The sequence below is a fragment of the Streptomyces sp. NPDC020983 genome (assembly GCF_044333485.1).
Taxonomy (GTDB): Bacteria; Actinomycetota; Actinomycetes; order Streptomycetales; family Streptomycetaceae; genus Actinacidiphila.
In genome coordinates this window covers 337,507-395,177 of record NZ_JBIRRA010000007.1, presented here as the reverse complement: position 1 = coordinate 395,177, position 57,671 = coordinate 337,507, and the positions used below count along the sequence as shown (strand labels likewise).

At 73.1% G+C, this 57,671-nt stretch carries 45 protein-coding genes and 1 pseudogene; 20 read left to right on the top strand and 26 right to left on the bottom strand.

The window, feature by feature from the left end; all coding sequences use genetic code 11:
* Positions 1–127: 127 nt before the first annotated feature.
* Positions 128–1,270, top strand: coding sequence for a hypothetical protein (locus tag ACH4SE_RS18370; RefSeq protein WP_398544434.1), 1,143 nt, complete (start codon positions 128–130; stop codon positions 1,268–1,270).
* 704 nt (positions 1,271–1,974) lie between these two features.
* On the opposite strand, the gene ACH4SE_RS18365 is transcribed toward ACH4SE_RS18370, so the two are convergent.
* From ACH4SE_RS18365 to ACH4SE_RS18355, 3 genes are all read right to left on the bottom strand, one after another.
* Positions 1,975–3,444 (bottom strand): cellulose binding domain-containing protein, encoded by a 1,470-nt coding sequence (locus tag ACH4SE_RS18365; RefSeq protein ID WP_398544433.1) that lies wholly within the window; start codon positions 3,442–3,444, stop codon positions 1,975–1,977.
* A 384-nt stretch (positions 3,445–3,828) separates the two neighbouring features.
* Positions 3,829–4,005, bottom strand: a complete 177-nt coding sequence (locus ACH4SE_RS18360; protein ID WP_398544432.1) for a hypothetical protein — start codon at positions 4,003–4,005, stop codon at positions 3,829–3,831.
* A gap of 290 nt (positions 4,006–4,295) precedes the next feature.
* The gene (locus tag ACH4SE_RS18355) at positions 4,296–4,808 is read right to left on the bottom strand and encodes an SMI1/KNR4 family protein (RefSeq protein ID WP_398544431.1); all 513 of its coding nucleotides are present in this window, start codon (positions 4,806–4,808) and stop codon (positions 4,296–4,298) included.
* Positions 4,809–5,439: 631 nt separating this feature from the next.
* Here ACH4SE_RS18355 and ACH4SE_RS18350 point away from each other — a divergent pair.
* The 3 genes from ACH4SE_RS18350 to ACH4SE_RS18340 all read left to right on the top strand — a co-directional run bounded on the left by ACH4SE_RS18350 (position 5,440) and on the right by ACH4SE_RS18340 (position 8,073).
* Positions 5,440–6,090, top strand: a complete 651-nt coding sequence (locus tag ACH4SE_RS18350) for a DUF1772 domain-containing protein (RefSeq protein WP_398544430.1) — start codon at positions 5,440–5,442, stop codon at positions 6,088–6,090.
* Positions 6,091–6,226: 136 nt separating this feature from the next.
* Positions 6,227–6,796 (top strand): cupin domain-containing protein, encoded by a 570-nt coding sequence (locus ACH4SE_RS18345; protein WP_398544429.1) that lies wholly within the window; start codon positions 6,227–6,229, stop codon positions 6,794–6,796.
* A 194-nt stretch (positions 6,797–6,990) separates the two neighbouring features.
* On the top strand, positions 6,991–8,073 hold the full coding sequence (locus ACH4SE_RS18340; RefSeq protein WP_398544428.1) for a MerR family transcriptional regulator: 1,083 nt from the start codon (positions 6,991–6,993) through the stop codon (positions 8,071–8,073).
* 203 nt (positions 8,074–8,276) lie between these two features.
* On the opposite strand, the gene ACH4SE_RS18335 is transcribed toward ACH4SE_RS18340, so the two are convergent.
* The 3 genes from ACH4SE_RS18335 to ACH4SE_RS18325 form a co-directional block, all read right to left on the bottom strand.
* Positions 8,277–8,954 (bottom strand): GAP family protein, encoded by a 678-nt coding sequence (locus ACH4SE_RS18335; protein WP_398544427.1) that lies wholly within the window; start codon positions 8,952–8,954, stop codon positions 8,277–8,279.
* Between the two features lie 49 nt (positions 8,955–9,003).
* The gene (locus ACH4SE_RS18330; protein ID WP_398544426.1) at positions 9,004–10,872 is read right to left on the bottom strand and encodes an alkyl/aryl-sulfatase; all 1,869 of its coding nucleotides are present in this window, start codon (positions 10,870–10,872) and stop codon (positions 9,004–9,006) included.
* A gap of 877 nt (positions 10,873–11,749) precedes the next feature.
* Positions 11,750–13,333 carry a cellulase family glycosylhydrolase gene (locus ACH4SE_RS18325; RefSeq protein ID WP_398544425.1) on the bottom strand — a complete coding sequence of 528 codons (1,584 nt, stop codon included), beginning with the start codon at positions 13,331–13,333 and terminating at the stop codon, positions 11,750–11,752.
* Between the two features lie 538 nt (positions 13,334–13,871).
* On the opposite strand from ACH4SE_RS18325, the gene ACH4SE_RS18320 reads away from it, so the two are divergent.
* From ACH4SE_RS18320 to ACH4SE_RS18310, 3 genes are all read left to right on the top strand, one after another.
* The gene (locus tag ACH4SE_RS18320) at positions 13,872–15,314 is read left to right on the top strand and encodes an RICIN domain-containing protein (protein WP_398544424.1); all 1,443 of its coding nucleotides are present in this window, start codon (positions 13,872–13,874) and stop codon (positions 15,312–15,314) included.
* Positions 15,315–15,500: 186 nt separating this feature from the next.
* The gene (locus tag ACH4SE_RS18315; RefSeq protein WP_398544423.1) at positions 15,501–16,622 is read left to right on the top strand and encodes a ricin-type beta-trefoil lectin domain protein; all 1,122 of its coding nucleotides are present in this window, start codon (positions 15,501–15,503) and stop codon (positions 16,620–16,622) included.
* A 328-nt stretch (positions 16,623–16,950) separates the two neighbouring features.
* Positions 16,951–17,973 (top strand): arabinan endo-1,5-alpha-L-arabinosidase, encoded by a 1,023-nt coding sequence (locus ACH4SE_RS18310; protein WP_398544422.1) that lies wholly within the window; start codon positions 16,951–16,953, stop codon positions 17,971–17,973.
* A 113-nt stretch (positions 17,974–18,086) separates the two neighbouring features.
* Here the strand turns inward: ACH4SE_RS18310 and ACH4SE_RS18305 are convergent, their stop codons facing one another.
* Positions 18,087–18,485, bottom strand: coding sequence for an ArsR/SmtB family transcription factor (locus ACH4SE_RS18305; protein WP_398544421.1), 399 nt, complete (start codon positions 18,483–18,485; stop codon positions 18,087–18,089).
* 98 nt (positions 18,486–18,583) lie between these two features.
* Here ACH4SE_RS18305 and ACH4SE_RS18300 point away from each other — a divergent pair, with 98 nt between their 5' ends.
* Positions 18,584–20,578, top strand: a complete 1,995-nt coding sequence (locus ACH4SE_RS18300; protein ID WP_398544420.1) for a heavy metal translocating P-type ATPase — start codon at positions 18,584–18,586, stop codon at positions 20,576–20,578.
* 108 nt (positions 20,579–20,686) lie between these two features.
* Here ACH4SE_RS18300 and ACH4SE_RS18295 read toward each other — a convergent pair whose 3' ends face one another.
* From ACH4SE_RS18295 to ACH4SE_RS18270, 6 genes are all read right to left on the bottom strand, one after another.
* On the bottom strand, positions 20,687–21,727 hold the full coding sequence (locus tag ACH4SE_RS18295) for an LLM class F420-dependent oxidoreductase (protein ID WP_398544419.1): 1,041 nt from the start codon (positions 21,725–21,727) through the stop codon (positions 20,687–20,689).
* Positions 21,724–23,298, bottom strand: coding sequence for an ABC transporter substrate-binding protein (locus tag ACH4SE_RS18290; protein WP_398544418.1), 1,575 nt, complete (start codon positions 23,296–23,298; stop codon positions 21,724–21,726). The genes ACH4SE_RS18295 and ACH4SE_RS18290 overlap by 4 nt, the downstream gene beginning before the upstream one ends.
* Before the next feature lie 159 nt (positions 23,299–23,457).
* The gene (locus ACH4SE_RS18285) at positions 23,458–24,231 is read right to left on the bottom strand and encodes an ABC transporter ATP-binding protein (protein ID WP_398544417.1); all 774 of its coding nucleotides are present in this window, start codon (positions 24,229–24,231) and stop codon (positions 23,458–23,460) included.
* The gene (locus ACH4SE_RS18280; protein WP_398544416.1) at positions 24,228–25,103 is read right to left on the bottom strand and encodes an ABC transporter ATP-binding protein; all 876 of its coding nucleotides are present in this window, start codon (positions 25,101–25,103) and stop codon (positions 24,228–24,230) included. The genes ACH4SE_RS18285 and ACH4SE_RS18280 overlap by 4 nt, the downstream gene beginning before the upstream one ends.
* Positions 25,100–25,942 (bottom strand): ABC transporter permease, encoded by an 843-nt coding sequence (locus tag ACH4SE_RS18275; RefSeq protein WP_398544415.1) that lies wholly within the window; start codon positions 25,940–25,942, stop codon positions 25,100–25,102. Before ACH4SE_RS18275 ends, ACH4SE_RS18280 begins: the two co-directional genes overlap by 4 nt.
* Positions 25,939–26,889, bottom strand: a complete 951-nt coding sequence (locus tag ACH4SE_RS18270) for an ABC transporter permease (RefSeq protein WP_398544414.1) — start codon at positions 26,887–26,889, stop codon at positions 25,939–25,941. The genes ACH4SE_RS18275 and ACH4SE_RS18270 overlap by 4 nt, the downstream gene beginning before the upstream one ends.
* 454 nt (positions 26,890–27,343) lie before the next feature.
* Between ACH4SE_RS18270 and ACH4SE_RS18265 the strand changes: the two genes are divergently transcribed.
* On the top strand, positions 27,344–28,246 hold the full coding sequence (locus ACH4SE_RS18265; protein ID WP_398544413.1) for a helix-turn-helix domain-containing protein: 903 nt from the start codon (positions 27,344–27,346) through the stop codon (positions 28,244–28,246).
* A 203-nt stretch (positions 28,247–28,449) separates the two neighbouring features.
* On the opposite strand, the gene ACH4SE_RS18260 is transcribed toward ACH4SE_RS18265, so the two are convergent.
* The gene (locus ACH4SE_RS18260) at positions 28,450–28,878 is read right to left on the bottom strand and encodes a DUF2871 domain-containing protein (RefSeq protein ID WP_398544412.1); all 429 of its coding nucleotides are present in this window, start codon (positions 28,876–28,878) and stop codon (positions 28,450–28,452) included.
* A gap of 186 nt (positions 28,879–29,064) precedes the next feature.
* Here ACH4SE_RS18260 and ACH4SE_RS18255 point away from each other — a divergent pair, with 186 nt between their 5' ends.
* From ACH4SE_RS18255 to ACH4SE_RS18240, 4 genes are all read left to right on the top strand, one after another.
* Positions 29,065–29,955, top strand: a complete 891-nt coding sequence (locus ACH4SE_RS18255) for a LysR family transcriptional regulator (protein WP_398544411.1) — start codon at positions 29,065–29,067, stop codon at positions 29,953–29,955.
* A gap of 624 nt (positions 29,956–30,579) precedes the next feature.
* On the top strand, positions 30,580–31,626 hold the full coding sequence (locus ACH4SE_RS18250; protein ID WP_398544410.1) for a hypothetical protein: 1,047 nt from the start codon (positions 30,580–30,582) through the stop codon (positions 31,624–31,626).
* A 287-nt stretch (positions 31,627–31,913) separates the two neighbouring features.
* Positions 31,914–32,240 carry a hypothetical protein gene (locus ACH4SE_RS18245; RefSeq protein WP_398544409.1) on the top strand — a complete coding sequence of 109 codons (327 nt, stop codon included), beginning with the start codon at positions 31,914–31,916 and terminating at the stop codon, positions 32,238–32,240.
* 567 nt (positions 32,241–32,807) lie between these two features.
* A complete protein-coding gene (locus ACH4SE_RS18240) occupies positions 32,808–33,776 on the top strand; it encodes an SGNH/GDSL hydrolase family protein (protein WP_398544408.1) in 969 nt (322 codons plus the stop codon).
* A 180-nt stretch (positions 33,777–33,956) separates the two neighbouring features.
* Here the strand turns inward: ACH4SE_RS18240 and ACH4SE_RS18235 are convergent, their stop codons facing one another.
* On the bottom strand, positions 33,957–38,054 hold the full coding sequence (locus ACH4SE_RS18235) for a hypothetical protein (protein ID WP_398544407.1): 4,098 nt from the start codon (positions 38,052–38,054) through the stop codon (positions 33,957–33,959).
* A 179-nt stretch (positions 38,055–38,233) separates the two neighbouring features.
* Between ACH4SE_RS18235 and ACH4SE_RS18230 the strand changes: the two genes are divergently transcribed.
* Entirely contained in the window at positions 38,234–39,208 is a 975-nt protein-coding gene (locus ACH4SE_RS18230) for a helix-turn-helix domain-containing protein (protein ID WP_398544406.1), read from the top strand.
* Between the two features lie 111 nt (positions 39,209–39,319).
* Here the strand turns inward: ACH4SE_RS18230 and ACH4SE_RS18225 are convergent, their stop codons facing one another.
* Positions 39,320–40,531: a cation:proton antiporter gene (locus tag ACH4SE_RS18225; protein ID WP_398544405.1), complete on the bottom strand. Its 1,212-nt coding sequence runs from the start codon at positions 40,529–40,531 to the stop codon at positions 39,320–39,322.
* Positions 40,532–40,978: 447 nt separating this feature from the next.
* Here ACH4SE_RS18225 and ACH4SE_RS18220 point away from each other — a divergent pair, with 447 nt between their 5' ends.
* Genes ACH4SE_RS18220 through ACH4SE_RS18210 form a run of 3 tightly spaced genes read left to right on the top strand, consistent with a single transcriptional unit; the run spans position 40,979 to position 43,294 of the window.
* Complete coding sequence (locus ACH4SE_RS18220) at positions 40,979–41,422, top strand: GntR family transcriptional regulator (protein WP_398544404.1); 444 nt, start codon at positions 40,979–40,981, stop codon at positions 41,420–41,422.
* Entirely contained in the window at positions 41,397–42,359 is a 963-nt protein-coding gene (locus ACH4SE_RS18215; RefSeq protein ID WP_398544403.1) for an ABC transporter ATP-binding protein, read from the top strand. Before ACH4SE_RS18220 ends, ACH4SE_RS18215 begins: the two co-directional genes overlap by 26 nt.
* Positions 42,356–43,294 (top strand): hypothetical protein, encoded by a 939-nt coding sequence (locus ACH4SE_RS18210; RefSeq protein WP_398544402.1) that lies wholly within the window; start codon positions 42,356–42,358, stop codon positions 43,292–43,294. The genes ACH4SE_RS18215 and ACH4SE_RS18210 overlap by 4 nt, the downstream gene beginning before the upstream one ends.
* A 197-nt stretch (positions 43,295–43,491) precedes the next feature.
* Here ACH4SE_RS18210 and ACH4SE_RS18205 read toward each other — a convergent pair whose 3' ends face one another.
* The 8 genes and pseudogenes from ACH4SE_RS18205 to ACH4SE_RS18170 all read right to left on the bottom strand — a co-directional run bounded on the left by ACH4SE_RS18205 (position 43,492) and on the right by ACH4SE_RS18170 (position 52,419).
* The gene (locus ACH4SE_RS18205) at positions 43,492–43,806 is read right to left on the bottom strand and encodes a hypothetical protein (RefSeq protein WP_398544401.1); all 315 of its coding nucleotides are present in this window, start codon (positions 43,804–43,806) and stop codon (positions 43,492–43,494) included.
* Between the two features lie 465 nt (positions 43,807–44,271).
* Entirely contained in the window at positions 44,272–44,619 is a 348-nt protein-coding gene (locus tag ACH4SE_RS18200; protein WP_398544400.1) for a hypothetical protein, read from the bottom strand.
* Between the two features lie 165 nt (positions 44,620–44,784).
* A complete protein-coding gene (locus ACH4SE_RS18195; RefSeq protein ID WP_398544399.1) occupies positions 44,785–46,044 on the bottom strand; it encodes an MFS transporter in 1,260 nt (419 codons plus the stop codon).
* Between the two features lie 424 nt (positions 46,045–46,468).
* On the bottom strand, positions 46,469–47,359 hold the full coding sequence (locus ACH4SE_RS18190) for a LysR family transcriptional regulator (protein ID WP_398544398.1): 891 nt from the start codon (positions 47,357–47,359) through the stop codon (positions 46,469–46,471).
* 251 nt (positions 47,360–47,610) lie between these two features.
* Positions 47,611–47,757, bottom strand: a pseudogene (locus ACH4SE_RS18185) (RidA family protein); the annotation flags it as partial.
* Between the two features lie 159 nt (positions 47,758–47,916).
* Positions 47,917–48,693, bottom strand: a complete 777-nt coding sequence (locus ACH4SE_RS18180; RefSeq protein ID WP_398544397.1) for an alpha/beta fold hydrolase — start codon at positions 48,691–48,693, stop codon at positions 47,917–47,919.
* Between the two features lie 37 nt (positions 48,694–48,730).
* Positions 48,731–49,564, bottom strand: a complete 834-nt coding sequence (locus ACH4SE_RS18175) for an alpha/beta fold hydrolase (RefSeq protein WP_398544560.1) — start codon at positions 49,562–49,564, stop codon at positions 48,731–48,733.
* A 104-nt stretch (positions 49,565–49,668) separates the two neighbouring features.
* Positions 49,669–52,419: an ATP-binding protein gene (locus tag ACH4SE_RS18170; RefSeq protein WP_398544396.1), complete on the bottom strand. Its 2,751-nt coding sequence runs from the start codon at positions 52,417–52,419 to the stop codon at positions 49,669–49,671.
* Positions 52,420–52,955: 536 nt separating this feature from the next.
* Between ACH4SE_RS18170 and ACH4SE_RS18165 the strand changes: the two genes are divergently transcribed.
* Entirely contained in the window at positions 52,956–53,543 is a 588-nt protein-coding gene (locus ACH4SE_RS18165) for a hypothetical protein (protein WP_398544395.1), read from the top strand.
* A gap of 201 nt (positions 53,544–53,744) precedes the next feature.
* Here ACH4SE_RS18165 and ACH4SE_RS18160 read toward each other — a convergent pair whose 3' ends face one another.
* On the bottom strand, positions 53,745–54,362 hold the full coding sequence (locus ACH4SE_RS18160) for an NAD(P)-dependent oxidoreductase (RefSeq protein WP_398544394.1): 618 nt from the start codon (positions 54,360–54,362) through the stop codon (positions 53,745–53,747).
* Positions 54,363–54,500: 138 nt separating this feature from the next.
* Here ACH4SE_RS18160 and ACH4SE_RS18155 point away from each other — a divergent pair, with 138 nt between their 5' ends.
* Positions 54,501–55,157 carry a TetR/AcrR family transcriptional regulator gene (locus tag ACH4SE_RS18155; RefSeq protein ID WP_398544393.1) on the top strand — a complete coding sequence of 219 codons (657 nt, stop codon included), beginning with the start codon at positions 54,501–54,503 and terminating at the stop codon, positions 55,155–55,157.
* A 262-nt stretch (positions 55,158–55,419) separates the two neighbouring features.
* On the opposite strand, the gene ACH4SE_RS18150 is transcribed toward ACH4SE_RS18155, so the two are convergent.
* Positions 55,420–56,046, bottom strand: a complete 627-nt coding sequence (locus ACH4SE_RS18150; protein ID WP_398544392.1) for a TetR/AcrR family transcriptional regulator — start codon at positions 56,044–56,046, stop codon at positions 55,420–55,422.
* Positions 56,047–56,129: 83 nt separating this feature from the next.
* On the opposite strand from ACH4SE_RS18150, the gene ACH4SE_RS18145 reads away from it, so the two are divergent.
* Positions 56,130–57,569, top strand: a complete 1,440-nt coding sequence (locus ACH4SE_RS18145; protein WP_398544391.1) for an MFS transporter — start codon at positions 56,130–56,132, stop codon at positions 57,567–57,569.
* The last annotated feature ends 102 nt before the right edge of the window (positions 57,570–57,671 follow it).

Genomic DNA, 57,671 nt, shown 5'->3' with positions numbered 1-57,671 from the left:
TCGATCGCATGGGGCGGCCCTTCACGGCCGCCGACCGGTTGGGGGAACCGTGGGGGCGGAGCGGATCAGGAAGAGGCGCCTGCGGATGGTGCCGGCCTCCTGGGAGGTGCCGGGGACACCGGCACCGGTGGGGACCCAGGATGCCGTGGGCAGCTGGGTCGTGGACGGCGCGGTGGTCCGGGGACGTCCGGACGGGCTGCGGGCGTACGGTCTGCAGACCGGCGAGACGCGGTGGTCGTGGACCGTCCCGGGCGAGGACGCCCTGCTGGCCATGAGCCGTACGGCCGTGGGCGGGGTGGGCCTGGCTGTGCACGCCGACGAGGACGCCTCGGGGGGCTCGTCCGGAAGCTGCACCGTCACCGCCGTCGACACCGGGCGCGGCACCGCCCTGTGGTCGGTGTCTGCCGACTTCTCGGAGAAGCCGTGGCATTGGGAAAAGGACAGGGCCGGCCAAGCCGTCGTCCTTGTCGCGGACCGGGCGGTGGTCCTGGCCGGCGGCAGGCCCACCGCCTACGCCCTGACCAGCGGGAGAAGCGTCTGGGCGCCGGTTGCGCCGCTGGCCGACGACGGTCAGCTCGCCGCGGCCCGGCAGGGAGTCGTCCAGATCTCGGTCGAGGACGGCGCCGCCACCGTCCGCTGCCTCGACCCCGCGGAGGGGGCTGTCCGGTGGCAGGTCCGCCCCCTGGCCGACCGGCGGAGCGGTGGGGTCCACGTGCTGCACGAGGACCCTCTCGTGCTCCTGGTCGAGGGCAGGGGCCGCCGCGCGGCCGAGCCGGAACTGCTGGTGCTCGACACCGGCGACGGGCGCACCACCGCCCGGATACCGGTCCACGGCCCGCACGGCGAAGCGCGCGTCCAGCCCGGCTCCTACGGCCTGCCGGGCGACCGGCCGGTGGCGGTGGTCGCAGACGTGCTGGCCGTCGCCGCCCGGCCGCCGGGCACCTACACCGACCATGTGACGGCCTTCGCACTCGACGGCGGCCGACAGCGCTGGACATGGAAGTCCGAGGGGCTCGTCCTCGGCGTCCTGGAGGCGGACGAGGGCGTCGCGGTGCTGAGCAAGTGGGAAGCCACGGAGGGAGGCGACGGCGCCGTCCACCTCCACCTGCTCGACCACGTCACCGGAACCGTGCGGTGGGTACGGCGGCTGGCCGGATACGAGGCGGGGATGCGCGGCCGGTACCACCTCGACGCCGAGCTCCGCCTGATCCGCGTCGGGCACTGGGGCCACGGGGACTGGCGCGCCGTCCAGGCGTTCCGGCTGCGCTGACCACCCGCCGCCCCGGGCGGCGGTGTTGCGTATCCCCCCGCTCACCACCACGACACGCGCAGGCCGGCGGCGGGCCGGGACTTCCCCCGGCCCGCCGCTGCGTGCCGCTGTGGCCACCCTGCTGACGCGACATGACCAGGTCGCCCGCCTGGTGCCACGAAGCCGCCGCTCGGGCCCGCAGCGCCTGCAAGGGGCCCGGCCACCCACCGGGCTGTCTTGTACCGCGGGCCTGGACGGGTCTTGATGCCGGACATGCGCCCCAGGCCCTCCTCCGAGTGAACGCGAAGGCTGGAGCGAGCAGTTCGGCGGCACTGTCGCGGCGCACGTGCGTCCGGTTCTCGCGACTGTCGCCAGGCTGAGATGCGAGGGCCTGGGGTTCACCCCCATGGGCCGACGGTACCCGGCTGCCGTGTGGGTGTCGGTGAGCGCCTGGAGCAGCGGTCCGGGCTCTCCGCCTCTGCGCCGGGCGACGCGGGACCGCACAGCCCGCCCGCATCGGCCCGTGCTGCTCCTGGCGGGCGGTGCCGGCCCTGTGAACCGGGCGGACGCCGGGGCCGGCCTCGGCAGGCTCGGGCGCGTCGGCTGGAGTGCGGCCGGGGCGCGCCGGTCGCTCTGCTCCGGGCGGGACGACGAACGGGCCTGACCGCTCCGCCTGGTCGGCGGGCCGGTCAGGCCCGGGTACGGTACGGGTCAGGTGCTCACCGTCAGGCGCAGGCGGCACCGTTGAGTGTGAAGGACGTGGGCACCGCGGTGCTGCCCGTCGAGGTGCCCTGGAAGCCGAACGACTGCGAACCGCCCGCCGGGATCGAACCGTTGTAGGCCATGTTGGTGGCCGACACGGCGCCGGAACTCGGACTCACCGTGGCGTTCCAGGCGTTGGTCACCGTCTGCCCCGAGGGCAGGGTGAAGCCGAGCTTCCATCCGCTGACGGCGCTGGAACCGGTGTTGGTGACCGTCACGTTGGCGGTGAAGCCACCGGGCCACACCTGCGGGGAGTACGTCACCTTGCAGGTCGGGGCGCCGTTGCCGCTGGTCGTGCCGCCTGTGCTCCCCCCTATCGTCGTGGTGCCTCCGATCGTGCAACCCGTTTGCGTGCCGCCGTCCGTCGTGGTGCCGCCCGAGTCCCAACTGCAGTCGCCACCGATCGTGCCCTGCGTGGCCCCACAGGTCGAGCTGCCGCCGGTGGTGGTGCCGCCGGACGTTCCCAATCCGCAGGTGCTGCTGCCGGTGGGGGTTTCGGTGGCCGTGGCGGTGGGGGTGGGAGAGGAGGTGGGAACGGGGCAGGATCCGTCCCCCGACGTCCCACCGGTCGTACCACCGGAGGTGGTCCCCCCGGATGTGGTGCCCCCGGACGTACTCCCCCCGGATGTGCTGCCTCCGACCATGCCGTAGGTGGTGCTGCCGTCGGTGTTGCCCATGTCCCACCAGTCGATGCTGCCACTCGTGCCGCCGCCGGTGGCATGGAGGTCCAGTGCCTGGGAGTAGAAGCAGCCCACCTCCAGGTTCGAGCCCCCCTGCCACGGCTCGAATCCGGCCTGCACGCTCGTCAGGTACCAGTCCTTCTGGGCCACTCCGAACGTGACCGCCTCGTCCAGGAACGTCCTGGTGTTGAAGGTCCAGTCGTGGATCTCCCGGGACGAGACGAGGGTGAGCACGTCGCTGGTGCCGTTGTTGCCGAGCCACACGTCCCAGGTGAGTGAAGCCGCCGTCGAGGTGCCGACCTTGGTCCCGATGGGATGAACGTCACCGGCGTGATTGAACCACGCATCGACCTCGGTCCTGTTGTCACCGTCCGTGCGGGGCGTCGGATCGAGCATGACCTTGTACGAGGAGTCGTAGACGGCACCGGAGTAGTCGCGGAAGAACCGGACGAGGCTCGGTGCCGAGTTCAGCTGGCTGATCTGCATGGGCAGGGTCGTCCCCGGCGAACACGTCCCGTGGTAGCAGCCGTTGTAGATGGACGGGTACGACTTGGCCGGGCCGTCCGTGGGCACGGAGCCGTCCGCCTGGGTGACGGTGAACCCGACGCGCACCCCGTCGTCGACGGTTTCGACGCACTGGGTGTCCGTGGTTCCGTAGCGGTTGTTCTGGACCACATAGCTGTCGTGGACAGTGGTCACGCCGAACTGGTCGCAGATCTGGGTGGCGGTGAGAGCGGCGTGTGCCGGTGCCATGGCCATCATGCCTCCGACGGCCAGCCCGACTGCGGCAACGCCCGAGATGACGGCTGTGCGCGCGGATCTGAGGGCATGCGTTAACGGCTTCATGCAGGTTCCTTCGACAGGCAGCAGGTGGGGGGAAACCGAGCCCGGTGCGAGCCGGACCGAGCGACGCGCTGATCGGCGTCGAGTGCCAGAACTCCCAGCGATGGTTCGCCAAAAGAACGTAAACAGCCGTCAACTCCCTGACAAGAGCCTCAGCGATATCCGCAGGGAGCCGGGTGCACCCCGCGCGCCAACGACGGACCGGGTGGCACCGGTGCGCCTGGGCGCCAGGCCTTGACGGCGCCGTTCCCGGCCGGGGCACCCCTTCGCCCGCGCTGCGGGCGTGGCCGCCCGTCATGTCGGAGTCGTCCCCGGGTGGTTGGCGGCGGCGTCCAGGCCGGCCCTCGTCAGGCCCATCAGCTTCTGCGGCGGCTCACCGTGCCGGTCGGTGCACAACCGAACAGCCCTCAGCACCCAGCCGTAGGTCGTGATCTTGCTGGTGGGGCAGGGTCCGGGCACGGGTACGCCCACCAGCCCTCATCGGCGTGACGACAGAAGAACAGCCGGTGGCGGCGGGTCGCACCCTGGCCGAGAATGCGGCCACTTGAGTCCGGACCTACCGCGCTGGCCGAACGCGGACTCGGCTACGCGGGTGCCGGCCTGCGACCGAGACACCGCTCCCGCAGCGGCAGCAGCGGCTCGACCCGCTCCCACCCGTCATCCGACCCGATCCGCGGAGCAGCACGCGCCCCAGGCCGGGCGCTCAACCGCCGCGCCAGGCACGGCATCAGGACCGATCCACCTCATTGTGGTGGCCGCCGTCAGTTCAGGAACTCGTAGGACGGGTGGTCCGGCAAGGAGGAGCCCGCCATCACGTCCTCGCCTTTGAGGAAGGCCAGCAGCCAGTCACTGAAAGCCATGTCGTAGGGCACGTACTCCCCGGTGTCCAATTCCTGTACGCCAACAGCCCACGGGGCTGCCGACTCGTTCGGTACTTCGAGGAAGACGGTCTCCGCCGTCGCACCGGTGGCGATCGGCAGCAGTTCTCCGGGCCGAGCCCCTGCCTCCCTGGGGAGGATGTCCGCCGACCCTTCTTCCCGCCAGAACTCCAATGACTCCTTGATTTCCTCTCCCAGGCTTCTGATCGAATGCCCAGGATGGTAAAGGTACAATTTTCCGCTGATCAGAACCGGCCCGTACGCGTCGGTTATCTCGCGAAAATCCTCAGGGAAAACGACCCCGAGTTCCTGCTCCAGTCGGACCCAGGGAGCTGGATCGGACCAGTGGAAACAGGGTTCTCCCAGTAGTCCTTTGATTTCGTCGAGTGTCGCCATGCTTCTCCCCTTACGTGAACACATGTGCGCACGTGCGAGCAGGCCCTGCCGGAGTCGCTACGCCCACCACGGAAGTCCCGTGTTCCTGCTTGTTGTGCTCGCCCGACCTCGGACGCACTCGCGCGCCGGCCACCACTCCCTTACGCGCGTGCCACGGAGTCTAGGCCCTGCTCCTGACAGGTCGAGCCGTCCCGGTCCGCTGGAGCCACGCGGCCCGGACACGTCATGTCGTTGACGCGCTCGCCCTCGAACCCGGATGCCGCCGCCATGCCGACAGCCGTGAAAATGCTGGTCTTCTTCATGCAGCGACCAACGACCCCGCTCCGCGCAGGACACCTCCCGGCACCACACCCGTACCTCCGAGCCCGCCGGGCGTGCCAGCACGGCGGGCCGCCAGCCGGTGAGCGCAGTGCGACCGCCGCGGTCGTTAACGCCCACCTTAACGAACCTGCCGGGATCGGGAGTTGGTCGGCGCTCCGCGTGGCCCGAGGCTGGAGGCACGGCACACCACTGCGACAGCAGGGAAGAGGGCGGAGAGCGTCCGGCGTGCCTTGGTCCGATTTCCGCGGGATGTCGCCGGCTGCTCGCGCCGCAGTGTCGTCACCGGCGTCTGGAACGAAAGGCATCACGTATGAAAACCCTGCAGCAGGTCACCTTGGTCCTGAGCGCTCTCGCGACCGGGTTGATGGCCGGCCTGTTCGCGGCCTTCGCCTACTCGGTCATGCCGGGCCTGGCGCGCTCCTCCGACCGCACCTTCGTCGAAACGATGCAGAACATCAACAAGGCCATTCTCAACCCGGTGTTCATGCTGCCCTTCATGGCCGCGATCCCCCTGCTCGGCCTCGCGGCCGTCCTGGCCCGGCGCGGCCACGGACGGCCCGCGCTGCCGTGGCTGATCACCGCACTGGTGCTCTACCTGATCGCCTTCACCGTCACCAGCGGCCTCAACGTCCCCCTCAACGACCAGCTCGCCAAGGCCGGCAGCCCCGACCACATCAAGAACCTGGCAGCCGTACGCGAGGACTTCGAAAGCAGCTGGGTCGCCTGGAACATCGTCCGCGCCCTGCTCCACACCGCCGCCTTCGGCTGCCTGCTGTGGGCACTGGCCGTCCTCGGCACACACCGGACACAGGACACCGCAACCACTGCTCCTCCGCCTCTGCGACCGCTCGCCGCCACAGCCCACCACGACAGCGTGCACACCGCCCCCGCACCGATGACCCGGACAGCACCGGCACCACAGGGTCCACAGGCACCTTGGACCAGCGGCCCACACCGGTAGCCCCCCGGGGGGTGCGCCGCCTTCGCCGGACCGTCCCCGTCCGCCCGCACTCCCGGTCGACTCACCGCAGGTCCCCGCACCACCCACGCCCACAGCCGCACCTCCACCCGAAGCCCACCGAATCGAGGAGTTCGCCATGCCGCTGATCGTGCCCGGCTACCACGGGTCCGCGATCGTCCGCTCCACCGACACCGAGGTCGTCGGCCGGGCCCCCACCACCGCGCAGCTCCTCGCCGACAGCAGCGCGACCGGCGGCGCGCTGTCCACCCTGCGCATCACGCTCCTCGACGGCGCCGACGGCGCACCACCGCACCGGCACAACAGCTGCACCGAGATGCTCTACCTCCTCGACGGAACCGCGCACATCCTGTCCGCCGACCAGGTGCTGACCGCGAGGACCGGCGACCTCGTCGTCGTCCCACCCGGCCGCCCCCACGCCTTCGCCGCCGCACCCGGCAGCAACGCCGACCTGCTCGTCGTCGTCACACCAGGCGTGGAACGCTTCGGCTACTTCCACCACCTGCAACGCATCGCACTCGGCCAGGCCCCCCCGGAAAGCCTCCTGGAAGTCCAAGAGGCCTACGACACATACTTCCTGCAAAGCACGGAGTGGAACACCGCCCGCCGCGCGGAAACCGGCCGCTGGGGGCGCGGAGGACGACGGCCCCCTGTTCCGCACCTCGCCCGGCGGACAGTGCGTCGTTGACCGTCCGCGCCCTCAGCGTGGAGGCCCGCTGCGGAGGCCGGTCCCCGACCTGATGGCGGCGGCGCCTCCGGATGGTCGGCCGATCTGCGTCGCCCGGCCTGGCCTCGGTTCCCGCACGGTGTTCGGTGTTGAGTCGGCCCGCTGTTGACCCTCGACGTGGTGGAGGGCTCAGAGTTCTGGGTGTGGAGAGCGACATGCGCAGTATTGGCGAGATGGCCCGGGACAGCGGACTGGGTGTGAGCGCCCTGCGGTTCTACGACGGTGCCGGCTTGCTGGTGCCGGCCTGGGTGGATCCGGTGACCGGCTACCGCTGGTACGGCCCCGAGCAGCTCGAAGAGTCCCGGGTGCTGGCACGGCTGCGCCGGGCGGGTATGCCCTTGGCGGACATTCGGCTGGTACTGGCCGGCTGGTCCAGTGCGGACACCGACCTGGTGCGGAAGCTGCTTCAGGCACATCTGCGCCGCCTTGAACTGGGGCTGTCCGATGCCCGCAGCGAGTTCTCCACGCTCCGAGCGCTACTCGAACGCAGGGAGAACCCCATGACCGTGCCGCACACCACCACCGTCCGGCCGGCGGTCTCCGCCCCTGAGCTGGCGGCAGCTTTGGACGCGGTCCGTTTCGCCGCCGGCACCGACCCGGAGCTGCCGATGCTCGGCGGTGTCCTGTTCGACATCGAGCGCGACGCGCTCCGTGTCGTGGCCACCGACCGGTACCGGATGGCGGTCGCACAAGCCGGTACGTCCGGGCACGGCGGCCCCCGCGTGCAGGTCGTCGTGCCGTCCCCGCTCGTCGACGCGATGCGGGCGCTGCTCAGCGACGGCGCATCCGCCCGGCTCACGGTGGACGGTGACCGCGTGTCCCTGGAAGCGGGGGACCGTCAGGCGGCCGGACGGTGCCTCGATCACGGCTTCCCCGATTACCGGCGCCTCGTCCTCCTGCCGGCAGGGCGCCGGGCCCTCGTCGATGTCACGGCCTTCCGGGAGGCGGTGGAGGCCGGCCCCGTCCGCGTCAGCGAGGTGCGCGAGCAGGACGGTGTCTCCTTCGACCTCAGCGTGCTCAAGGTGGCGGCCGACGGCGTGGTGACCGTCTGCGAAGACGGTGACGACGGCCAGGACCACATTGCCGTCAACCGCGAGTTCCTCCTGGACGCCCTCGCTGCCGGTGCCCGGGACCAGCTGATCCTGGAGTTCGGCGCCCCTACGGCGCCCCTGGCGATACGCCGGCCCGACACCGAGGGCACCTTCTCGATACTGATGCCCGTCCGCCTGGAGAACTGACCACCGGACGGGCACTCGCTCGCCTTCGACAGTCACCCCGGGACCGGTCCGTGGCGCTGCCGTCGCGGCCCTCGGACTCGGCTCGGCCGGTACGGGGCCGGGCGACGTGGCCCACCCGGCGACCGTGCCGAGGCGGAGCTCGCCGTAGGGGCGCGCGTGCGGTCTGGCACGGGTGAACGGCGCCGCGGCTCATGCCTGTCGTCTCAGGTGGTCAGCCCGCTGAGGGCGTCGCCGAGGTACTTCACGCCCAGGACGACGAAGAGGACGGTCATGATGGCGGTGTTGTGGCGGCCCATCCACGCCTTCCATTCGCCGAGGACGAGTGCCGCCCTTTCGCCCCCGGCCAGGTAGACGCCGAGCGGGATCAGTGTGCAGAGCGAGGCGATGAGCACCATGAGGACGACGGCGACGGTCTTCCCTGCAGCCGATGCGGTGGAGCTTGCGACGGAGACGGCGCCGCCGACGGCGAGAACGAGGTTCTTGGGGTTGGCGACGACGAGGGCGGCGGCGAGGCCGGCGGCCCTGGCGGGGGTGAAGGTGTCGATGGCCTTCATCCAGCCCGGGGTGGGTGCTTCGTGGTCCTCACGAGGCCGGTCCTTCCACTGTTTGACGCCCAGCAGCAGGAACAGCACGCCGAGGGCGAGCTTGAGCCAGAGAGTCCAGGTGGCGGGACCGCCGTCGCCCGCCGCGTCCGCTCCGGAGCCGGCGAGGACGACAACGGTGACCACGGCGGCGAGGGACAGGACCCAGCCGGTGGTGAAGGCGAGGCCGTTGGAACGGCCCTTGGGTGTGGCCAGCATCAGGATCACGGCGATCAGCGACAGCGGGCTGATGGCGATGCCGACGGCCGAGGTCAGCATCTGACCGACGGCGTCGCCCATGGACTGTCTCCTTGTCGGGCCGGGAAGCGGGGAAGCGCCGGGCTGTTGCTCAGGGGGTGACGATGGGGAAGTTGGGGTCCGGTTCGTCGAGGACGGACATGAGGGTGGCCAGGACACCGGGGTCGCCGGTGTGGTCGATGCCGTCGAGGCCGCGGCCGGCGAGCATGCCCATGAGCTGCGGTGCGGTCAGGGTGAGCGTCAGATCGGTGTCGGCGGCGGAGACGCCGGTGACGCGGTGGTGGATCAGGACGCCGTTGTGCAGGCTCATCCGGTAGGTCTGGTCGAGGTCGGTGAACCGCCACAGCACGGCCAGGGAGTGTTCCCATGCCCGGGGGCCGTTGACGCGGATGGCGAGGGAGTCGAAGACCTGCTCGACGGAGAGCGCGGTGGCCATACTGCTGGTGGCGATCGGGGCGGGCTTGACGCCGGTGCGCAGTTCCTGGGCGGCCATGAGGTAGTTGTTGCGCCAGCTGCCGCATTCAGCTCCGTGGCCGAGTCGTTCGAAGGTCTCGGCGAGCAGTTCCTTGGCCCGGGTGTCGTCGGGGGCCGCGAAGGTGGCGTGTTTGAGGAGCTGGGCGGCGAATCGCAGGTCGCCGGCGTCGAAGTAGGAGCGCGCCTTGGCCAGGACCTCGTCGGGGCCGCCCATGCAGTCGACGTAGCGCTGCGCGGAGGCGGTGGGCGGGTGCTCCCACAGGGACGCGGGGTGGCCGTCGTACCAGCCCATGTAGCGCTGGTAGATCGCCTTGACGTTGTGGCTGACCGACCCGTAGTAGCCGCGGGCGTGCCAGGCGGTGTCGAGGCGCGGCGGCAGCTCGATCATCTCGGCGATCTCGATGCCGGTGTGGCCCTGGTTGAGCAGGCGCAACGTCTGGTCGTGGAGGTAGCCGTACAGGTCGCGCTGTTCGGACAGGAAGGCGGTGAGGCGTTCGGTGCCCCAGGTGGGCCAGTGGTGGGAGGCGAACACGACATCGGAGTCGGCGGCGAACAGGTGGACGGCCTCGGTGAGGTAGCGGGACCAGATACGGGCGTCACGGACCAGGGCCCCGCGCAGCGTCAGGATGTTGTGCAGATTGTGGGTGGCGTTCTCGGCCATGCACAGGGCGCGGCGCTCGGGCAGGTGGAAATTCAGCTCGGAGGGGGCTTCGGTGCCCGGGGTGAGCTGGAAGCGGAACAGGACGCCGTCGAGGCGTTCCTCCTGGCCGGTGCGGGTGATCTCCAGAGTGGGCGGCAGGAGGCTGGGCAGACCGTGGGAGGCGTCGAAGCCGAGGCCGACGCCGATCAGACCGCGCGGGCCGGGTTCGAGCTCACCGCCCGTGTGGTAGACACCGCGCCGCAGCATCGCGGTGCCCGCGTAGACGTTCTCGGCGACGGAGTGCTCCATGAAGCCCTCCGGCGCGATGATCGGCACGTCGTCGCCGGGGCCGATCACACCGAGGGTCCCGCCGAAGTGGTCGATGTGGGAGTGGGTGAACAGCACCGCGGTCACCGGCCGTTCGCCCCGATGGGCCCGGTAGAGGGCAATGCCCTCGGCGGCGCACTCCTTCGACACGAGCGGGTCGACCACCACGACACCCCGCTCGCCCTCGATCACGGTCATGTTCGACAGGTCGAAGCCACGGATCTGGTAGATGCCCTCGGTGACCTCGTACAGGCCGGCGCGGGCACACAGCTGCGACTGGCGCCACAGGCTCGGGTTCGCCGTGTCCGGACAGTCCTCCCGCAGGAACGCGGTCGCTTCGAAGTCCCAGACCACCCGCCCGTCCTCCGCCGTGATCCTCGCGTTGGCGGGGCCGGCCACCAGGCCCCGGTCGGCGTCCTCGAAGTCGGTGCGGTCGGCGAAGTCGGGGGCGGTGCCGGCGGTGCTCACAGCGGGACCTGCCGGGGCACGCCGGGGCCGGTGCGGCCCTGGTCCCGCCATGCTCGGCCGCCGCCGGACCGAATGCCGCGTGGACGTGGGCCGGACGGGTGACCGCTGGGCCTTTCGGCTCACGCCGGCCTGGCTCCGGCCACGTCGGGACGGACGACCAGTTGCCACGGCCTCGGCAGGCCCGCTCCTCCGATGTCGGCTCGGGTGCGGTGACCGGGCTCCTCTCCCTCCCGGAGGGGATGGTGTACGCGGCGACGGCGCAGGCCAGGGTCAGGTGCGGCCATGGCCTGCGCCCCGGGGTGCGCCAACTGCTTCAGCTGTCCGACCGGCGGGCGCCGGGTCGGGTGCCGGGAGGGCCTGTGCGTCGCCGCGGCGGTGATCGAATCCTCCGACGACGGCACGGGGTCCGGCGGGGCGGGGCGCGGTCGGCGGCCCGAGGCGGGGGTACCTCACGGCACACCGCGGCAGATCTGCCGCGGCGTCGCGGCCATGCTCTGCGGGCATGCCGCGCGCCCACCACGTTGTCCTTGCCCGGACGCAGTCGCCGTCGGCCTGCCGGGCGGCGTCGTCGTGGCCGTACCGCGCTTCGGGTGCTTCCTGCCTGGTGCGCCAGCCGGTCAGCCCGGGAAGGGTGACCGGGTCGGAGCCGAATCCGGGGGTCCGAACCTCGGCACCGGTCAGGCGAGCCGGCCGGTGATGTTCGCGATGCGCACCGGAGGAGCCGCCCACGCCGGCTCGGCCGTCCGGCGCCTCCGGGGAGGCGCCGATCGGCACGGCCCCGCCGCAGTCTCCACGCCGGTCGGCCGCTCGACCGGCCCCTCCCTTCCGGGGTCCGCAGGGCCGGGCCGTGGCCCGTCGGGTACCACGGCCCAGCCCTCCGCTCGGCCCCCGAAGGGATCGCGCGGTCCTGCGTCCCCCGGCGGAGGCGCTACGGGTTCTGCGTCAGCAGGTGCGCCTTGAATCCCTCCCCGTAGGTGCTGGTCGGCGTGCCGTTCCAGTCGGTGATCAGCACGCTGCCCCCGCTGCAACCCCACGGGTTCCAGGTCCAGGCGGTGTAGCCGACGCCGTTCTTGTCCGCCCAGGCCATCACCTGGTCGATGTAGTCGTGGGCGCAGGTGTTCTGGCCGATCTCACCGGCCTGGACGGGGACCTTCGCGGCGACCGCGCCGATCTGGCTGTCCCAGCAGGAGGCGGTCACACAGGCGTTGAAGTTGTACGAGTGCCAGGAGGCCATCAGGTTGCCGGTCGGGTCGGACGGCTTGTAGGCGAGCCACTGGGTCAGGTCGTTGGTCCAGGTGAGGCCCGCGGACATGATCACGTTGGTGGCCCCGGTGGCCCTTACCGCGTCGACCAGCGACTGCATACCCGCGACCTTGTAGCCGATGCCGGTGCACGTGCCGCCGTCGCGCAGGCAGGTCCACGCCTCGGTGGGGTCGGCCCAGTTGTCGGCGGCGTCCGGGTAGGGCTCGTTGAAGAGGTCGAAGACCACCGCGTCGTCGCCCTTGAAGGTGGCGGCCACCTGGGACCAGAACGTCGGCGCGTACTGCGCGTCGGGCATCGGCTTCTGGCACGTCGCCACGGCGTCCGAGCAGGCACTGCTCGTCCCCGTGTACTGCCCGTAGTTCCAGTGCATGTCCAGGATGACGTTGATCCCGCTGGCCACCAGCCGGTCCACGTAGTCCTTGACCGCCTGCCGGTACGCCGAACCACTCGTGCCGCCCGCGGGCAGGTCGCTAGTACCGAGCCAGCACTCCTCGTTCAGCGGGATGCGTACGGCGTGGACGTTCCAGCTCTTCATGGCGTCCACACTTGCCTGGTCGGTGGGACCGTCCCACATGCCCTTGCCCTGCACACAGGCGAACTCGCCGCCGGACCTGTTCACACCGAGCAGCCGGTACGTCTGGCCGCTCGCGGTCACCAGGTGGTTGCCGGACACGTGCAGAGCGGGCGCGGACCCGCCGCCGTCGCCGGGGCCACCGGTGGTCCCGGTGGTGGAACCGCCGGTGGTCGTGCCTGTGGTGGAACCGCCGGTGGTCGTGCCGCCGGTGGTGGTCGTGCTGCCCGTACAGGGCACGCCGTTGAGCGCGAAGTCGGTCGGCTGCGGCAGCGGGTTCGGCGGCGCGCTCCCCTGGGCGGAACGCGTCCAGGTGCCCTGCAGCCCGACCGAGGTGTCGGTCTTGCCGGTGCCGATGGAGCCGTTCCATCCCACGTCGGTGGCGGAGACCGACGTCGTGCCCGTGAAGGTGGCGTTCCAGCCACTGGTGAGGGTCTGACCGGTCGGCATCGTGAAGGTCAGTTTCCAGTGGGAGACCGGGTCTCCGAGGTTGGTGATCGCCAGGCTTGCGCCGAACCCTCCTGACGTGGGCGAGGACTGCCACGTGTTGACGTTCTGGTAACTCACCTGACAGCCGGAGGCGGCTGCCGCGGCGAAGGTCGGTGATGGGACCACGCACGCAGCGATGACCGCGGCTGCGGCTCCGGCTGCGAGCAGGCCGGCTTTTCGGTGACGCATGGGGGGACTCCTCACTCGAGGGGTGTCGTCATCGACGGGAAGGACGGTCCCCCGCTTAAGCGATTTAGTCAAGAGCGCCTGCACCCGCGGGCGTGACACGGCCTCAGTTCCCGGTTCGGCACCGTCGCCAGGACACGGGGGACCCCGCCTGGAATTTTCGCTGCACGGCCGACTATGGGCCGAACCGGTTAACTCCTGGACCTCTGCCGTTACCCGAGGTCAGTGACCCGTCAGGCCGACCGAAACTCCTTCGAAAACCGACAAGATCGAACATAGAACCGGACAGAAGTCTTGACGATGCATCACGGCGGTCCCTACGCTCGGCCACCGCCAGCCCCCTTCGACCTCGTCCGGTTGTGGCCGCCCCTTCACGCCCGCCGCAACCGCCCGTGTCGACGCAACGAACGATCTCCCAGCCGGCTCGTGGGAGCGTTCCCACTCCCGTCCCACGGGCTCCCCCAGGCGGAGCCCACCCCCACGCTGTGCCGCTCCGATGTCCGAGGCGCGGTACGGGACCACCGTTTCGGAGGATTGGAACGTGACAATCACCGGTCGTCGACTGAGGCGTCTGAGCCCGGTCGCGCTCGTACTCGCCCTGCTGCTGGGCTGGCTCGGTGCCCAGGCCCGGGTCGCCCCGGCGGCGCACGCGGCCACGGCCCGGTTTCACGGGGTGAACTGGGCGGATCCCGACGACAACTTCGTCACCGGTCCGCTGCAGCCGGTGGGCCTGTCCACCTCCGACAGCTACGCGACGGTCTACGCGAAGTCCACTGCGGTCCTGAACGGCTTCCAGGCGCTGGGCGCCAACACCGTCCGGCTGCCCATCAACTCCGCCACCGTCTCCGGATCGTGGTGGAACAGCTACACCGCCGCCTTCGACGCCGCCAGTGCGCTGGGCATGAACGTGGTGATCGCCCCCTGGCTGCAGAACGGCACGGTCAGCGACACCAACGCCTTCTACGCGATGTGGAACACCGTCATCAGCAAGTACGGTGCCAAGGGCAACTTCTACTTCGACATCATGAACGAGCCCTGGGCGATGAGCGCCACCCAGCTGACCGACTTCGCCGCCGACTGGCTGTCGCGCTACCCGGGCATCCCCCGCGGCAGGGTGATGGTGCCCGGCCTGTGGTCGGACATCGACCTGTGCTCGGTGGGCGGCGACTCCCGGCTGTCCGGAACCCTGCTGTCGATCCACATGTACACGCTGGGAGGAGAGACCCACCCCACCGAGAACGACTGGGTCAACAGCTTCAAGGGCCGCCTGTGCGGATACGGCAGCCGGGCCGTGCTGACCGAGTTCGGCGTGCCCATGAACACCGGCGTCAACTACGACGGTCCCCGCGACGGCACCAACGACGTCTCCTACCTGTACGCGCTCACCGACACCGCGCGCAGCCTCGGCATGGGGACGATCCTGTGGACCGGCGTCAAACAGCCCAACCAGACCCAGGGGCCGGGGCCGTGCGAAAACGCCTCCTGCGCGATCACCTCCCTGGGCGGAAGCGGTACCGACCTCACCCTGACGGTCACCAACCGCTCCGGCCTCGACCGGCTCCAGTACAGCTGGGGAACCGACGGGTCGGGCGGCGGGAGCACCGGCGTCCTGCGCGGCGCGGGCTCCAACCGCTGCCTCGACGTCCCCAACGCCGGCACCGCCAACGCCACCCGGACCGAGATCTGGGACTGCAACGGCGGCGCCAACCAGTCCTGGGCCCTCAACTCCGCCAAGGAACTGGTGGTCTACGGGAACAAGTGCCTGGACGCCTCCGGTGCCGGCACCACCCCGGGCACCGCGGTCGTCATCTACGACTGCACCGGCCATTCCAACCAGCAGTGGAACGTCAACAGCGACGGCACCGTCACCAGCGCCGCCTCGGGCCTGTGCCTGGACGTCACCGGAGCCGGCACGGCCAACGGCACGCCGGTCGAACTGTGGACCTGCACCGGCGGCAGCAACCAGAAGTGGAGCCGTCAGTAGGACGGTGCCCGGAAAACCCCCTGCTCTTCACAGAGGACCCACCCCTGAGGCACGGTCACGATTCCCGCTTGTCCGCACCCGGCACGACGAGTCGCGCGCCCCCACGGCGCTTCCCGTCAGCCGTGGCCAGGACCGGGCTCCCACGCGGACCGCGCCCGCCCCCGATCCCCCCACCAGGAGCAACCGGTGACCACCACCCACCTGCGCACCACCGCACTCCGCTCCCTTGTCCTGGCCCTGCTGCTCGCCGCCTTCGTCCTTGCCGTGCCGGGCTCGGCGGGCGCCGCCTCCACCGTCCGCGTCATGCCGCTGGGCGACTCCATCACCGGCTCTCCCGGCTGCTGGCGCGCGCTGCTGTGGCAGCAACTCCAGAGCACCGGCCACACCGACGTCGACATGGTCGGGACCCTGCGCGACCCCGGCTGCGGTATCGCCTACGACGGCGACAACGAAGGCCACGGCGGTTACCTCGCCACCAACATCGCCAACCAGAACCTGCTGCCCGGATGGCTCTCAGCCACCAGGCCGGATGTCGTGATGATGCACCTGGGGACCAACGACGTCTGGAGCAACATCGCGCCCACCACCATCCTCGCCGCCTACACCACCCTGGTGAACCAGATGCGGGCCTCCAACCCGCAGATGAAGATCCTCGTCGCCCAGATCCTGCCCATGAACCCCAGCAACTGCGCACCCTGTGCCCAGCGTGTCACCGCCCTCAACGCGGTCATCCCCGGCTGGGCCGCCTCCCACAGCACCGCCCAGTCACCCGTCACCGTCGTCGACCAGTGGACCGGCTTCAACGACACCACGGACACCGTGGACGGCGTCCACCCCAACGACAGCGGCAACCACAAGATCGCCGCCCGCTGGCTCCCGGCGCTGACCGCAGCGCTCAGCGGCACCACCCCGCCACCGAGCGGGGCGACCACCCTGGTCGGCGTCGCGTCCGGACGGTGCCTTGACGTCACCGGAGCCTCCCAGGCCAACGGCACCCGGACGGAACTGTGGTACTGCGGTGGTGGGATCAACCAGCAGTGGACCCCGACCCCGGCCGGTGAGCTCAGGGTCTACGGCTCCAAGTGCCTCGACGCCTCGGGCCAGGGCACCAGCCCGGGAACCGCCGTGGTCATCTGGGACTGCAACGGCGGCGCCAACCAGAAATGGACCCTGAACAGCGACGGGAGCATCACCGGAGCCCAGTCCGGGCTCTGCCTCGACGCCACCTCGGCCGGCACCGCGGACGGCACCCCCGTCGAGCTGTGGAACTGCAACGGGCAGCCGAACCAGAAGTGGGCACGGCGCTGACAGCCCCCTCGGTGCGGTCGCCGGCCGCGGACCGGCCGGCACCTGGCCGAGGACCGGCCCCGCGGCCTGCGGACGACCGCAGGCTGCGACGGCGAACTCCACGACGACCTCGCCGAGGTCCGGGCCGGCGACTCCGGCCCCCTACCACCCGCTTCCGACGGGCACCTGGCGGTGAACCCTCCCGCCCGTATCCTGGCACCTCGTCCGCCTTCGCCCTGCCGCCTGATCCGGCCTGCGGACGGCTCCCCACGGACCAACTCCGGCACCACCGAGCACCATCCGGCACGGAACGAGCGGTACCCCCCCCACATCAGAGAGGAAAGTCCTCATGTCCCTCAGGGTGTTCACGGGAAAGCGAGGCACCACCGCGCCATCGGTACGCCGCGGCAGGCGATGGGCAGGGGCCCTCGTCGCCGCGGCGCTGACCGCCCTGTCCCTGAACACGGCCGGTCAGTCGTCCTCCGCCGCCACGTACCCCAACCCCGGTGTCGTGACCGGTGACACCGGCGTGCACGACCCGTCCATGACCAAGCGGCCCAACGGGGGCTACCTGGTCGCCTCCACCGGCAACGACGTCCAGCTGAAGTACTCCGCGGACCGCATCGCCTTCCGCAACACCGGCTCCGCCTTCCCGGGCGGCGCCTCCTGGACCTACGCCTACACCGGCAACTCCCGGAACCTGTGGGCGCCGGACCTCTCCTACCACAACGGCCAGTACTACCTGTACTACGCCGCCTCCACCTTCGGCTCCAACCACTCGGCGATCTTCCTGGCCACCAGCCCCACCGGCGACCCCGGCACCTGGACCAACCGCGGCCTGGTCATCGCCTCACAGACCTCCGACAACTTCAACGCCATCGACCCCAACCTCGTCGTCGACGCCCAGGGCCGCTGGTGGCTGGACTTCGGGTCCTTCTGGTCCGGCATCAAGATGATCGCGCTCAACCCCTCCACGGGCCTGCGCGCGGACACCTCGATCCTGTCGCTCGCGGGCCGGGGCGGCGGACCCATCGAAGCCCCGTACGTCTTCCGGCACGGCGGCTACTACTACCTGTACGTCTCCTTCGACTACTGCTGCCGCGGCGCACAGAGCACCTACCGCATCATGGTCGGCCGCTCCACCTCCGTCACCGGCCCCTACACCGACCGCAACGGCACCCCCATGACCTCGGGCGGCGGCACCCAGATCCTCGCCGGCCACGGCAGCATCCACGGCCCCGGCGGCGAAGGCGCCTTCGCCGACACCGACCACGACATCCTCGACTACCACTACTACGCCGACAACGGCGCGTCCTTCCTCGGCATCAACTACCTCAGCTACGACTCCGCCGACTGGCCCTACGTCTCCTGACGCGCGCCACACCGGCCAGGTGCCGGACCGATCGTGCGCCGAGCCGGGCCCGCCCGTTCACATCCCCGGCGGGCGGGCCGTCCGGCCGGGCGGCCGGGAGTGTCGCCCGGCTCTCAGGACCGGGAGGGCTCAGGGGTGTCGGTGGCGTCGGCGGTGGCCGGGACGTCGACGACCCCGAGGCGGAGGTGCTCGATGTGGTGGACGGCCTGGTCCAGCAGGGCGGCGACGTGGCTGTCGTGCAGCGCGTACACGACGGAGCGGCCCTGGCGGGTGCCGGTGACCAGGCCGAGATTGCGCAGGAGGCGCAGTTGGTGCGAGCACGCGGACTGCTCCATGCCCACGGCCGTGGCCAGTTCGGTCGCGGCGCACGGGCCTTCGCGCAGGCGGGCCAGGATCAGCAGCCGCGAGGGGGTCGACAGTGCCTGCAGCGTGGTGGCGACCTGCCCGGCGTTCGCTGACGTCAGCCGGGTGCGCGGCGGCGTGCTGTCGGGGGTGTTCGCTCCGTGGCCCATAGCACCATCCTACGGAATGAACCCATGAACGAGTCTTCATGTATTCCTGTTACGGTGGGAGGGTTGCCCGCTCCTCGCGTGAAGGATCCGCCACCGTCATGTCTGCTGCCCTCGACCAGCGCCCGGCCCAGGCGCCTTCCCAGCGCACTCCTGCCGCGGCCCCGCGGCGGCGCACCCGCGTGCTCGCCCTGGCCGAGGCCCGCTGGGCCGGGGCCGCCCTGGTGCTGTTCCTGACCGCGCTGCCGCTGCAGCTGACGGGGTCGCCGGTATGGGCGTGGGGGCCGCTGTACGCGCTCGCCTACGCCGCCGGCGGCTGGGAGCCGGGCTGGGCCGGCCTGCAGGCCCTGAAGGACAGGACGCTGGACGTCGACCTGCTGATGATCGTCGCCGCACTCGGCGCCGCAGCGATCGGGCAGGTCATGGACGGCGCGCTGCTGATCGTCATCTTCGCCACCTCCGGCGCCCTGGAGGCGCTGGCGACCGCCCGCACCCAGGACGCCGTCCGCGGGCTGCTGGACCTCGCCCCGACCACCGCCACCCTCATCGCCGACGACGGCACCGGGACCACCGTGGAGACGAGCCGGCTCGCGGTCGGCGACACGATCCTGATCCGCCCCGGGGAGCGCGTCGGCGCCGACGGCCGGGTCCTCCACGGCGCGAGCGACGTCGACCAGGCCACCATCACCGGCGAACCACTGCCGGTCGCCAAGCAGGCCGGGGACGAGGTCTTCGCCGGGACCCTCAACGGCACCGGTGCGCTGCGGATCACCGTCGAGCGGGATCCGTCGGACTCGGTGATCGCCCGGATCGTGGCCATGGTCGAGGAAGCCTCCGGGACCAAGGCGCCCACGCAGTTGTTCGTCGAGAAGGTCGAGCAGCGTTACAGCCTCGGCATGATCGCCGCCACCGTGGCGGTCTTCCTGGTCCCGCTGGCCTTCGGCGCGGCCCTGACCGGGTCGCTGCTGCGCGCGATGACCTTCATGATCGTCGCCTCGCCGTGCGCCGTGGTCCTGGCGACCATGCCGCCGCTGCTGTCCGCGATCGCCACGGCCGGACGCCACGGCGTGCTCATCAAGTCCGCCGTGGTGATGGAACGCCTCGGGCAGGTCGACGCCGTCGCCCTGGACAAGACCGGCACCCTGACCGAGGGCACGCCCCGCCTGTCCGCGATCCGGCCCCTGGCCGGCAGCGGCCTGGACGAGATCGCTCTGCTGACGCTGGCCGCAGCGGCCGAGCACCCCAGCGAGCACCCGCTGGCCCGCGCCGTCGTCGACGCCGCCCACGACCGCGGCCTCGGCCTGCCGGCCGTGAGCGACTTCGTCTCCACCCCCGGCGTCGGCGTCACCGCCGTCCTCGGCGGTTCCACCATCGGCGTGGGTGCCCCGGCCCGGCTGCTCAAGGAGCCGGACCGGGACGGTACGGCGGCCCGGGCCGCGGTCGTCGCCGGCGAACTGGAGGACGGCGGCGGCACCGCCGTCCTCGTCCAGCGCGACGGGCGCCCGGTCGGCGTCCTCGGCATCGCCGACCGGCTGCGCCCCGACGCCGCCGGCACCGTGGCCGCGCTCGGCCGGCTGACCGGCACCGGCCCGGTGCTGCTGACCGGCGACAACCCGCGTGCCGCCGCCCGTCTGGCCGGCGAGGTCGGCATCACCGACGTGCGCGCCGGGCTGCTGCCCCAGGACAAGGTCACCGCCGTGAAGGGACTGGAGCAGGCCGGGCGCCGCGTGCTGGTGGTCGGTGACGGCGTCAACGACGCGCCCGCCCTGGCCGCGGCCCACACCGGGATCGCCATGGGCCGGGCCGGCTCCGACCTCGCGCTGGAGACCGCCGACGCCGTCGTCGTCCGCGACGAACTCGCCACCGTCCCCACCGCGATCGGACTGTCCCGTCGCGCCCGGCGACTGGTGGTGCAGAACCTGGTCATCGCCTCGGCCTTCATCACCGGCCTGGTCGTCTGGGACCTCGCAGGCCACCTGCCGCTGCCCCTCGGTGTCGCCGGCCACGAGGGCTCCACGGTCATCGTCGGCCTCAACGGCCTGCGCCTGCTCGCCGACGGTGCCTGGCACCGAGCCCGCACGGTCACGGCCCCGTGAGCCGCCGACCCCACACGGCTCTCCCCGTGACGCGGATGCCGCCTTCGAGGCCGGCGTCGACAGCCGCGCGCCTCCCCCCACCACTGCCACACACCCGGGACACCGCACTCAGCCCCCGGGGCCCAGGCGGGCGAAGGTGTCCAGCAAGGCGGCCGGCCGCGCGAGCTGCCCGGGGGGCGGGGACACGTACAGCTGCACGGTGGTGACCCCCGGGAGGTGGTAGCGCGCGATCCGCTCCCGGCACTCCTCGGGGGACCCGCTGACGTAGAGGGCGTCGACCACCTCGTCGGACAGCGCGCGCTGCGCCCCCTCGTGGTCGCCGGCGGCCCACCGCTCGTGGCAGTCCCGCAGCAGCTCCCCGTTGCCCAGCCACTCGTGGAACGCCCGGTAGGGCTCCCGGTTGAGGATCCAGGCCAGGAAGGGGCGGGCGGTGCGGCGCGCGTGGTCCCTGTCGGCGGTGGGGCAGACGAAGACCTTCACCACCAGCTCCTTGCCCGGCGGCTGCGGGCCCACGGCGGCCAGCACCTTGGGCACGTCCCACGGGAACAGCAGATTCGTGATGGCGCCGTCGCCTTCGGCGAAGGCGAGCCGGAGCATACCGGGGCGCAGCGCGCCGAGGATCACCTTCACCGGCTCGGCCGGCGGGTGCGGAAGCCGGTAACCGGCGATGGAGAACGTGTCGAAGTCACCGGCCACGTACTCGCCGCGCAGCGCCCGGGTGACGAACCGCAGGACGTCGCGGGTGCGCTTGAAGGGCTCGTCGAAGGGGATGCCGTTGATGTCGGTGACGTGTGCGGGCACCGATGAGCCCAGCCCCAGCAGCACCCGCCCGGGGGCGAGTTGCGCAAGGGTCGCGGCGGTCTGGGCGATCACCGCGGGACCGCGCGTCTGTGCGGGGACGACCCCGGTCGCGAGCCGCAGGCCGTCCGACCAGGCAGCCGTGGCGGCGAGCGGGGTGAAGGCGTCGGTGCCGCCCCCCTCCGCGGTCCACACGTCCCCGTAGCCGAGATCCGGCAGCGCCTCGACGAGGAAGCGGTGCGCGCCCAGGGAGAGCCCGGGCAGCGGCAGGGTGACGCCCCAGCGGGGCGCGTCCCCGGGGCGGTCCGCCGGACCGGCCGCGGCGCTGACGCCGGGCACGGGCGCGTTCACCGGCCCACCCACACCGTGGTCAGGTCCAGGAACCAGGACTGCGGCTGGACCAGACCGTGGACGTCGGGCGCCAGGGCCCTGGGATTGCGGTCGTTGACCACGAACAGCCAGGGCGCGTCGGCGGTGACCAGGGCCAGGGCGCGGCGGTAGGCGTCCTGCCGGGCGGTCCGGTCCGGTGAGGCGGCCGCCCGGGCGATCAGCGCGTCCACCGCCTTGTCGCTGTAGTGCCCGGTCCAGAAGGGGCTGCCGGTGCCTACGAACAGCGGCAGCAGCGCCTCGGACTGGAACAGCGTGGTGGACTGCGCGACGGCGTCCGAGCCGAGGGCGACGGTCCCCTTGGCCTCGTCGGCGATGAGGGTGGACCAGTCGGTGGTCCGGATGTCCACCTTGATGCCGACCGCGGCCAGGTCCCGCTGCAGGGCCTCGGCGATCGGCACGGGCAGCAGGTTGCCCGAGCCGTCGGTCGGCACCGTCACCGAGGTGGTGAACCCGTGCGGGTAACCCGCCTCGGCCAGCAACTGCCGGGCCCTGGCCGGGTCGTAGGAGTACGTGTCCGCGTGCGGGTCGTAGGCTCCCGTGGCGCGTGGCGCGGCCTGGTACGCGGGGTCTGCGGTGCCGTGCAGCAGGTCCTCGGCGACGGCCTTGCGGTCGATCGCGTAGTTGGCCGCACGGCGCACCCTGACGTCCTTCCACGGGCCCTTCGCCGTGTCCAGGATCCAGTACCACAGGTGGTCGTACGAGTTGGTGGCGATCCGCGCGCCGGACGCCCTGAGGCTGTCGATGTCGTCGGGGTTGGGGTACTCGATCCAGTTGACCTCGCCCGAGCGCAGCGCCGCGGTGCGCGCGGCCGCGTCCGGCAGCGACTCCACGATCAGCCGGTCGAGCTTGGGAGCGCCGCGCCAGTAGTGCTTGTTGGCGGCCAGTTCGATCCGCCGGCCCGCGCTCTGCGAGACGAAGGAGAAGGGGCCGGTGCCGACCGGATGCCGGGCGAAGCCGGCCGAGCCGGTCCTCCGCAGCGCCGTGGGGCTGGCGATCAGCACATGGGCCAGATCCTCGGGGAAGTGGCCGTTGGGCGTCTTGGTGACCAGGACGACCCGGCCAGGGCCGGACGCCCGGTAGGAGGCGATGTCACCGGCGTACTCGCTCGCCGCGGCGCCGAGGGCATCGGTCCAGTACGGGTTCGTCCTGTCCAGGTACCGCGCCAGGTTGAAGACCACCGCGTCCGCGTCGAACGCCGTGCCGTCCTGGAAGGTGACCCCCTTGCGCAGGGTGAAGGTCCAGGTGCGGTGGTCGGGGGCGACCGACCAGGAGGTGGCCAGGGCACCGGCCACCGGGGGCGGCCCGTCGGCGCGGGACAGGTCGTACCGCGTCAGGCCCTCGTACAGCTGGAAGGAGACCAGCCGCTTCCCCTCGAAGCCGGCTCCGCCGATCATGGTGTCGGGGTTGGGCAGCTTGCCGGTGGAGCCGACGACCAGGGTGCCGCCGCGCCCGGCGGCGCCGGTCCGCCCGCCGCCGGAGTGCGCGGAGCCGCTGCAGGCGGCGGCGGTCAGCGTGAGGACCAGGGCGGTCACCGCGGCGGCGGGCCTACGGGGGATCCCCCGGAACGGTCTGCGGCGGACGCGGTCGCGCCGGCGCGGACTCGGATGGAAGAGCATGGCGGTTCCTGTCGGTTCGATCGGTGTACGGGGTTCAGGGGGTCGCCGGGGACGGGGGCCCCGGCCGGTCCGGGCCTACGGGCCGTGGACGGCGGCGGCCGGGTCGGCGGCGTCCAGGAGGGCCCGCGTGTAGGGGTGCCGCGGGCCGGCCCACAGCTCCTCGGCCGGGCCCTGTTCGACGACGGCGCCCTCGCGCAGCACGACCACCCGGTCGGCGAGCAGCCGGACGACGCCGAGGTCGTGGGAGATGAACAGACAGGCGAGTCCCCCGCGGGCGCGCAGTCCGGCGAGCAGGCCGAGTACCTGCTCCTGCGCCCGGGGGTCCAGTGCCGAGGTGGGTTCGTCGCACACCAGCAGCCGCGGCCCGGCCGCCAGTGCCCGCGCGATCGCCACCCGCTGCGCCTGACCGCCCGACAGCTCGCGCGGACGGCGGTCGGCCAGCGCCGGGTCGAGGCCGACCTGCCGCAGCAGCTCGGCGGTGCGGGCGGGGCGTTCGCCGCGCGGCACTCCCCTGCAGCGCAGTGCGAGGTCCACCCCGTGCCCGGCCCGCAGCGCGGGGTTGAGCGATCCGCCGGGCTGCTGGGGGACGTACTGCAGTTGCGCGCGGGCCTCGCGTCCCTCACGGCCGCGCTGCCGCCGCGGGTCGCGGCCGGCGAACCGTACCGTCCCCGAGTCCGGGGCCAGCAGGCCGAGCGCGAGCCGGGCCAGCGTGGATTTGCCGGAGCCGGATTCCCCGACCAGGCCGACGGTCTCGCCCGGGGCCACCGACAGGCTCACGCCGCCGAGGCCGAGACGGCCCCCCGGGTGGTGCTTGACCACACGGTCGAGGACGAGCAGCGGGCTGGTCATGACGCCCTCCCCTCCCGGCCGGCGGGACGCGTGGGGCGGTCCGCGGACGGGAGCGGGCCCGTCCCGCCGCCGTCCTGCGGCGGGACGTCCGCCGACGTCCCACCCTCCACGAGGACCCCGTCGCGCAGGACCGCGGTCCGCCCGCCGGTGCGGCGGGCGGCTGCCAGGTCGTGGGTGACGAGCAGCAGGGCGATGCCCCGTTCGGCGCGCAGAGTCCTGAGCAGGTCGAGCACATGGGCGCGGACCAGGGCGTCGAGCGCGGTCGTCGGCTCGTCGGCCACCAGGACCTCCGGGCCGCAGGAGAGCGCCAGGGCGATGGCGGCGCGCTGCCGCAGTCCGCCGGACAGCTCGTGCGGGAAGGCCCGGGCCGCCCACCGCGGATCCGGTATGCCGACGGAGGCCAGCAGGTCCGGCACCAGGGCCGCGGCGGCGCGGCGGCCCGCCGCGGCACGGTGCCTGCGCAGCACCTCGCTCATCTGCGAGCCGATCCTCCGCAGCGGATCGAGGTACGCGCCGGGGTCCTGCGGTACGTACCCCACACGACGGCCGCGGATGTCCGCGAGGGTCCGCTCGTCGGCCGCCAGCAGGTCCTGCCCGCCCAGCAGCACTCGCCCACCGGCCCGCGCGCCCCGGTCCAGCATCCCCAGGCAGGCGCGGGCGACGGTCGACTTGCCGCTGCCGGACTCACCGAGCAGCACCAGCGCCTCGCCGGGCGCGAGGGTGAAGGAGACCTCCCGCACGGCGGCGACCACGCCGCCCGGTCCCGCGTACTCCACCGACAGCCGTTCCACGGCCAGTACCGGCCGGCGCGGGCCCGCGCCCCCGGCGGGAGCCGCCGCGGGGGACGTGGCCGGTCCCAGGGGCGTGTTCACCGTCGCACCACCCGGGCGGGCGCGTCGGCTGTCGCGATCCTGCGGCGCAGCGTCTCCCCCAGCACGTTGAAGAGCACGGAGACGGCCAGCACGGTCACGGCGGGCACCAGGGCCGGCAGCGGATGGGTGAACAGCGCCGGCCGCAGCTCGTCCACCATCGCGCCCCACTCGGGGGCGGGCGGGGCGACGCCGAGGCCCAGGAAGGACAGCCCCGCGGCGTACACCACCGCCAGGCCCACCAGCGAGGAGGCGTACGCCAGCACCACCGGCCCTATCACCGGCAGTACTTCGAGGGCTCCCACGGCGAGCCAGCCCGCGCCGCTCACCCGGGCGGCCTGGAGGTGTTCGGAGGTGCGCACCCGCCGCACCTCCGCGAAGACGACCCTGGCGACCGCCGGCGTCAGCACCACGGACAGGGCGAGCACGGTCGCGGCCAGGCCCGGCCGGAACAGCGAGCAGACGGCGATGGCCAGCAGCACGCCGGGAAAGGCGTACAGCACGTCCAGGGCGCGCAGCAGCAGCTGGGCGGCGACCCGGCCGCCCAGCCCGGCGACCGTGCCGAGGACGGTGCCCGCCACGGTGGCGGTCAGGACCGGCAGCAGGCCGCCGACGAGGGAGGGACCGGCGCCCAGGAGCAGGCGGCCGAGGAGGTCGCGGCCCTGGGCGTCCGTCCCCAGGAGGTGGCCCGGGCTGCCCGGGTCGAGCAGGCGCTCGCGCAGGGAACCCGCCGTCGCCTGGCCGGGGATCACCAGTGGCGCGGCCGCGGCCACCGCCAGCAGCACGGCGGTGAGGGAGAGCGGTACCAGCAGGCGGGGGTCGCGCCGCCACGGCCGGGTCATGACAGGGTCCTGACGCGGGGGTCGATCAGCGCGTGCGCGGTGTCGACCAGCAGGGTGATGCCGGTGAAGGCGCAGGCGACGACGAGCACACCGGCCTGGATCAGCGGGAAGTCCCGTGCCGCCAGTGCCTCGTACAGCAGCCGGCCGACGCCGGGCCAGTTGAACAGGGTCTCGACGAAGACCACCCCTTCGAGCAGATAGGCGAGTTGCAGGCCGGCGATGGTCGCAAGCGCGGGTGCGGCGTTGTGCGCGCAGTGCCGCAGCACCGCGGCCCGGGTCAGGCCGCGTGCCCGCAGTCCGTCCGCGAGTTCGGAGCCGAGGACGCCGGACAGGGCCGCCCCGAACACCCGGGCGGTCAGTCCGAGGGGGACCAGGGCGGCGGCCGTGGCCGGCAGCACCAGGTGCCGCAGGAGGTCGCCGGTTCCGCCCGGGCCGAGGACGTCGTGGGTTCCGCCGGCCGGCAGCCACCGCAGCCGGACGGCGAACACGGAGATCAGCAGGAGGGCGACGGAGAACTGCGGCGCGGAGACCGCCAGCGTGCTCAGTCCCCCCGACAGCCGGCCCGCCCAGCCGCGCGGCCGCAGCGCGCCCGCCGCACCGAGCAGCACCCCGCCGGCGAGCACGAGCACGAAGGCACCGCCGGCCAGCACGAGGGTCTCCCGCAGGGCCGGCCACAGCAGTTCGGTCACGGGCCGCTGGGCCGAGACGGACGTGCCCAGGTCCCCGGTGAGGACGTGCGCGAGCCACTGCGCGTAACGCTCCGGCAGCGGACGGCCGAGACCGAGCCGGGCGGCCAGTTCCCGCCGTGCCCCGGGAGTGGCGCCGGGACCGAGGAAGGCGCTCACCGGATCGCCCGGTACGAGGGCGACCGTCGCGAACACCACGGCGGTCACCCCCAGCACCGTGGGGACGACCAGCAGCAGCCGCCGGACGAGGAACCTCCTCATGGGGCGGCTCCGCGGCGGACGGCGGGCGGCGGCCGTGCGCACGGCCGCGGGCACGGCCGGAACGGGACCGGGCTCGTGCGGCGGGCTTGCCATCGGTTCTTCCTCACGGGTACGGGAGAGCGGGGTGGCACCGGCGGCCTCCGGGACGGCACCGGGGCCGGCCGCCGGAGCCGCGGCCAGGACGCAGCGTGCACGGCGGCGGCCGCCGGCTGCCAGACAGGCGTTCGTGCTGATACCGCCGGTCATAGGACAGGCGGCCCCCCGGGGCGTGTCCGCGCCCGTCCAGATCGGTATTGACCAGCCGTTATCCCGCCAATTACGCTCCGGCCATGGTCTTCTGGCGCACCGGTGTCACCGCGGCCGGCCGCGGCCGCGCGGCGTGTCCGGGTGTGCGCTGTCGCGCCCTTCTCGCGCCCTGATCCAGGCACCGCCCGCCCCAGGAGACCCGTACCCCATGAGCACTCCCGTCCCCAGCCAGGAGCTCGGCGCCTTCCTGCGCGCGCACCGCGAACTCCTCCAACCGGCCGACGTCGGGCTCGCCACGACCGCACGCCGCCGCACGCCGGGCCTGCGCCGGGAGGAGGTCGCCACGCTCTCGGGGGTCGGCCTGGCCTGGTACACCTGGCTGGAGCAGGGGCGGGTGACCGCCTCGCGCCAGGTGCTCGCCGCCGTCGCCCGGGCGCTCCGGCTCGACCCGGCGGCCGTGCGGCACGCCATGCGCCTGGCCGGCCACCACGAGCCCGGCGGACCGCCGCCCGAACGGCCCGGGGAGCTGGCACCCGTGGTGCAACCGGTGCTGGACGCCTGGCCGGCCAGCCCCGCGGTGCTGCTCGACCGCCACTTCGACGTCCTGGCGTGGAACACCGCGTGGGCGGCGCTGTGGGGAGCGCCGAGCGAGGTGCCGCGCGACCGCCGCAACCTGCTGTGGCTGATGGCGGCCGACGACCGGCTGCACCGGGTGCTGCCCGACTGGGTCCCGCTGGCGATGAACGTCTTCCAGCACTTCCGCGCGCAGGCCGGTCCCGCGCTCTCCGACGCCCGTACCGCTGAGCTCTACGGCGCGCTGGAACAGGACGTGCCGCAGCTGACCCACTGGTGGGGCTGCCACTCCGTGGCCGAACTCACCGCCCGCGCGGTCACCGCGCGCCCGCCCGGCGGCGGCGTGCTGAACCTGGCGCTGTCCTCGTTCCACCCGGTGGACGACCCCACCGCCCTGGTCCTGCTCTTCACCCCGCAGACCCCCGCCGACCGGGACCGTATGGCCGCGCTGGCGGACCGGTGGGAGGGCCCGGCGCCCGCCGGTCCACCCCGTGCCGCCCCCGCCGAAGCCCGGTCCCCGTCCGGCGCACCGGGCTAGCGCGCCGACCGCGTGGGTGCGCCGGGTGGCGGTCGTGGCGGTGGGACGTGGGGGTGTCCGTTCCGACCGCTGGGGGTGTGGTGGGACCGGGCGTTCGCGTTCGAGCCGACGGCCCGCGCAGTACGACCGGCTGGGCGGGCCCTGCCCGGCGGAGCCCCGGCGGTAGCCGTCCGCCCGGGCGCCGGTCTGCGCGGAGACGGCCCTCAGCGGCCGGCCCTGAGGTGCTCGTCCACCCGCCGGCCCAGCAGCACGAACAGCAGCACGAGCCCCACGGTCAGCAGGATGTGCCCGAACCCCGCGGCCAGCGGCACCACCTCGGCGATGTGGTCCTCGTCGCGCCCGAGCACGGTCAGGATGCCGTGCACCGCCATCATGCCGGTGGAGACGGCGATCCCGGCGTTGTAGAACCAGAAGAAGGCCGTGAAGAGCCGCGTGCCGGACAGGCCGAACAGCCTGTCCAGCGCGAGGACGATCAGGAAGCCGATCATGCCCAGAGCCAGGACGTGGGTGTGCACGAGGGCCAGCTGGGTGTCACCGGTGAAGTCCTCGGCCTTCGTGAACTCCCGGTAGAAGAGGCCTGACACGACCCCGACGATCATGTAGACGTGCGCGGCGTAGCAGGACTTGCGCATGGCGGGTCGGTCCCCCAGGTGTGCATGGCCGTACGGCCGGGAACCGCCGGCGGCGGCGTCGCCCGGCCGCGGCGGGTCCTCGACGAGGACGCGTCCCACCCTCCGCCAGGGCCGGGAAGTGAACAATCACCGGCTGCACATGGTCTGATAAGCCGGAGGTTATGGATGGCGTAGGGGGGAGCCGGGGTGGAACTGCGCGATATCGAGATCTTCCTGACGTTGGCGGAGGAACTGCACTTCGGCCGGACCGCGGACCGCCTGCACGTGTCGCCGGCCCGCGTCAGCCAGTCGATCGCCCAGCAGGAGCGCAGGATCGGCGCGCGGCTGTTCGCCCGCACCAGCCGCAGGGTCGAACTCACGCCCATCGGGGCACGGTTGCGCGAGGATCTCAGCGCGGGCTACCAGCAGATACTCGACGCCACCCGGACGGCGAGCGCCGCCGCCCGCGGCGAGGTGAGCACCCTCACCCTGGGCCTGTACGGGCCCCAGGCCCTGGATCTCGCGCACTTCGTCGACCTCTTCCGCACCCGCCACCCGGAGGTCCGGCTGCGCATCCAGGAGGTCTCCTTCACCGACCCGTTCGGCCCCCTGCGCGCCGGTACGGTGCAGGTGTCGACGGCCTGGCTCCCCGTCCGCGAGCCCGACCTCACCGTCGGCCCGCCGGTCGCCGCCGAACCGCTGCACCTCATGGTCGCCGCCGGCCACCCCCTCACCACCCGCGCCACCGTCGGCATGGAGGACCTCGCGGACTGGGCCCTGCCGCACATCGCGGCCCCCGTCCCCGAGTACTGGCAGCAGACCCTCTCCCCCACCCACACCCCCGCCGGCCGCCCCATCCGCCGCGGCCCCGCGGTCTCCACCTTCCAGGAGGTCGCCGCAGTGGTCGCCGCGGGCGAGGCCGTATGCCTCGTCCACGGCGACGCGGCCCGCTACTACCGCTGGCCCGGCCTGCGCTACCTCCCCCTCCACGACGCCCCGACCGGCACATGGGCCCTCATCTGGCCCACGGCCACGGAAACCGCCCTCATCCGTGCCCTGGTCCAAGCCGCCACCGACGCGGGGCCGCGCACGGCGTGAACCCGTAGGCCTTCTCCACCGCGATGCCCCCTGAGCTCTGCCGTGGCGACCGTGGGCAGGCTGCGCGAACACCGCGGCCAACCTCCGCCACCCTCCGGTCCGGTCACAGGCGACGTGGTCCGGTTCCGGCCTGTGCGCGCCCGTTGGCCCGCTACCCGCGGCTTCCTCCCGAGGCCGGCGACTGGTGGGCACTCCTCGGGGTCCGCCTGCCGTGGACCGTCATGGCAGGGTGCCTCCTTTCGGTGCTCCCGGTGAGCGGGTGGAGTCTTCTCGCGTGAAGAGGCGTCGGAGTGCCGGTCACAGCCACCCGCCGACCTGGCCCGCAGGCGCCGTCACCACCGGGCACGAGCACACCGCCGTCACCACGAACGCCGCGGACCCTCCCTCGCGCAACTGCCAGGCCCCGCGACAACGCGCCACTCACCGCCCACCGGCGGCGGATCCGGCCGGAGCTCCGTGCGCACCGGGCTCAGGCCACCCGTCGAGGGGGGTGCCCCGGCATATTTCGGTATGCACAAATTACGGGCGCCATAGGGGATGGGAGAGGTAAAGTGCGGCGGCCGGTCACTTCGACCGGCGCACCGGCGGCTCCCACCGCCCCTTCCGCAGCGGAGTGTTATGACCATGCGCAGGTCCCTCGCCATGCTCGCGGCGGCAGCTCTCGCCGCCTGCGGCGCCCAGTTCGGCATGGCGGCGGCGGCACATGCCGCCAGCCTGGACAGCTACGGCTTCGACGCCCCCTGGGGTGGCGGCAAGCAGCCGCAGACGCTGCCGCAGGACTACGACACCGGCCACTCCTTCCAGCTCGACCGCCAGGGCGTGCCGAGCGCCGCGGCGCCCGTGAACATCCTGCTGATGTACACACTCGGCGCCCCGAAGCTCGACGGCACCGACGTGCCGGACCTCCCGGCCGGCTTCACCTCCACCCTCGGCGAAGGCTCCTGCCTCCCGGCCGCCGCGGCTGCCACCGGCAGCGGCACGGCCGCGTTCCTCTGCGACATGGACGTCCTCGGCCAGGTGCCCTACGCGAGCTTCAGCGAGCACATAGGCGCCGACACGCCGGACGGCTCGGTCATCGGCGTCACGGCCACCATCGTCCCCCACAAGGACGACACGCTCGCGAAGATCCAGGGGGAGCAGCGGGCAGGCAGGCACTTCACCAGCACGACCGACCTCACCGCCGTCGAGTCCCAGGCCCGGGCGGCGCAGGACAGCGTGGACGTGCAGCCCACGGGGTTCGGCGCCGGGCAGACGGCCACCGAGAGCGTCGCCGTCCACGCGGCGGACAACGGTACGGTGGAACTGCACGCCTCGTCCGCGACGCCCGGGGTGGTGTGGACCGACCCGAACGCCTCGTGGAGCGACGGCAGTCAGAACATCTTCCTCCCGCCGGGGCTGAACGTCACCGCCGCTGCGGGTGACGGCGGCGCGCGGTGCACCCTGGTTCCGGTCGAATACCAGAACACCTACAACAACTACAGCGCGAACACCTCCACCCTGGCGAGCTGCACGGTCACCCCGCAGACCACCGCTGTCACCCTCACGTTCACCGCCGCTGCGGACCTGCCGCCGACCGCGGTCGAACTGACCGCGGACTACCACGTGTTCGACAACACCTGGGTTCCGTTCACCAGCTCCACAGGCGACTTCACCGTCGAGCCCGCGGTCTGACCGCCCTCCGGGCCACCCTTCCGCGGGCCGCCGGGGCACCTCCCCGCGGCCCGCGGTACGGCCGTGCCCCAGCGGCACCTGCGCCACCAACTGCCCGTTCCGGGCCGCCGGCGAGACAGGTCGGCGACCGGCGGCCGGGACGAGGCCGGCGAATTCCGAACAGGCCGCCTGTCCCCCCGACCGCACGACCCCAGGGGTCAATCCTCCGGGGCCGGTGGGTGTTCACCGGGAGAACATCGACAACGGTGGTGCGGGTGCACTGGGGCCGCTTCGCTACCCTCACCGGTATGCCGAAGGTACTGCGCGTCCTGGTGAGGGGTTTCTGGGCGGTCGACCGCTACCTGGGGGGCAACAAACCGCCCACCCGTTTCCAGCGCTTCGTCGGGCGCCATCCCCTGGCGCCGGCTGTCGCCCTCGGTGTGCTCGTCCTGGCGCTGGCCGTCGTGCCCCCTGGCACTCAGACCGTGGATGTCGAGGCGGGGTTCACCTTCGGCACTCTCCTCGGTCTGACGTACTACTTGACGGCGATTTACGAGCGGGCACGTCAGCGACGTCTGATTCGACAAGGCATCTGGGAGCCCACCCCGCCGTCCGCGAACCCTCCCGAGTCATAGCCGGACAAACTGCCAGGGGCATGCATGTCGGTGCCGGCGAGACCGGGCTGCTGCCTGCGGGTTTCCTATCGGGGGGAGGATGTGACGCCCCGCCCCGTCCCCGGGCACGGCGACAGCGCCGCACCCGGGGAGGGCAGTGCCGTGGGCGCGCCTGGTCCTCCGGGCCGGCCACCCCGGAGTCCGCGTGCCGGATCGGTTCCACAGCAGAGCTGTGCGCCTTGGGGACGGCGCCGCGCGACGCCGGCAGGTGCGGCAGGTGTCCCCCGTTCCGGCGCCGACACCGGGCTTCGGGGGCTGCCGTGGGCGACGGGCACGGCCTGTGGGACGCAGCGCCCGGTCCGAACAGGGTGGGCGTCACCCCTGTCACGCGCACCGTGGGCCGCGACGCTCCCCCGGCCGCGCCACGGCCGCCCTCCGACGTCGTGACGTGCCGTCAGGCTCGGAGGGGTTGCGGGGAGGTACCGCGGCACGCGCAACTCGTACTTTCCAGCTACAGAACGTATTGAGTCGAGTACATGGAGTGACATAGGGTGGCGGCGAATGCCCCCTGCTTGCATGGAGGATCCGTTGGCACGCTTCCGTACCCGCCTGGCCCTGCTCGGCTCCGCCGCAGCTCTCGCCGCAGGCGTTCTCGCCCCCGCGCAGTTCGCCGGAGCGCACCACGCCGCTGCGGCCGATGACTACCAGTGGGTGGCCCTGGGCGACTCCTACACCGCCGGGGTCATCCGGGCCGCGGGCAACGTTTTCGAGTTCCCGCGCGACGGCTGCGAGCGCACGGACCGGTCCTACCCGCAGGTCATCGACCGCGACCTCGGCGGCCTGTTCGAGCTGACCGACGTCAGCTGCGGCGCCGCCACCATCGCCGACGTCACCGACACCCCCCAGCACCCGATCGGCCGCCACCTGCCGCCCTACTCGGAGGACCCGGACTACCCCTTCCCCGCCGTGCCGCCCCAGTCCGAGGCGGTCGGCCCCGACACCGACATCATCACTGTCGGCGTGGGCGGAAACACCCTCGGCTTCGACGACTTCCTCACCAAGTGCGCGCAGCTGGGCGGCGAGAACGACGGCAAGGGCACGCCGTGCAAGGACGCCCTGGCCGCCGGTGTCCCGGCACGGCTCAGGACGGTCCGCCAGCAGTACGACCGGATGCTGACCGTGCTGCACGACCGCGCCCCGAAGGCGAAGATCCTGGCCGTCGGCTACCCCACGGTCATCCCTCACGACACCTCCAGGTGCACCTTCGGCGACCTCACACAGTTCGGCACGATCACCCGAGGCGACCTGGACTGGCTGCGCGCCGCCCTCGTCGAGCCTCTCGACAAGGCCATCCAGGACTCGGCGGGCACACAGGAAGCCGCCGGCTACGTCGATCTCTCCACCCCCTCCCAGCACCACAGCGTCTGCGACGACAGCAAGTGGGTCGAAGGCTTCGTCACCCTCCCCGACCAGCTGTCCTTCGTGCACCCCAACGCCCTCGGCCACCGCAACGCCGCCGACCACGTCGAAGAGGCCCTGCTCAACGCCATCGGCTGAACCGCCCCGCAAGGGCGGCCCAAAGGCTGGTCTGCGGACCGCGGGCGCGAGCGCGGGACGCGTCGAGGCGGCGCGCAGGGGCGGCTCACGTCGTGAGCCGGCCCTGCGCGCCGATCGGGTGGGGCACGCCACGCGGTGGTGGTCCGGCGGGGGTGCCGGACCACCACCGCGGTGGGAGCGTCACTTCATGGTGGCCAGCGCGGTGTCGACGCCCGCGAGGGGCGAGCCGAGGCCGGTGACGGTGTCGTAGCCGGGACCGGCGGTGCACTCGGTCCCGCACGCCCCGTTCGAGCCGGAGGTGACGTCGTTGAGCTTGCCGCCGAGGGCGTAGACGTCGGCGTGGGCGGTGTCGCCGTCGGGGCCGGCGGCCGCCAGGTGATGCTTGCCGGCGGTGGCGCGCAACTGGTCCGCCGCGGTGAGCAGCGCTCCCCACGCCGGGGCCGACAGGCTGGTGCCGCCGACCTGGTACCAGGCCGCGGTGCCGCCGGCGGTGGTGTAGACGGCGACGCCGGTGCTGGGGTCGGCGACGAAGCTGACGTCCGGGGTGGCCCGGAAGGCCGAGTCCTGCACGCCGTCCTGGTAGGCCGGGCGCTTCTCGAAGTAGCTCAGACCTCCGCCGGTGGAGGACCAGGCGGTCTCGCCCAGGGTGGTCCCGTCGGCGTCGAGTCGGAGGCTGGTGCCCCCGATGGCCAGGGCGTAGGGATTGGTGCTGGAGTACCCGGACGGGTGGCCCGCGTCGCCGGTGGACTGGGTGCACACCGCGTCGGTGAGCTTGCAGTGGCCGTCGTAGAAGGACTCCTCGGAGAACTCCGTCATGCCCCAGCTGTTGCTGACCACGGCCGGGTGCAGCGCGGCGGCCTTGTCGACGGCCCGGTAGAGGCCGGCGGCAGAGGCGTCGGCCGCCTCGACCAGCACGATCTTCGCGTGCGGGGCGACGGCGTGCGCCCACTCGATGTCGAGCGCCTCCTCCTCCTGCCAGCCGGCGTCGGCCGGCGGCCGGGTCCCGTCCGCGTAGACCTGCTGGAAGTCGAAGCAGTCCGTGCCGGCCGGGACGCTGTCGCAGGTGGACGGCAGGCCGAAGTGCCCGGCGAAGTGGTTCAGGTCGGAGGCGGCGGCCGGGTAGTCGTAGGCGTCGACGATCGCGAGCGTCTGGCCGCTGCCGTCACCGGTCAGGCCCAGTCGCGCCCGGATCTGCTGGGGGGTGTAGCCCCGGGTCGTCTCGGTCGTGTCGTCCGGGGAGACCTCGACGGACGACCTGATCTTCAGCGACGGGGTGACGATCCCCCGCGGCAGCTGCGGGTTCCTGATCGCGGTCGCCGCCGCGCTCGCGGTGGACGGCGGCTTCGGTGCGCTCCTGGGAGCCGCCTTCGCGGAAGTCGCCGCGGTGTCGGAGACCTGCTGGACGGTCACGCCGTGCGGAAAGCTGTCGGGCGCGAGCATGTTGGCACCGTAGGCACCGACGTTCTGGTTGAGGTCGTAGGCGGCCCAGTCGAAGGGCAGGCCGGCCAGTTCGGTACCGGCGCCGGCGCGGGCCGGCGAGAGGGGTGTGACCGTGCCGGCGAACTGGGAGAACGCCTCGCTGGTGGCGTAGACGAAGTCGCTCGACCGGGGGAAGGGCTGGGCGTACTGCTCCAGCCCGCCGGTCCCTGCGACGAAGGTCTCCGTGCCGCTCGTGGTGGTGGCGAAGGCGGCCTGCTGCACGTTCGCCATCGTGTGCACGTCGTAGGGGGCGCCGCCGTCGGCCGGGTGGACCGTCACCTCGAAGGCGTGCAGTTCGACCAGGCCGTAGCGCTTCGAGGCGGCGAAGCCCTGGAACGTGCTGGAACCGACGGAGTCGCGCTCGGACACGACCCTGCCGGTCGCTCCGTCCACGATCTGCACGCGGTGCCTGCCCGTGGCCGGCTGGTCGCCGCCGAAGGCGAAGGCGACGCCCTTGCCGCCGGCGCCGGGAACGGCCTCGCCGGCGAAGACACCGGCCTGCTGCTCGATCCAGGCGGCCGAATCACCGGACGGCCGCTCGGCCCACAGCTGCGTACCGGCGGCGGAGTCCAGAGCGACGGCGGTCGGCGCCGGGTCGCTCGCACCGGTGCCGAACCCGGAGCGGGTGCCGCCGTACTCCAGGTAGAGGTGGCCCTGCCCGTCCGTGGCGGGGACGGAGTAGACGACCTGCTTGCCGGTGGTGCCGGCCGGACGGTAGGTCCAGCGCACCGCGCCGTCGGCGGTATAGGCGCCGACGCTCCTGGCACCGGTGGCGACGATCTCACCGCTCGCGACGGTCACCCCGTACTGGAAGGAGCCGGTGTTCACGTCGGCCGTGACCCGACCGGTGCGCGGGTCGAGCACCGCGAAGCCGTGCGACGTGGCGGCGACCAGGCGCGTGGCCGTCACACCCTTGCGGTCGGCGACCTGCGCGAGCCGGATCTGGTGGACCGCCGCGCTGACGGGCGCGGTCCACAGGACGCCCGGGGTCGCGCTCTTCAGGTCCCGGCCGTCCAGGGCGAAGACGCCGTGGCTCTGGCCGCCGACGACGAGGTCCTCGACCCCGTCGCCGTTCACATCGGTGGCGGCGGCACCGTAGCTGTCGGTCAGCAGCGGCAGCTGCGTGGCCGAGCCGTGCTGCGCGTCGACCGACCATGCGGTCAGGTCGTAGCCGACGGTCAGCAGACGCCCCTGGTAGGGCGTCACCTGGTCGCCGACGACGTCGCCCTCCCGGTGCCACATCACACCGCCGTCCCGCGCGTCGAACGCGACCAGCTGGGCGTGGTAGAGGCCCTCGGGCCGCTCCGCGGAGACCGGGGCGGCGTCCGCGACCGCCGCGACGACCTGACCGTGCCCGGTCGGGTCGAACTGCAGCGACAGGGTGGGGGCGTCGGGGCCGCCGACGGTACTGGCGGTCTGGTGGCTCCACACGGTCCTGCCGTGCTCGTCCCATCCCGAGACCGTGCTCTGCCCGTCGGCCAGGGTCACCGGGTCGATGCCGAGTTCGGCGACGGCGTAGCGGGCCTGGCCGCCGTGCGCCTGCTGGTCGACCAGGAACGCCTCGGGGATGGTGCCGTCACGGGAGGCGAGCACCGAGCGGGCGCCGCTGCGGGCGTCGATCGCGGTGAGGTCCCAGCGCACCGCGTCGAACGGGTCGTTCTGCTCGGCGACCAGCACCCGGTCCGATCCGGGGTCCTGATGAACGATCCGCGGGTAACCCGGCGTCCTGGTGTCGACGCCGACCCGGCCGGTGGCCGCGTCGAGCACCAGCACATGGCCTGCCGGCGGCCGCGGGCTTCCCAGACCCAGGGGCGTGTCGGTCCAGCCGGCCGTGATCCGCCCGCCGCTGAGCGGCTCGACGTCCGTCCAGTCGGCCCACGGCGCGTGGGTGTTGTAGGTCCAGTCGGTGTGCCCGGTCAGGCCCGCGCCGCTGCCGGTGAAGGAGTAGGCGGTCAGCGAGCTGCGGCTGTCGCCCTGCTCGGCGACGGGGTTCTCGTCCCAGGCGGGTCCGGTGCGCTCGGCGACGACCAGCCGGCCGTCCTGCGCGAGCATCGAACCGACGCTGCCCGGCACGAGTGTGTGCCACAGCATCCGGCCGGTTCGGCCGTCCAGCACGCTGAGGAACGTGCCGGACTGCAGGCTGGAGCCGGGAGCGGTGAAGGTGCGCGCCGGGCTCTCCCCGACCGAGTAGGCGACGGCGACGTCCGCGACGCCGTCTCCGTCGAAGTCTGCCTGTGCGTAGGGGTGCGTGCCGATCGAGGAGGGCTGGTACGGGTCGTAGCCCTCGTACAGGACCGGGGTGTACTCCTCGGTCTGGAAGGAGACCCTCGGCTTCACCTGCCAGTCGGTGTAGAGCGAGTGGGCGGTGCGCTGCCACACCGGAGCACCGTGCGCGTCGTACCGGGCCACCGAACCGCCGCTGAAGACGGCGACCCAGTCCCGGGTGCCGTTCAGGGCGAGGGTGGAGGCGGCGCCCCGCGCGGTCTGCCAGGTCGTCTGCTCGTCGATGGACGTCGACGCGGCTGCGGACGGCGCGGTGCCGGACTGCGACGTCGCCGGCGGTGTCGCGGCCGGGTCCGGGGAGGCGGTGCTTCCTGCGGCGGCTGCGGCGACGAGGCCGGGGGTGCCGTCGCTGCGCGGGGTGAAGCGGGCGCTGAGCGCGGCCAGCCGCCCGGCGTTCAGGCGTACGACGTGGTCGGCGGGTTGCGCGTGGACGGCGGGTGCTGCGAGCAGCGCGGCCGCCGTGCCCAGGACAGCGGCGAGCGCGCCGGCCCTGAGGGCTTTGGCTCGGGATCTCATCGAGGGGTCCGTCACTCCTTGTCACCACGAAGGGGGGAGGTCGTAGGCTTTCAGCTCCGCCGGGCGGCAGGGAGTGGTTCAGGTGGCCACCTGCGGCCATCGGCCACTGGTGGCCACGCCGTCGTGGCGGCAGGAATCGGCCAGGCCCGGCCGAACCATCCGAGAAAGGGTGCTCCGAGGTGCTGGAATCGATCGGCCTGGACACGTACGCGGAGCAGGCGTACCAGCTCCTGCTGCGTCAGGACGCGCTGAGCGCGGGTGCCTTGGGCGAACTCCTCGGCCTGTCGCCGACGCGCGCGCGACTGGCACTCGACGCCCTGGTGGCGTCGGGACTGGCCACGTGCCGTTCGGGGCGGCCCGCCCTGTATTCCCCCGTCGATCCGAGGACCGGGCTGGCCTCGCTCGTCCGCGCCCGGCAGGCGGAACTGGAACGCGTCTTCTCCACGCTGGAGTTGTACGCGGCCGAGTTCCACGAGCGGCGCCTGCGGGCCGACCCGCGTCTGCTCGTCGAAGTGATCGAGGGGCCCGCCCAGATCGCCCAGCGGGTGAAGGAGCTCCTGGCCGGCGCGGAGCACGAGGTCATGGCGTTCGACACACCGCCCTATGTCACCGCGGCCGGCACCACCTCCGACGCGGAGGCCCTGCTGCTGGCCCGCGGCGTCACCGTTCGGGCCGCCTACGCCGTCGAGGCGCTCGACGTCCCCGGGTACTCCGAGGCCCTGCACGCCACTGTCGCGTCGGGCGAACAGGCCCGCGTCCTGCCCCGGGTCCCGATGAAGATGATCGTGGTCGACCGGCGCGAGGCGATCCTCCCTCTGACCGGGAACGAGGAAGGCATGCGCAGCACGGCCGCGTTCGTGCGGCAGTCCGGCCTCACCGACGCCCTGGTCGAGCTGTTCGAGGCCCACTGGGCACAGGCCACACCGATCTTTTCCGGCGACAGCCCGCAGCAGCCGCCGCATCCGGAGATCTCCGACGAGGAGCGCGCCCTGCTGCAACTCCTCAACGCCGGGATGAAGGACGAGGCGATCGCCCGCCAACTCGGCCTGAGCCAGCGCACCTACCGGCGGCGTGTCACCGACCTGATGCGGCGCCTGGGCGCCACCAGCCGCTTCCAGGCCGGCACCCAGGCCATGCGCAGGGGCTGGCTGTGAGCCCGTCTCCGGCCGTGCGCCCCCGCCGGACCGGCCACCGCCCGCCGTCAGGGCACCCGGCAGACCCCGTCCCCTGACCCGCAGGCACCCGGAGGCTGCCGTGCCGGGGCGTCACCAGGCCTCCGACTCCTCCGCCGCCGCGGGCACCGCCTGTGGACCGGTTCGCCCCCGCACCCGCGTGGCCAGCAGCGGGAGCAGCAGGACCGACAGCATCGCGGCTCCGACCAGGGAGGCAGCCGTTTCCGAACGGATGATCTTCTGGTCCACCCCGATGGTGGTGATCGCGGCGACCAGGGGCAGGCACGTGGCGGCGTACAGAGCGAGGGCGTGCCGGTCGCCGGTACGGAGGTCGCGGGGCGCGAGCAGGTGGACCGGTCCCCCGCGCAGCACCAGGAACAGCGCGAGGAAGCCCGGCACCATCGCCAGCGCGCCGGCGTCGTGCAGCAGGGCGTGCAGGTCGAAGCCGATGCCGGTGTCCACGTAGAAGAGCGGGACGAGGAAGCCAAAGCCCAGGCCCTCGACCCTGCCGAACACCTCCTCCCGGCTGCCGGGTGCGGTGCCCTGCAGGACCAGGCGGGTCAGGACGCCGGCGGCGAACGCGCCGAGCAGCACGTCCAGCCCGAAGGAGGACGCGAGCGCCAGCATGCCGGCGAGCACGAGCATCACGAAGCGCACCGCGAACTGGCCGCTGGTGTGCAGGGTCTGGTCGACCAGCCGGGAGAACCACGGGCGCCTGGGCCGCAGCGCCCACAGGACGGCGGCCGCGGTGACGGCGGCGAAGACGATCAGCAGCGCCGCCGCCTGCCCGGGCCTGCGTCCGCTGAGCAGCAGCGCGACAGCGACGACCGGGCCGAACTCCCCGACCGCCCCGAAGGCGGACACCACCGCGCCGAACCGGCCGCCGAGGTCACCGCCGTCCTTGAGGATCGGCAGGACGGTGCCGAGCGCCGTGCTGGTCATCGCGGTCCCGATCACGAAGGCCTGGAACGGGTGCCCGCCGCTGACCCCGAACGCCACCGCGATCGCGACCGCGAGCGAGGCCAGCCACGCCGTGCCCGCCCGCCGCAAGGTGGGGCCTCGGACCGACGCGAAGTCGATCTCGTAGCCGGCGAGGAAGATGAGCATGGAAAGGCCCAGGTCCGACAAAGTGTCGATGGTCCGGTCGCGGTGGGCCCAGCCCAGCACGTCGGGCCCGAGGAGGATACCCAGGGCGATCTCGAAGACAACCAGCGGCACGCGTACGCGTCGGGCCGCGGTGTCGGCCAGCAGCGGCGCGAGCACCGCGGCGGCCATGATCAGGACGAGAGTGCCGGGGTGCGACACGGACGCGCCGCCGGTCAGCCCCGGTCCGGCACGGCCTGCGTGAGGAGCCAGAGCCGTACGGGGACGCGGGACACGAGCCGGGTCGCGGCGTCACCACCGCGAGGACCGGATCCGGTGACTGCCGGAGGGAACGGGTGTGCGCGCCGGGGCGGCCCCGGCCGGCGGACCGCACGTCGCGCGCGCCGCCGCGCGGACGGGTGCCGGGACCACCCGGTGCGCGGCAGTGGCCGACACCCGCGCAGTTCGGGCTCGCTGCTGCGGCGCACGGTGCTCTCCCTGCCTTGCGCGGGCGGTGGACGGCGCCGGCCAAGGGCCTCTGCCGCCACGGGGCGTTGCTGCCCAGCTTCGACCGCACCGTGCGCGGAGGCGAGCGGGGCGGGGCCGCCCGGGGGAATCCGGCGGTTTGACGTGCAGGAATGACCCGTGCATGATTCCACTACTTGAGTAATGGAATGGGGGGTTGCGGCGGTGACGTTCGCCTTCCGGATCGACCGGCGCAGCGGGGTCGCCAGCTATCTGCAGATCGTCCAGCAGGTGCAGCAGGCGCTCCGGCTGGGCCTGCTGGCACCGGGCGACCGGCTGCCCACCGCGAAGGCGGTGGTCGAGGCGACCGCGCTGAACCCCAACACCGTGCTCAAGGCCTACCGCGAGCTGGAGTCCCAGGGCCTGGTCGAGTCCCGGCGCAGGCACGGGACCTTCGTGACCGGCACGCTCGGCGCCTCCGCGGCCTCGGCCGCCCGTTCGCCCGTACGGGAAGAGCTGGCCGCGGCGGTCGCCCACGCCCGCGCGGCCGGTCTCGAACGCGACGACGTCGCCGCGCTCCTCACCACCGTGCTCGACGATCTCTACCCCCGGAAAGAACCCGATGTTGTCCTCCCCGAGCAGCACTGACGCCGCCCTCACCCTGCGCGGCGTCACCAGGCGGCACCGGCGCTCCGGCCCGGACGTCCTGGCCGGCTGCACCTTCAGCCTCCCCGCCGGGGCCGTCTGTGCCCTCGTCGGCCCGAACGGCGCCGGTAAGACCACCCTGCTGGAACTGGCCGCCGGCCTGCAGCGGCCCACCACGGGCGAGGTCGAGGTCTTCGGCGGGCCCGCCGCCGCCGGCCACCCGCGGGTCGCGTACCTGGCCCAGGACCGCCCCCTCCACCCGCGGCTCACCGTCGCCCAGACCCTGCGCTACGGCGCCCGCGCCAACCCCGCCGGGTGGGACGCGGAGCTGGCGGCGCGCGCCGGGACCGGCCGCTTCCGCCGGCGCGACCGGATCCGCGACCTGTCCGGCGGCCAGCGCACCCGGATCGCCCTGGCCCTGGCGCTGGGCAAGGGCGCCGACCTGCTGCTGCTCGACGAGCCGATGGCCGACCTCGACCCGCTCGCCCGCCAGGAGCTGATGGGCGTGCTCCTTGCGCACGCGGCCGAGACGGGCGCCACCGTGGTGATGTCCTCGCACATCGTCTCCGAGCTGGCCGACGCCTGCGACCATCTGCTGCTGCTCGACGCCGGGCGGGCCCGGCTCGCCGGCGGCATCGACGACCTCCTGTCCGCTCACGCCGTAGTGACCGTCCCCGGCGGCACCGACCCGCTGGCCGGCCACACCGTCGTCGAGACCCGGCCCGCCGGGCGCGGCACCAGCGCCCTCGTCCGCCCGGCCGGTCCGCTGCCCGCCGGCTGGGAGGTCCGGACTCCGTCGCTGGAGGAACTGGTCCTCGCCCACCTCGCCCTCCCCACCGCGCCGGACGGCCGGCCCGCCGTTCCCGACCTCACCCTCACCCCGCAGCCGGACGTCACCCTGCGCAAGGACCGCCCCGGGAGCAAGGAGCACGCCGCATGACCGCCACCACCGCCAGCGCCCGGCCCCCGGCCGGACCGCGCACAGCGCTGTGGAACCGGCTCCCGCTCACCCGGATCGTCGCCCGGCAGCTGCGCCTGCCCGCCCTGCTGCTGCTCCTGTCCGCGCTCCCCACCGCCGCGGTGCTCGTCGCCCGCGACCGGCAGTGGTCGGACGCCGAGGACACCCGCGCGCGCTTCGGCGACTACGCCTACCACTTCGCACGCCACCCCTACGACGCCCACACCATGACCGAGCGGCTGCTCGCGGACGGGACGCGGATCGCCCTCCTGCCGGCCCTCCTCGCCGCCGCGCTCGCCGCCGTCGTCACCGCCCGGGAGTGGGAAACGCGCCGCTTCGCCCTCACCCTCAGCCAGTCGGTCGCCCCGGCCCGCTGGTTCACCGCCCGCTGGACGGGCCTGGCGGTGCTGCTGGGCGGGCTGCTGCTCCCGCTGGTCGTGCTCTACCGGCTGAACGTCCGGCACGCCGTGCACGGCGACCTGCTGACCCACGGCATCGACCGGCAGACCGCGTGCCTCACGATCGGCCCCGTCACCGTCGCCTACCTGCTGCTCGGCATCGCCGCCGGTGCGCTGGCCGGCATGCTGCTGCGCCGCGCCCTGCCCGCCGCCGTCGCCGCCCCGGCACTGACCTGGCTGCTGGCCGCACTGCTGGTACGCTCCCGGGCCACGCTGCTGCTGGACTTCCCGGCCTGGTCGAAGGTCCACGGCTTCCACCCGGGGGGCGTCCTGGGGCTCCAGTTCTACGGCGCCCTCCCGCAGGACTCCTATCTGACCGGCGCGCTGGACACCGGCGACTACTGGCCCTACCAGCTCGCCGAGACCGCCCTCGTCCTGGCACTCGCCGCCCTGACGGTGCTGGCCGCGCTGCGGCTCCTGCACCGCCGCGTCGCCCACCCCGCGCCGAAGCGCCCCTGAGCTGCCGCCGGGGCAGCGGACAAAGGGAGCGTCACCGGGCCGCCGCGTCACCGGCGCCGCCCCGGCCGCAGCCCCCGCTCCCGGCCGCTGCTCGGCGCCACCGGCACGGGGCAAGGTAGCGGGCGCCAGGGGCTTCGTGCGGTCCAGCGGGTGGCGCACGGGGGCCGGTCCGGGTGGAGCCTTCCTGCCCGGCTCGGCTACGGCTGGTACTTCGGCTGGAAGGGCCACGGCGGGTAGCCCTCGTAGCAGGTGCCGTCCGGCTGAACGACCGGCGACTGCATCCCGGCGCGGTAGACGACGGTGAACAGCACGACGGCGGCGAGAGGCAGCAGCCACTGGACACACCGCACGGCAGGCGCGGGGAGCGCGACAGCCCACAAGAGGAGCTGGGTCAGCAGCATCGCCGCTGTCATCACCACCCAGACCACCGGCATCGTCCCCATCACGAGTCCGATGCCGTTGGAGGCGGAGACACCGAGCGGGCAGTCGGCCCAGGCCCGTTCGGTCAGCACGGTGCCGGTGTACGTGCCCGCGGCAGCGAACAACGGGGCCCGGGCCAGTAGTTGCCAGGGTGGGAGGGTGACGCGCGGCTGCCGGCCGCTACCGAAGGAGCGGGGCGGCCAGAACGGCACGGGCGGCCACGCGGGCGGAGGCGGGAAAGCGGGCGGCAAGGGCTCCACGACGAGGATCACGCACGTCCCGCCCGAGCGGTTCCGGTGCCGTCCGGATCGACCGTCCGCTGCTGGACGGGTACCCGCCGGCGGTGGTCCCCCTGCCCGGTTGCGCCTCCGCCGCCGGCGGTGCGCCCCGGCAGCCGTGGGCGGCCACGCCTTCGCCGAGTTCCCCGCGTCCCGCCCGGACCGGGACCTCACGACGCGCCCGCGCGGCGCGAACGCGGATGACCGGTGCCGAGGGACCGTGGCGGTCTGCCGCCGGCGTGGGACCGCACGCTCCGTTCGGGCGCAAGGGAACGGCTCTCACCCGCGGTCGTCGCGCTCGCGTCCGAAGCTCGTCTCCGGTGGCGGATCCCACGCGAGTCCTTCCTGCTCCAGGCTGTCGAGGATCCACTTCCGGCCGTTCCGTCCTGCGACCGCCCAGGTGTATGCCATCGAAGGGTGGCGCTTCCGGCGGAGGCCCCACCGCTGCGGTCGTGCGCCTGCTCCCGCCAGGTTGTGCACGAGATCGGCGAGCCAGGCGATGCAGGCGACGTAGTCATCGCCCATCCACGCGTGGAAGGGCTTTCGGCGCCGGGCCATGGCGCGGATCTGGATCACCGCCAGGTAGGTCAGGAACCTGGCTGCCTCGTCATCGTCCGTCGCTCTCATGGTGCACCCCCCGTCCTCTCGTGTCCGCAGCAGAGTACGACGGCCTGGAGCGGACCGGTGCGGTCCGTCGGCGTCCTCACCTGCGCCAGGCGCGGTGCCCCGCGCCTGGCACAGCGGCCGCGTGTCCGAGGAATGCTGACACGCACTCGGTTCAGCGGCAGGCGGTCAGGCCCTGGCGTGGCTGCGGACGGCGGTGACGACGGCGACGACGGCTCCCGCGGTCAGGGCCGAGGCGAAACCGATCATGGACGGTCGCAGGGCGGCGTGCTGGATGACCAGGCTGAAGGTCACCGAGGGCAGGCCCATGCCGAGGTAGGCGATGACGAAGAACATCGCGAGGACCCCGGCCCGGGACGCCGGTGCGGCGGCCGTTGCCGCCTGGGTGACGGCTCCCTTGAACAGCAGGCCGGATCCCGCGCCCGCGAACCCGGCGGCCACGAGCGCGAGCGACAGTGAGGGGTGGTAGAGGGAGACCGTGGTGAATGCGAGGCCCGCCGGGAACAGCGCCGTGCCGGTGGCCAGCAGCCTGGGCTGGGAGAGCCTGCCCAGGGCGAGCTGGGCCACGGCGGATGCGGCGAACGCCGTGAACACCTCCACGCCTGCGACGAAGGTGGAGCTGATGTGCAGCTGGCCGCGGACGATGATCGCGCCGAGCGAGGAGAACAGCCCCATCACGGCGAAGGCGAAGAAGCCGACGGCCGCGGCGCCGCCGAAGGAGGCGCCGTACCCGGGACGGAGGGCGAAGCGGACCGGCGGCTCCGTGCGTGCCGCCGCTGTGGTGTCGACGGTCTCGGGGCTCGCCAGGATCGCCAGCAAGAGCACCGCCATGACGGCCGCGACGACGATGTACGACGTCCGCAGCGGTGAGGGGGCCCACTCGGCGAGGCCGCCTGCGACGAGCGGTCCGAGGGCCAGGCCGCCGAGGTTCGCCGCGGTGGCGACGGTCGCGGGTGTGGACGAGCCGGTGCTGCCGGGCCACGCCTGGTGGTACAGGTCGCTGAGGTAGGCGGTGGAGGTGGAGGCCATGAGGCCGATCGCGACCCCGGTGAGCAGCCGCCCGGCGATCAGCCCGGGCAGGGCGGGCCACAGTGCCATCAGGACGGCGCCCCCCATGGCGACGGCCAGGGCGGGCACGATGACGCGCCGTCGGCCGACCCTGTCGGACAGGTGGCCGAGCGTGGTGAAGGCGAAGGCCGCGCCCACCACCATCACGGCGAAGGCCAGGGTCACCGTGGTCGCGCCGAAGTGGTCGTGGACCTGGTAGAGCGGCCACAGGGGCGTGGGGACGGTGCCGAATGCCATCAGAGCGGTGTACGCGGAGGCCGCGAACCAGAACCCGGTCGCGTGTGTGGCGTGCGGGCGGCCGCCGGCGGCGTGCCGGGCGTGGAGTGCGCCGGCCGTCTCGGGGGTTGCGGTGGAACTCATGTGACGTCGCCTTTCACCGTCGGGAGGCCGGGCTGAACGTCCCGGCGTGGGCGACAACCCGCACGGCCTGAGGCTCCTTACCAGCTCTGTCAGAGCTGGATCGGATATCTCTCATCTCCTGCGGAGATAACCAGGGGCCGGCGCAGGGACGGAGCCGCGTCATCCGCGGTACCCGCGTCACCTCGTCGGGCCGACGGCTCTCCGGGGTGTGCTGCGTGCCGGCTCAGGCGTGGGATGCGGTGAGCCGGCCCAGCCATGTGACGGCCGTGCGTAGGTCCCGCTGTGCTCCCCGGAGATCCTGCGGACCTCGTCGGCGGTGTCGCGGGCCCGGTCCGTCCGGTCATGTGGTCCGACGCGTCCCAGAGCCCACGGTTGTCGCGGACATCGGTGACCGTGGGAGGACGGGCGCGTTCCGGCCGAACGGTCAGATGCCCGGGTACCGGCTGGTGGTCAGCTCCCAGAAGGCGCGGGCCGCGGCGGACATCGGACGATCGGCCTGTCTGATCAGCGACACCACGAACTGCGGGAAGGGGACCACCGGGATGAGGCGTACGTCCCGGGCCGTCCCGAGCAGGGACGGGGTGAGAAACGCCAGGCCGAAACCGGCCCGGACCAGTTCGCTGACCACCACGATGTCGGCGATCTCGACCGCGACCTCCCGGTCGAGGCCGTGGGCGGCGAACAGCTGGTCGACGCTGCGCCGGGTCCCCCAGCCCGGGGGGAAGTCGACGAACCGTTCACCGGCCAGCTCGGCAAGGCGGATCCGCCGTCGCGACGCCAGCCGGTGGCCGGGAGGGCAGGCCAGACTCAGCGGCTCGGCCACCAGCGGCCTCACCTCGAGCCCGGCCGGGTAGCCGGCGGGCATTGCCGCGAAGGCGAGGTCCAGCCGGCCGCTTCCGACCGCGTCGGCCAGTTCCACCGACCCGTTGGCGTTGGCGGCGCGCGGCTCGATCCGTACCCCGGGTCGATCCTGGTGGTAGCGAGTCAGCAGCCCGGCCAGGTCGACCACGGCGAGCGAGTGCATGATGCCCAGGCGGAGCGTGCCGCGGATGCCGCCGACCGTCGCGGCGACGGCGTCGCGGGCGGCCTCGGCCGCCTGCAGGGTCCGCCGGGCCTCGGTGACCAGCGCATGGCCGGCATCGGTCAGCTCGACGTGATGGGTGGACCGGTCGATCAGCTGGGCGCCCAGCTCGCGTTCGAGTGTGCGTACCGACGCCGACAGCGCCGACTGCACGATGTGTACGCGGCCCGCGGCCCGGGTGAAGCTGAGTTCCTCGGCGACGGCGAGGAAGTGCTCGAGGTGGCGAAGCTCCACGGCTTCCTCCCGTCTCCGCCCTGACGATGACGATCTTCGTCGCCGTTCGCCCGACACGATAACCGGACGCGGCCGGCTCCGGAACGCAGGCCCCACGAGCGCATAGGCGTCACCAGAACCGCCGCACCCGCCCCGGACCAGGGCTCCGCCTCACCCGTGCTCACGAGGGAGTGCCTGGAACCACCCGCGGCCCGGCGCCCACGCCCCCACCGGCAAGCGCGGCTCGATCGAAGCGCCAGCCGTGGACCTGGTCAGGAGCCGATCTCGACGTGGAGTTCCACCTCGACCGGGCTGTCCAGGGGGAGCACGGCGACGCCGACGGCGGAGCGGGCACGGATCCCGGCCGGTCCGAACAGCTCGTGCAGGAAGGCCGATGCGCCGTTGATCACCTTGCCGGGCGCGGAAGGCCTTCTGCGCCCGGGCGGCCGGACCCGCGGGGCCGGCGCCGGCCTCCACCCCGGCCGAGGGCGGTCCCGGCCGGGGAGCGAGGTCCGGACGGCAGCGGCACGAGCGCCCCGGCGGGGCGGACGAACAGCGGCCGGTCGAGGGTCAGACGGTCATCGGGGTCCGGCGGTTGAGGGGGTGCCGGCACGGCGCCGGGCCGCCATGCGCCGGGCCGGCACAGGTGGGCTTCTGACGAGTTCGGCGGCGGCGAGGATGAGGTCCGCCACCGCTGCGGGCTCGGACACCGGAAGGGCGTGGGAGGCGCCGGGAAGCTCGACGCTGCGGCGGGAGCCGGCGCGCTCGGCCATGAAGCGGTGGGCCTCCACGGGGATGTTGTGGTCCAGGCCGGGATAGATGAACCAGGACGGGACGGTCTTCCACGCCGGCTCACCGGAGGGCTCGTTGAGCGCGGTGGTGTTCAGCGGGCGCTGGGTGGCGGCGGCCAGAGCGGCGTGCTCGGCGGTGACGTCCGCGGTGAACTGCTGGTGGAACGCGTCCTGGCGGATGTACAGGTCGGCGGTTCCGTCGGCGAGCGGGACCTGGTTCAGGGTGTCGCCGAGGGTGCTGCCGGGGAACTTGCCGGACAGGTCGAAGATGCTCTCGCCCCGCTCCGGGGCGAACGCCGCGACGAAGACGAGCGCCTTAACGTGGTCGTGGCCGACGGCGGCGTTGGAGGCGACCGCGCCGCCGTAGGAATGTCCGACGAGCACGACCGGGCCGTCGATGCCGGACAGGACGGCGGAGAGGACGGCGGCGTCGCCGCTGAGGCTGCGCAGCGGGTTCGGGGCCGCGATCACCGGGTGCCCGGCGGAACGCAGCTTCCCGATCACGCCGTTCCAGCTCGACGACTCGGCGAACGCGCCGTGGACGAGGACGATCGTGGGTTTCATGACAACGTGCTCCTGCAATGAGAAAAAGGGCCGGTTCTCAGGCGCTGAGGAAGTCGATCAGGGCGGCGTTGACCTCGGCTGCGTGGGTGAGCAGCAGCCCGTGCGGGGCGCCGTCGATCTCGACGTATCGCGCGTCGGGCAGGCGGCGGCGGAACTCGCGGGCCGTGGCGTCGATCGGCAGGATGCGGTCGGCGGTCCCGTGCAGGATCAGCGACGGCACGTCGATGCGCTCCACGTCGGCCCGGAAGTCCGTCAGCCATGCCGGGACGCACGCGTACGCGGCCACGGGCGCCGAGCCGGCGGCGGTGACCCAGTTCGCCCGCACCGCGGCCTCGCTGAGCCGCGACCCGAGCGTCTCGTCGGTGTTGAAGAAGTCGACGAAGAAGCTCTCGTACCAGGCGTGGCGGTCGACCTGCGCCTGCTCGGCTATCTTGTCGAAGACGCTCTGCGGCACACCGGCGGGGTTGTCCGGCGTCTGCAGCAGGAACGGCTGGAGCGAACCGAGGAACGCCGCCTTCGCCACCCGCTGCGAGCCGTAGACGCCGAGGTAGCGGGCGACCTCGCCCGAACCCATCGAGAACCCGACCAGAACCACGTCACGCAGGTCCAGCTGCGTCAGCACGGCGTCCAGGTCGGCGGCGAAGGTGTCGTAGTCGTAGCCCGTCATGGTCCTGCTCGACCGGCCGAAGCCACGGCGGTCGTAGGTGATGACACGGTAGCCGGCCCTGACCAGCGCATCGGTCTGCTTCTCCCACGACTGCCCGTCCAGCGGATAGCCGTGGATCAGGACGACCGGCTGCCCACAGCCGTGGTCCTCGTAGTACAGCTCGATACCGGTCGAGCCCTCGGCGCCGACGGTGACGCTTCCCATGGTGTGCCTTCCCGCCCCGTCCACCGTGTGCGCACCGGGCATGGCACAAACCTAGGAATCAAACGGGCTGCACCGCGTCCGTCGGCCTACGTCTCCGCCGTACGTCACGACACCGCGCCTTCGGGGTACGTCACCGTGCCCCCCAGCACCCCGACAAGCTCCCCACGGGACGCCACGCCCAGTTTGGGGAACATCCGCTGGAGATGAGTGCTCACCGTCCTGGGCGAGACGTACAGCCGCTCCCCGATCTCCCGGTTCGTCAGACCCTGCGCGGCAAGCTGAGCGACGTGCAGCTCGGTCGAGGTCAACCGGTCCACCGCAGCCGGATCCTGGCGCGGCGACGACGCGCCCGCAGCGCGCAACTCCTGCCGCGCCCGCTCCGCCCACGCCGACGCGCCGAGCGCGTCGAAGATCTCGCGCGCGGCCTGCAGGACGACGCGGGACTCCGCGGGACGCCGGTGACGCCGCAGCCACTCGCCCAGGGCGAGGCGCGCCCGCGCCCGCTCGAACGGCCAGTCCGTGGGGACGGCGTCGAGGGCCGCCCTGTAGAGCGGCTCGGCGTCGTCCTGCGGGCTCAGCAGGGCCCGGCCCAGTCGCAACCCGCAGAGCAGGGCGGGCGAAGAAGTCGTCTCCCCGAGCGGGGTCAGCTCCCGCACGACCTCGCGTGCCACCTCGGCGGATTCGCTGCGCACCGCCGCCTCGACCAGCTCCGCGACCGCGTAGAAGCGCAGCCAGGGGTGGAAGGCGGGGTCAGCCGGGTCGAAGGCGCGGTGCAGGTGGCCGAAGGCGTCGCCGTAGCGCCCCTGGCAGAGCGCCGCCTGCCCGCGGGCCATCTGGACGATGGCCAGCACCGGCCGCCCTCCGCTCGGAAGGGCCGCGCGCTCGGCCTCCGCCGCCCACGCCTCCGCCGCCGGGTCGCCGCTGACGGCGGCCAGCTGCGCGCGGATGGCATTCACCATCGCGTGCACGAGAGGCTGGCTGGTCTCGCGGGCCAGGGACGAGGCCTCCTCCGCGGCGAGGAAACCAGCGCGTACGTCGCCCAGCCGCGCGGCGCTCCCCGCCTGGACGCAGAGGGCGCGGGCCAGCATCGACAGCCTGCCCTGCGCCCGCAGGGGGTCCAGCGACCTCGCCGTCAGACGGCTTGCCAGGGCGGGAGCGCCCACCGTCACGGCGGCGCCCCCCAGGAGCTGGTCCCCCTCCGCGTTCTCGGACGAGCGCTCCAGCTGATCCGCCAGGCCTTCCATGACCGCTCCCCCGCGCTCGACCGGCGCCGAGTACGCCCGCAGAGCGACCAGGTCGGCGTTGCCGGCGTGCACGGGCATCCGGTCGGCGGCAGCGGCGACGCGCTCACGGGCAGCCGCCCCCGGCTCTCCCCAGAAGCACTGCAGGACCGCGCCCCACAGCATGCGCAGCCCCAGTACCGGCTCGCCTCCGGCGGCGATCTCGACCGCAAGCTCGGCCAGCTCGGCGGTCGCGGCGCCCTCGCCCCGCGTCCCCTCGGCCAGAGCGATGCTGACCCAGGCCGCGCGGCCCCGGTCCCGGACCGAAAGGTCCAGTGAGCGCGCCTGGGCCAGCAGATGCGCCGCGACGTCTCCTTGGCCGGACTCCAGCGCGAGTTCCGCCGCCCGGAGCAGCCGGTCTGCCCGCGCGGACGGGTCCTCCGTCAGCTCCGCCGCCCGCATCAGCGCGGCAAGGGCCGCGGCGACACCGCCTCGCCGCAGGGCTCTGCCGGCCGTGGAGTCCAGATCCCGTGCTGCCCGTTCGTCGGGACCAGCGGTGGCGGCGGCACGGTGCCACGCCTGCCGATCGGGCTGCCTCTGGAGCCCGGCGGCCAGAGCGGCGTGTGCGGCCTGTCGTTCCGCGGCGGTGGCGGCGTGGTCCATCGCCGAGCGGACGAGCGGGTGCCGGAAGGCGAGCCCCTGGGCCTCTACCAGACCCGCGTCGACCGCTGCCTCGAAAGCGGTGACGTCGACCGCCGTCCCGAGCATCCGGGTCGCTGCGGCGAGGCACTCGTCCAGCGTTCCGTCACCGTTGAGGGCCGAGAGGAGCAGGACCGCACGGGTGTCGGCCGGAAGGCGGGACACCCGTGCCGTGAAGGTCCGCTCCAGCCGCGCGGTCAGCGGCAGCGGGCCCGGGTTGAGCGCGTACGCCCCGCCGACCGACCGCAGCGCGACCGGCAGCTCGGTCAGCGCCAGCGGATTCCCGGCGGCCTCCTCCAGCAGCCGCCGTCTGACCTGCTGTCCCAGGCCGGGGGCCACCGCGTCCAGCACCTCGCCCGACGCCTCGTCCGTCAGCGGGCCGAGGTGCAGCACCGGCAGGCCGGCGCTGCTGAGGCGGTCGTCAGGGCGCCGGGTGACGGCGACCAGGACGATTGGGTCGGACTCGATCCGCCGCGCCACGAACCCGAGCACATCGAGGCTGGCGCGGTCCATCCAGTGGGCGTCCTCGACGACCACCAGCAGCGGCTCCTTGGCTGCCGCGTCCGTCAGCAGCGTCAGCGCGGCCAGGCCGACGAGGTACAGATCGGGGACGGCCTCGTCGACGAGCCCGACGGCTGCGAGCAGCGCGGTGCGCTGACGCTCCGGCACGTCGTCGATCCCGTCCCGCAGCTGGTGCACCAGCTGGTGCAGGCCGGCGCAGGGCAGGTCCTCCTCCGACTGGACCCCCACGGCAGTGACCACACGGGTCCCGCCGCGCGCCGCCGCGGCCGCGGCCTCCGTGACCAGCGCCGACTTGCCGATCCCCGGCTCGCCGATGATCACCGTCGCGCCGCCGGACCCGGCGGCCCCCTGCTCGACCAGGGCGGCCAGCGCGCGACGCTCCGTCTCACGGCCCAGCAGCGCCCGCCGTTGCATGCCCCACTCCGTTTCTCTGTGCCTTCCCCGCACCCGAAGGCTCCACGTCCTCACGGAACCAGGCGTCCCGGCGGCATTTCCCCTGGCAGGCGATCCGGAGGCCGCGTCTGGATGCCCTATGCAATGGTAGGCACACCGCCGGGCGGGAACGACCGCGGACCGCGTCCGCGAAACCGAGCCGCCGCGAGTACGGCGGGGCCGCGCCGCGGGGCAAGGTGCCGTACTGCCGGCGAGGTGGAGCGGGTGTGGCGGGCCGGCACCGGCTGAGCGACGGGTCCGAGGTTGGGGTGCGGCTGTGTCCGCCCCACGCCCTGCGGCGCCTCCCGCCCCCCACCATGCGCCCTGGCCCACCGCGGGAGTCCCGAAATAGGGTGGTGCGGCAGCGATGGACCGCCGGTTCCGCCGGCTTCGCCGGGAGAGGGTATATGGCAGTCGCACGACACACGGGCCCCGCCAGCCGTACGCAGGACGAGCACGCTTCGCCCCGTACCGAGAGGGCCGGGGGCCGGGTGGGCGGCAGAGCCGTCCCGGGTGGGATGGTTCTCCAGGGCAGCGTGGGCAACCAGGTCGTGGCGCGGATGGTCCAGCGCGCGAAGACGGACGCCGACCGCGCCGGCCACCAGCGGCGCATCACCATGGGCAGGACGGCCGTCGGGCAGCTCGCGGGACTGGTCAAGAGGCAGCTGAAGGACCACATCTTCAACGGCACGCCGATGACCGGCAACGTCGACAAGCAGCGGCCGCAGGGCCTGCACGCCTACACCAACGGCCGGCTCCCGAGGGGCATCGTGGCCACGGAGACCGTCGGGAACGAGAACAAGGTGCACGTCCTGAAGTGGCGTTACGCCAGCCAGCAGACGAACCCCAAGGCCAGCACCATGTTCCCGAGGTGGATGGGCACGGACGAGGTGAGCGCCCTGATCGCCCTCGAATACCCCGACACCATGACGCAGCAGCTCGATGTCGGCGCCCTGCCGGTGAACACCGGCCCGAACGTCGCCGGCGGCGAGACCAGGCCCATCACGAGGAGCGACATCGAGACGCACATCCTGCGCGGCGCGCGCGTCAACCTGGCGAAGAGCGGCGACACCGTCTATCCGACGCACCCCGCTTTCGCGGGCTGACCCGCGTTCCGAGAGATCCGCCCGGATGTCCGGCGCCCGGCCGCCCGTCCGTCTGCCGATCCCGCCCGGAACACCTGCCCCGGGGGTCCGGGACGTTCTCGTCGGCCAGGACGTCCTTGCGTCCGGGCTGCCCGGCCGCGCGCCGCGGTTCAGCGACGGCTTCCGCCGGATCCGGGAGCGCGGCGGCGGCTCAGCCCGCCCTCAGGCGCCCGCCACCGGCACGAGTACCCCGGCCCCGGACGTCGGCCGTTCGGCCTCGTCCACGATGAGCGCCGCGACGGTGGCACGCGAGGCGTGCGGCGGCAGGAAGGGCTTGGGATACTGCGCCAGGGGTACGTTGCGGCGGGCCGCGCTGACGTCCCCGACCCACAGGTCGGGCGCGTGGAAAACGGTGGCGCCGCCTTCCAGGACGATCGCGTCGGCCGCGGCCTTCTCCGCGAGTTCCTTGCCGACGAACATCTTCATCACCGCCTGGTAGATGCCCCCGCCGGCGCCGGTCGAGACCCCCGAGCCCAGGGCGCCGAGCCACAGTGTGCGGACGGGCAGGGCCGCCAGTATCCGCGCCCCCGCCACCAGGGCGCCCGGGCCGTCGCCCTTGCTGATGCCGAGCGCGGACACGACCACGTCCACGTCGCTCAGGTCCGGGAACGGCTGCGGTCCGGTCACGTCCGCCTGGCGGACCTCGACCCCGCCCCGTGCGGGCTGGGCGTACTTCTGCGGGCTGCGGACGAGCGCGACTGCCTCGTGGCCCCGCTCGACCACCTGGTCCACGACCAGCCGTCCGACCCGGCCGGTCGCGCCGAGCACTGCGATGCGCATGACGAACCTCTTAACTGAACAGGTGTTGGTGAATTTGAGTGAACACGTGTTGGTGAGGAGTGTCAAGCCGCAGGCCCCGGCGCACGAGCGGCGCCGGAGGTAAGGTGAACGCTCGTTGCCGACGAGGAGGAGCCGGGTATGGGCGGGGAACAGGCCCCGCGTCGCCGACGCAACCCCCGCGGACAGGGGCAGACGCTCAAGGCCGAACTGGTCGACGCCGCCGCCCGGCTGCTGGCCACCCTCGACCGGCCCGAGACGCTGACCCTTCGGCAGGTCGCCCGCGAGGTCGGCGTCGCGCCCGCCAGCATCTACAGCCACTTCCCCGACCTGGGCGCCCTGATCCAGCACGTCCTGCGGCTGCGGTACGCCGAACTGGCCCGGCTGATGGACGAGGCGGCGGCCCCGACCGCCGGCCCCCTGGACGACCTCGTCGCCCGCTGCGCCGCCTACGTGCGCTGGGGGGTCGGGCACCCCGGGGAGTACCGCACGCTCTTCGGCGGCCGCATGCCGGCCGAACTCGTCCCCCTCCAGGCCCACGGCGCCGGCGAGGCCCTCCTGGGTTCCGTCATCACCTCACTGGCCGGCGTCCGGCAGCGCGGCGGTGAGCGGTCCGGTCCCGAACGGCAATGGCGGGACGGGCTGTTGCTGTGGACCGCGCTGCACGGCCTCGTCGCCCTCTACAACGACCACGGTGCGATCCCCTGGCCGCCGCTGGACACCCTCGTCGCCGATGTCCTCGCCCTCCACACGGGCGAGTCCGCCGAAAAGATCTCGGCGCGCCTCCCGGAGGGATGACCTCGGCGGATCCGGGCACCCCCGGTCCGGCCGCACCGGCACCCGGGCCCCGCCCCACCGACGGCAGCCCGCGCGGCGCCCGGCCGGATCCCGAAGAGGCGCCGGGCCGCGCGCGGCCCCGTAGCGGGGGACGGACCGCCTCCGGTGGAGCCGCTCGCCCGCGGTCCGCGTCAGGCCGGCCACCTCGCCGGCACGTGCCGTACCGGGCAGCCCGCCCGCAGCATGCCAGTTCTCGTGCAGACTAGATGCACGCTCTAGCGAATCATCCGAGCAGCAAGCGGATGAGGGTGTCGGCGGCCCAGTCGGCCCACTCGGCATTGCTCCAGCGGCGGTCGCCGGTGAGGAGCAGATAGGTCTCCGGCGTCATGACCGCCAGTGCGGTGTCGGCGGCGCGCAGCGGGTCGAGGCCGGGACGAAGGCCGCCCTTGGCGGCGAGCGCGCCGGTGAACACGGCCACGACGGTGTGGCGCTGGGCGATGTTGGTGCGCCAGAGCTCGGCGATCTCCGGGTCGGTGGCCGCCGCGGAGCGTACGACCTCCAGCACCGCCGCGACGCGGGCGTGGATCTCGGCGGTCCTCACGGCCAGCAGGCGCAGCATCTCGGCAGGTGGGGCGGCCAGGGCCTCGCCGGCCCAGGGACGTTCGAGGGACGCGACGGGCAGTGCGTCGCCGGCGATCTCGACGTCGAGGAGTTCCTTGAGGATCGCGCGTTTGGTCTCGAAGGTGAAGTAGAGCGTCTGCACGGCGACGCCGGCTTCGGTGGCGATCGCCTGCATCGTCGTTGCCGTGTAGCCGCTTTCGGTGAACAGCTTGCGGGCCGCCTTCAGCATGCGCTCGCGGGTGGCGGCGGCCTTCGCCGCGCGCGCTCCGCCCTTCGGGCCGCCGGTCACGGGTGACCCTCCTCACATTGACTGGAGCATTACTCTAGCGCAACTCTCACTGGAGTCAGACTCTAGTGAGAGTTGGAGAGCAGATGGCCGAACACTCCTTCAGGGGCCGCAGCGGTGCCCTGGTCCTGATCACCGCCGTCGAGTTGCTGGTGTTCCTCGACACCTCGGTGGTCAACATCGCCCTGCCGCGGATCGGCGCCGGCCTGCATCTCCGGGAGGCGGGGCTGAGCTGGGTCACCAACGCCTACCTTCTGGCCTTCGGCGGCTGCATGCTGGCCGGCGGCAGGGCCGCCGACTGTTTCGGCGCCCGGCGCATGTTCCGGATCGGACTGGTGCTGTTCACGCTGGCCTCGGCTGCCGCCGGTCTGGCCGTGGCGCCATGGCAGTTGATCGCGGCCCGCGCGCTGCAGGGCGTGGGCGGCGCGGTGCTGATACCCGCGCAACTCGCCCTGCTCACCCGTACCTTCACCGACCCGGACGCGCGGCGGCGCGCGTTCGGTGTGTGGAGCGCCATGGGCGCCGCCGGCGCGGCGATCGGCACGTCCGCCGGCGGGCTGCTGACGCAGGCCCTGGGCTGGCCGGCGATCTTCCTGATCAACGTGCCGATCGGCGCGGCCGCCCTCGTCCTGAGCCCGCGCCTGCTCCCCGCGGACCAGGCACGCAGCGGCGGGGAGGCCGTGCGGCTCGACCTCCCCGGCGCCGTCGTCGGTACCGCGGGGCTGCTGACGCTCGGGTACGCCGTCGGCGCGCTGGCCGAACCCGGCACGCGCGCGGTCGCCGTGGGGCTGCTGGCCGTCGCCGTACTGCTGCTCGCGGGGTTCGCGGTCGTCGAGGCGCGCACCCGAGAGCCACTGGTGCCGTTGCGGCTGTTCGGCGTACGCGAGGTCACCGGGTCGACGCTGGTCAACGCGCTGGTCGGCGCGGCTCACGTGCCGGCGTTCGCGCTGCTGGCGCTCTATCTGCAGCAGACGCAGCACTACGGCCCGAACCGGTCGGGTCTGGCCGTCCTGCCCGTCGCGGCCGCCGCCCTGCTCACGTCGCGGACGGTCGTGCCCGGGCTGCTCGAACAGCTGGGGGCGCGCCGGATGCTGGCCATCGGCCTCGCCCTGCAGGCCGCCGGTCTGGCCTGGTTCGCCAGACTGCCCTCGACGCTGGACTACGTGACGGACGTCCTGCCCGCCGCACTCCTGCTGGGCCTCGGCCTCCCGGCGGCGTTCGTCGGCGTGACCGCCCCGGCGGTCACAGCGGTCGCCCCCGTCGACGCGGGCGTGACCGCGGGACTCGTCAGCACCGCCCAGCGCATCGGCTCCGGCCTCGGAGTCACCGCCGTCCTCGTCCTGGCCGCCGCGCTGACCGGGCCCGATACGCCCGCCACCGACCCCGACTACCTCACCGGCCTGCGGGCCGGGTTCGCCGCATGCGCGGCGCTCGCCCTGCTCGGCCTGCTCCTCACCCTCGTCCTCCTGCGTCCTGATCCGTCGAAGGCCACCACGACACCGGCCGCAGTGGAAGGACAGTCCTGATGACGACCACGCCCCCTGCCACCGGTGACGGGCGCCGGCCCGCCGGGAACCGGCGGCTCATGCGCAACCCGCTGCCGCCCCCACCGGCCCGCGTACCGGAGT

Coding starts and splice junctions, on each gene's coding strand:
- ACH4SE_RS18160 (WP_398544394.1), bottom strand. CDS start 54,362: ATGCGCATCGCAGTGCTCGGCGCGACCGGCCGGGTCGGACGGCTGGTC.
- ACH4SE_RS18250 (WP_398544410.1), top strand. CDS start 30,580: ATGCGCAGGTCCCTCGCCATGCTCGCGGCGGCAGCTCTCGCCGCCTGC.
- ACH4SE_RS18350 (WP_398544430.1), top strand. CDS start 5,440: ATGAAAACCCTGCAGCAGGTCACCTTGGTCCTGAGCGCTCTCGCGACC.
- ACH4SE_RS18325 (WP_398544425.1), bottom strand. CDS start 13,333: ATGCGTCACCGAAAAGCCGGCCTGCTCGCAGCCGGAGCCGCAGCCGCG.
- ACH4SE_RS18180 (WP_398544397.1), bottom strand. CDS start 48,693: ATGAAACCCACGATCGTCCTCGTCCACGGCGCGTTCGCCGAGTCGTCG.
- ACH4SE_RS18345 (WP_398544429.1), top strand. CDS start 6,227: ATGCCGCTGATCGTGCCCGGCTACCACGGGTCCGCGATCGTCCGCTCC.
- ACH4SE_RS18340 (WP_398544428.1), top strand. CDS start 6,991: ATGCGCAGTATTGGCGAGATGGCCCGGGACAGCGGACTGGGTGTGAGC.
- ACH4SE_RS18145 (WP_398544391.1), top strand. CDS start 56,130: ATGGCCGAACACTCCTTCAGGGGCCGCAGCGGTGCCCTGGTCCTGATC.
- ACH4SE_RS18305 (WP_398544421.1), bottom strand. CDS start 18,485: ATGGGCCACGGAGCGAACACCCCCGACAGCACGCCGCCGCGCACCCGG.
- ACH4SE_RS18175 (WP_398544560.1), bottom strand. CDS start 49,564: ATGGGAAGCGTCACCGTCGGCGCCGAGGGCTCGACCGGTATCGAGCTG.
- ACH4SE_RS18170 (WP_398544396.1), bottom strand. CDS start 52,419: ATGCAACGGCGGGCGCTGCTGGGCCGTGAGACGGAGCGTCGCGCGCTG.
- ACH4SE_RS18355 (WP_398544431.1), bottom strand. CDS start 4,808: ATGGCGACACTCGACGAAATCAAAGGACTACTGGGAGAACCCTGTTTC.
- ACH4SE_RS18310 (WP_398544422.1), top strand. CDS start 16,951: ATGTCCCTCAGGGTGTTCACGGGAAAGCGAGGCACCACCGCGCCATCG.
- ACH4SE_RS18270 (WP_398544414.1), bottom strand. CDS start 26,889: ATGAGGAGGTTCCTCGTCCGGCGGCTGCTGCTGGTCGTCCCCACGGTG.
- ACH4SE_RS18210 (WP_398544402.1), top strand. CDS start 42,356: ATGACCGCCACCACCGCCAGCGCCCGGCCCCCGGCCGGACCGCGCACA.
- ACH4SE_RS18165 (WP_398544395.1), top strand. CDS start 52,956: ATGGTTCTCCAGGGCAGCGTGGGCAACCAGGTCGTGGCGCGGATGGTC.
- ACH4SE_RS18275 (WP_398544415.1), bottom strand. CDS start 25,942: ATGACCCGGCCGTGGCGGCGCGACCCCCGCCTGCTGGTACCGCTCTCC.
- ACH4SE_RS18235 (WP_398544407.1), bottom strand. CDS start 38,054: ATGAGATCCCGAGCCAAAGCCCTCAGGGCCGGCGCGCTCGCCGCTGTC.
- ACH4SE_RS18285 (WP_398544417.1), bottom strand. CDS start 24,231: ATGACCAGCCCGCTGCTCGTCCTCGACCGTGTGGTCAAGCACCACCCG.
- ACH4SE_RS18215 (WP_398544403.1), top strand. CDS start 41,397: ATGTTGTCCTCCCCGAGCAGCACTGACGCCGCCCTCACCCTGCGCGGC.
- ACH4SE_RS18265 (WP_398544413.1), top strand. CDS start 27,344: ATGAGCACTCCCGTCCCCAGCCAGGAGCTCGGCGCCTTCCTGCGCGCG.
- ACH4SE_RS18335 (WP_398544427.1), bottom strand. CDS start 8,954: ATGGGCGACGCCGTCGGTCAGATGCTGACCTCGGCCGTCGGCATCGCC.
- ACH4SE_RS18245 (WP_398544409.1), top strand. CDS start 31,914: ATGCCGAAGGTACTGCGCGTCCTGGTGAGGGGTTTCTGGGCGGTCGAC.
- ACH4SE_RS18195 (WP_398544399.1), bottom strand. CDS start 46,044: ATGAGTTCCACCGCAACCCCCGAGACGGCCGGCGCACTCCACGCCCGG.
- ACH4SE_RS18365 (WP_398544433.1), bottom strand. CDS start 3,444: ATGGCACCGGCACACGCCGCTCTCACCGCCACCCAGATCTGCGACCAG.
- ACH4SE_RS18260 (WP_398544412.1), bottom strand. CDS start 28,878: ATGCGCAAGTCCTGCTACGCCGCGCACGTCTACATGATCGTCGGGGTC.
- ACH4SE_RS18300 (WP_398544420.1), top strand. CDS start 18,584: ATGTCTGCTGCCCTCGACCAGCGCCCGGCCCAGGCGCCTTCCCAGCGC.
- ACH4SE_RS18220 (WP_398544404.1), top strand. CDS start 40,979: ATGGAATGGGGGGTTGCGGCGGTGACGTTCGCCTTCCGGATCGACCGG.
- ACH4SE_RS18200 (WP_398544400.1), bottom strand. CDS start 44,619: ATGAGAGCGACGGACGATGACGAGGCAGCCAGGTTCCTGACCTACCTG.
- ACH4SE_RS18155 (WP_398544393.1), top strand. CDS start 54,501: ATGGGCGGGGAACAGGCCCCGCGTCGCCGACGCAACCCCCGCGGACAG.
- ACH4SE_RS18330 (WP_398544426.1), bottom strand. CDS start 10,872: ATGGCGGGACCAGGGCCGCACCGGCCCCGGCGTGCCCCGGCAGGTCCC.